Source organism: Bacillus sp. NEAU-Y102 (assembly GCF_054788175.1).
This window is the reverse complement of the sequence record NZ_JBTWFK010000002.1, coordinates 460,939-517,848: the sequence shown is the minus strand read 5'-3', so window position 1 is coordinate 517,848 and position 56,910 is coordinate 460,939. Positions and strand designations below refer to the sequence as shown.

General features: G+C 35.4%; 63 protein-coding genes and 1 pseudogene (1 of these 64 only partly in view). 45 read left to right on the top strand and 19 right to left on the bottom strand.

The annotated features are described in order from the left end of the window. From ACYFX0_RS09125 to ACYFX0_RS09115, 3 genes are all read right to left on the bottom strand, one after another. Positions 1-742 carry the 5' portion of a DUF4179 domain-containing protein gene (locus ACYFX0_RS09125; RefSeq protein ID WP_106103898.1) on the bottom strand. The gene continues 236 nt to the left of window position 1, outside the view, so only the first 742 of its 978 coding nucleotides appear in the window; it begins with the start codon at positions 740-742; the stop codon falls past the left edge of the window. A 3-nt stretch (positions 743-745) separates the two neighbouring features. Then, positions 746-1,276 (bottom strand): RNA polymerase sigma factor SigX, encoded by a 531-nt coding sequence (locus tag ACYFX0_RS09120; RefSeq protein WP_000955505.1) that lies wholly within the window; start codon positions 1,274-1,276, stop codon positions 746-748. A gap of 431 nt (positions 1,277-1,707) precedes the next feature. Continuing rightward, positions 1,708-1,815: a YjcZ family sporulation protein gene (locus tag ACYFX0_RS09115; RefSeq protein ID WP_000505670.1), complete on the bottom strand. Its 108-nt coding sequence runs from the start codon at positions 1,813-1,815 to the stop codon at positions 1,708-1,710. Between the two features lie 324 nt (positions 1,816-2,139). Here ACYFX0_RS09115 and ACYFX0_RS09110 point away from each other — a divergent pair, with 324 nt between their 5' ends. After that, on the top strand, positions 2,140-2,553 hold the full coding sequence (locus ACYFX0_RS09110) for a hypothetical protein (protein ID WP_460270297.1): 414 nt from the start codon (positions 2,140-2,142) through the stop codon (positions 2,551-2,553). Positions 2,554-2,638: 85 nt separating this feature from the next. On the opposite strand, the gene ACYFX0_RS09105 is transcribed toward ACYFX0_RS09110, so the two are convergent. Further along, positions 2,639-3,094: a hypothetical protein gene (locus ACYFX0_RS09105; protein ID WP_000720868.1), complete on the bottom strand. Its 456-nt coding sequence runs from the start codon at positions 3,092-3,094 to the stop codon at positions 2,639-2,641. 213 nt (positions 3,095-3,307) lie between these two features. On the opposite strand from ACYFX0_RS09105, the gene ACYFX0_RS09100 reads away from it, so the two are divergent. The 3 genes from ACYFX0_RS09100 (at position 3,308) to ACYFX0_RS09090 (ending at position 4,275) form a co-directional block, all read left to right on the top strand. Beyond that, positions 3,308-3,697 carry a YflT domain-containing protein gene (locus tag ACYFX0_RS09100; protein ID WP_000448802.1) on the top strand — a complete coding sequence of 130 codons (390 nt, stop codon included), beginning with the start codon at positions 3,308-3,310 and terminating at the stop codon, positions 3,695-3,697. A 50-nt stretch (positions 3,698-3,747) separates the two neighbouring features. Then, a complete protein-coding gene (locus ACYFX0_RS09095; RefSeq protein WP_000004260.1) occupies positions 3,748-3,948 on the top strand; it encodes a CsbD family protein in 201 nt (66 codons plus the stop codon). A 75-nt stretch (positions 3,949-4,023) separates the two neighbouring features. After that, on the top strand, positions 4,024-4,275 hold the full coding sequence (locus ACYFX0_RS09090; RefSeq protein WP_000522903.1) for a GlsB/YeaQ/YmgE family stress response membrane protein: 252 nt from the start codon (positions 4,024-4,026) through the stop codon (positions 4,273-4,275). Positions 4,276-4,484: 209 nt separating this feature from the next. On the opposite strand, the gene ACYFX0_RS09085 is transcribed toward ACYFX0_RS09090, so the two are convergent. Then, positions 4,485-4,685 (bottom strand): hypothetical protein, encoded by a 201-nt coding sequence (locus ACYFX0_RS09085; RefSeq protein ID WP_000390996.1) that lies wholly within the window; start codon positions 4,683-4,685, stop codon positions 4,485-4,487. A gap of 196 nt (positions 4,686-4,881) precedes the next feature. Here ACYFX0_RS09085 and ACYFX0_RS09080 point away from each other — a divergent pair, with 196 nt between their 5' ends. From ACYFX0_RS09080 to ACYFX0_RS09060, 5 genes are all read left to right on the top strand, one after another. After that, on the top strand, positions 4,882-5,220 hold the full coding sequence (locus ACYFX0_RS09080; RefSeq protein ID WP_003276977.1) for an STAS domain-containing protein: 339 nt from the start codon (positions 4,882-4,884) through the stop codon (positions 5,218-5,220). A gap of 6 nt (positions 5,221-5,226) precedes the next feature. After that, a complete protein-coding gene (gene rsbW, locus ACYFX0_RS09075) occupies positions 5,227-5,709 on the top strand; it encodes an anti-sigma B factor RsbW (RefSeq protein WP_106103904.1) in 483 nt (160 codons plus the stop codon). Then, entirely contained in the window at positions 5,672-6,448 is a 777-nt protein-coding gene (gene sigB / locus ACYFX0_RS09070) for an RNA polymerase sigma factor SigB (protein ID WP_106103903.1), read from the top strand. The genes rsbW and sigB overlap by 38 nt, the downstream gene beginning before the upstream one ends. Before the next feature lie 69 nt (positions 6,449-6,517). Further along, positions 6,518-6,958 (top strand): ferritin-like domain-containing protein, encoded by a 441-nt coding sequence (locus tag ACYFX0_RS09065; protein ID WP_000017755.1) that lies wholly within the window; start codon positions 6,518-6,520, stop codon positions 6,956-6,958. A gap of 172 nt (positions 6,959-7,130) precedes the next feature. Beyond that, on the top strand, positions 7,131-8,273 hold the full coding sequence (locus ACYFX0_RS09060) for a fused response regulator/phosphatase (protein ID WP_106081504.1): 1,143 nt from the start codon (positions 7,131-7,133) through the stop codon (positions 8,271-8,273). A gap of 188 nt (positions 8,274-8,461) precedes the next feature. Here ACYFX0_RS09060 and ACYFX0_RS09055 read toward each other — a convergent pair whose 3' ends face one another. From ACYFX0_RS09055 to ACYFX0_RS09045, 3 genes are all read right to left on the bottom strand, one after another. Then, a complete protein-coding gene (locus ACYFX0_RS09055) occupies positions 8,462-9,319 on the bottom strand; it encodes a CheR family methyltransferase (protein ID WP_000429058.1) in 858 nt (285 codons plus the stop codon). Positions 9,320-9,335: 16 nt separating this feature from the next. Next, positions 9,336-12,026: an ATP-binding protein gene (locus ACYFX0_RS09050; protein ID WP_106081503.1), complete on the bottom strand. Its 2,691-nt coding sequence runs from the start codon at positions 12,024-12,026 to the stop codon at positions 9,336-9,338. A 204-nt stretch (positions 12,027-12,230) separates the two neighbouring features. Further along, a complete protein-coding gene (locus ACYFX0_RS09045) occupies positions 12,231-12,482 on the bottom strand; it encodes a hypothetical protein (RefSeq protein ID WP_000991351.1) in 252 nt (83 codons plus the stop codon). 235 nt (positions 12,483-12,717) lie between these two features. Between ACYFX0_RS09045 and ACYFX0_RS09040 the strand changes: the two genes are divergently transcribed. The 5 genes from ACYFX0_RS09040 (at position 12,718) to ACYFX0_RS09020 (ending at position 14,833) form a co-directional block, all read left to right on the top strand. Beyond that, positions 12,718-12,858: a hypothetical protein gene (locus ACYFX0_RS09040; protein WP_001004568.1), complete on the top strand. Its 141-nt coding sequence runs from the start codon at positions 12,718-12,720 to the stop codon at positions 12,856-12,858. A gap of 36 nt (positions 12,859-12,894) precedes the next feature. Continuing rightward, on the top strand, positions 12,895-13,425 hold the full coding sequence (locus ACYFX0_RS09035) for a general stress protein (protein ID WP_001100085.1): 531 nt from the start codon (positions 12,895-12,897) through the stop codon (positions 13,423-13,425). A gap of 167 nt (positions 13,426-13,592) precedes the next feature. After that, a complete protein-coding gene (locus ACYFX0_RS09030; protein WP_003276970.1) occupies positions 13,593-13,808 on the top strand; it encodes a DUF4028 family protein in 216 nt (71 codons plus the stop codon). A gap of 130 nt (positions 13,809-13,938) precedes the next feature. Continuing rightward, entirely contained in the window at positions 13,939-14,250 is a 312-nt protein-coding gene (locus ACYFX0_RS09025; RefSeq protein WP_000637513.1) for a YbjQ family protein, read from the top strand. A gap of 436 nt (positions 14,251-14,686) precedes the next feature. Then, positions 14,687-14,833 (top strand): hypothetical protein, encoded by a 147-nt coding sequence (locus ACYFX0_RS09020; protein WP_000498641.1) that lies wholly within the window; start codon positions 14,687-14,689, stop codon positions 14,831-14,833. A 96-nt stretch (positions 14,834-14,929) separates the two neighbouring features. On the opposite strand, the gene ACYFX0_RS09015 is transcribed toward ACYFX0_RS09020, so the two are convergent. The 3 genes from ACYFX0_RS09015 to ACYFX0_RS09005 all read right to left on the bottom strand — a co-directional run bounded on the left by ACYFX0_RS09015 (position 14,930) and on the right by ACYFX0_RS09005 (position 18,260). After that, the gene (locus ACYFX0_RS09015; protein ID WP_000266264.1) at positions 14,930-15,235 is read right to left on the bottom strand and encodes a hypothetical protein; all 306 of its coding nucleotides are present in this window, start codon (positions 15,233-15,235) and stop codon (positions 14,930-14,932) included. 284 nt (positions 15,236-15,519) lie between these two features. Next, positions 15,520-16,650, bottom strand: a complete 1,131-nt coding sequence (locus tag ACYFX0_RS09010; RefSeq protein ID WP_247727764.1) for an RNA-guided endonuclease InsQ/TnpB family protein — start codon at positions 16,648-16,650, stop codon at positions 15,520-15,522. Positions 16,651-17,288: 638 nt separating this feature from the next. After that, positions 17,289-18,260, bottom strand: coding sequence for a zinc-dependent alcohol dehydrogenase family protein (locus tag ACYFX0_RS09005; RefSeq protein WP_106081501.1), 972 nt, complete (start codon positions 18,258-18,260; stop codon positions 17,289-17,291). 150 nt (positions 18,261-18,410) lie between these two features. Here ACYFX0_RS09005 and ACYFX0_RS09000 point away from each other — a divergent pair, with 150 nt between their 5' ends. Continuing rightward, positions 18,411-19,397: a choloylglycine hydrolase family protein gene (locus tag ACYFX0_RS09000; protein ID WP_106081500.1), complete on the top strand. Its 987-nt coding sequence runs from the start codon at positions 18,411-18,413 to the stop codon at positions 19,395-19,397. A 59-nt stretch (positions 19,398-19,456) separates the two neighbouring features. On the opposite strand, the gene ACYFX0_RS08995 is transcribed toward ACYFX0_RS09000, so the two are convergent. Next, complete coding sequence (locus ACYFX0_RS08995; protein WP_000273536.1) at positions 19,457-19,597, bottom strand: YflJ family protein; 141 nt, start codon at positions 19,595-19,597, stop codon at positions 19,457-19,459. Positions 19,598-19,751: 154 nt separating this feature from the next. Between ACYFX0_RS08995 and ACYFX0_RS08990 the strand changes: the two genes are divergently transcribed. Beyond that, the gene (locus ACYFX0_RS08990) at positions 19,752-20,114 is read left to right on the top strand and encodes a hypothetical protein (protein ID WP_000582776.1); all 363 of its coding nucleotides are present in this window, start codon (positions 19,752-19,754) and stop codon (positions 20,112-20,114) included. 27 nt (positions 20,115-20,141) lie between these two features. Here the strand turns inward: ACYFX0_RS08990 and ACYFX0_RS08985 are convergent, their stop codons facing one another. Then, on the bottom strand, positions 20,142-20,327 hold the full coding sequence (locus ACYFX0_RS08985; RefSeq protein WP_000539552.1) for a YhzD family protein: 186 nt from the start codon (positions 20,325-20,327) through the stop codon (positions 20,142-20,144). 208 nt (positions 20,328-20,535) lie between these two features. Here ACYFX0_RS08985 and ACYFX0_RS08980 point away from each other — a divergent pair, with 208 nt between their 5' ends. The 4 genes from ACYFX0_RS08980 (at position 20,536) to ACYFX0_RS08965 (ending at position 26,318) form a co-directional block, all read left to right on the top strand. Beyond that, positions 20,536-21,777 (top strand): metallophosphoesterase family protein, encoded by a 1,242-nt coding sequence (locus ACYFX0_RS08980; RefSeq protein ID WP_086397003.1) that lies wholly within the window; start codon positions 20,536-20,538, stop codon positions 21,775-21,777. Next, entirely contained in the window at positions 21,774-24,698 is a 2,925-nt protein-coding gene (locus ACYFX0_RS08975) for an ATP-binding protein (RefSeq protein WP_106081499.1), read from the top strand. The genes ACYFX0_RS08980 and ACYFX0_RS08975 overlap by 4 nt, the downstream gene beginning before the upstream one ends. Positions 24,699-24,739: 41 nt before the next feature. Beyond that, positions 24,740-25,684 carry a 3'-5' exoribonuclease YhaM gene (gene yhaM, locus ACYFX0_RS08970; protein WP_000726650.1) on the top strand — a complete coding sequence of 315 codons (945 nt, stop codon included), beginning with the start codon at positions 24,740-24,742 and terminating at the stop codon, positions 25,682-25,684. 301 nt (positions 25,685-25,985) lie between these two features. Continuing rightward, positions 25,986-26,318, top strand: a complete 333-nt coding sequence (locus tag ACYFX0_RS08965; protein ID WP_001120954.1) for a DUF1904 family protein — start codon at positions 25,986-25,988, stop codon at positions 26,316-26,318. A gap of 460 nt (positions 26,319-26,778) precedes the next feature. On the opposite strand, the gene ACYFX0_RS08960 is transcribed toward ACYFX0_RS08965, so the two are convergent. Next, a complete protein-coding gene (locus ACYFX0_RS08960; protein WP_000433006.1) occupies positions 26,779-27,405 on the bottom strand; it encodes a LysE family translocator in 627 nt (208 codons plus the stop codon). Between the two features lie 491 nt (positions 27,406-27,896). On the opposite strand from ACYFX0_RS08960, the gene ACYFX0_RS08955 reads away from it, so the two are divergent. From ACYFX0_RS08955 to ACYFX0_RS08855, 21 genes and pseudogenes are all read left to right on the top strand, one after another. Continuing rightward, positions 27,897-28,841, top strand: a complete 945-nt coding sequence (locus ACYFX0_RS08955) for a ring-cleaving dioxygenase (RefSeq protein WP_106081498.1) — start codon at positions 27,897-27,899, stop codon at positions 28,839-28,841. 43 nt (positions 28,842-28,884) lie between these two features. Further along, entirely contained in the window at positions 28,885-29,862 is a 978-nt protein-coding gene (locus ACYFX0_RS08950; RefSeq protein WP_001072581.1) for a ring-cleaving dioxygenase, read from the top strand. A 256-nt stretch (positions 29,863-30,118) separates the two neighbouring features. Then, positions 30,119-31,213 carry a response regulator aspartate phosphatase gene (locus ACYFX0_RS08945; protein ID WP_106081497.1) on the top strand — a complete coding sequence of 365 codons (1,095 nt, stop codon included), beginning with the start codon at positions 30,119-30,121 and terminating at the stop codon, positions 31,211-31,213. Continuing rightward, positions 31,213-31,416 (top strand): Phr family secreted Rap phosphatase inhibitor, encoded by a 204-nt coding sequence (locus ACYFX0_RS08940; RefSeq protein WP_086397009.1) that lies wholly within the window; start codon positions 31,213-31,215, stop codon positions 31,414-31,416. The genes ACYFX0_RS08945 and ACYFX0_RS08940 overlap by 1 nt, the downstream gene beginning before the upstream one ends. 240 nt (positions 31,417-31,656) lie before the next feature. After that, positions 31,657-32,529: an alpha/beta fold hydrolase gene (locus ACYFX0_RS08935; protein ID WP_016077999.1), complete on the top strand. Its 873-nt coding sequence runs from the start codon at positions 31,657-31,659 to the stop codon at positions 32,527-32,529. 78 nt (positions 32,530-32,607) lie between these two features. Then, the gene (locus ACYFX0_RS08930; protein WP_000449223.1) at positions 32,608-32,808 is read left to right on the top strand and encodes a sporulation YhaL family protein; all 201 of its coding nucleotides are present in this window, start codon (positions 32,608-32,610) and stop codon (positions 32,806-32,808) included. 215 nt (positions 32,809-33,023) lie between these two features. After that, complete coding sequence (locus ACYFX0_RS08925) at positions 33,024-33,875, top strand: DUF2935 domain-containing protein (RefSeq protein ID WP_002087190.1); 852 nt, start codon at positions 33,024-33,026, stop codon at positions 33,873-33,875. A 272-nt stretch (positions 33,876-34,147) separates the two neighbouring features. Then, positions 34,148-34,804, top strand: coding sequence for a DUF7018 domain-containing (lipo)protein (locus ACYFX0_RS08920; protein WP_000644838.1), 657 nt, complete (start codon positions 34,148-34,150; stop codon positions 34,802-34,804). 360 nt (positions 34,805-35,164) lie between these two features. Next, the gene (locus ACYFX0_RS08915) at positions 35,165-36,361 is read left to right on the top strand and encodes an oxalate decarboxylase family bicupin (protein ID WP_097888273.1); all 1,197 of its coding nucleotides are present in this window, start codon (positions 35,165-35,167) and stop codon (positions 36,359-36,361) included. Positions 36,362-36,745: 384 nt separating this feature from the next. Next, complete coding sequence (locus ACYFX0_RS08910) at positions 36,746-37,195, top strand: helix-turn-helix domain-containing protein (RefSeq protein WP_000577640.1); 450 nt, start codon at positions 36,746-36,748, stop codon at positions 37,193-37,195. A gap of 584 nt (positions 37,196-37,779) precedes the next feature. Continuing rightward, on the top strand, positions 37,780-37,908 hold the full coding sequence (locus tag ACYFX0_RS08905) for a hypothetical protein (RefSeq protein WP_000672787.1): 129 nt from the start codon (positions 37,780-37,782) through the stop codon (positions 37,906-37,908). Beyond that, entirely contained in the window at positions 37,908-39,038 is a 1,131-nt protein-coding gene (locus ACYFX0_RS08900) for an RNA-guided endonuclease InsQ/TnpB family protein (protein ID WP_000599296.1), read from the top strand. Before ACYFX0_RS08905 ends, ACYFX0_RS08900 begins: the two co-directional genes overlap by 1 nt. Before the next feature lie 153 nt (positions 39,039-39,191). Further along, positions 39,192-39,752 (top strand): glycerol uptake operon antiterminator GlpP, encoded by a 561-nt coding sequence (gene glpP, locus ACYFX0_RS08895; RefSeq protein ID WP_000394286.1) that lies wholly within the window; start codon positions 39,192-39,194, stop codon positions 39,750-39,752. 228 nt (positions 39,753-39,980) lie between these two features. Continuing rightward, a complete protein-coding gene (gene glpF, locus ACYFX0_RS08890; RefSeq protein ID WP_001272200.1) occupies positions 39,981-40,802 on the top strand; it encodes a glycerol uptake facilitator protein GlpF in 822 nt (273 codons plus the stop codon). 13 nt (positions 40,803-40,815) lie between these two features. Next, complete coding sequence (gene glpK, locus ACYFX0_RS08885) at positions 40,816-42,306, top strand: glycerol kinase GlpK (RefSeq protein WP_000760013.1); 1,491 nt, start codon at positions 40,816-40,818, stop codon at positions 42,304-42,306. Positions 42,307-42,439: 133 nt separating this feature from the next. Beyond that, on the top strand, positions 42,440-44,122 hold the full coding sequence (gene glpD, locus ACYFX0_RS08880) for an aerobic glycerol-3-phosphate dehydrogenase (RefSeq protein ID WP_106081496.1): 1,683 nt from the start codon (positions 42,440-42,442) through the stop codon (positions 44,120-44,122). Between the two features lie 657 nt (positions 44,123-44,779). Beyond that, positions 44,780-44,932 carry a hypothetical protein gene (locus tag ACYFX0_RS08875; protein ID WP_460270281.1) on the top strand — a complete coding sequence of 51 codons (153 nt, stop codon included), beginning with the start codon at positions 44,780-44,782 and terminating at the stop codon, positions 44,930-44,932. Between the two features lie 135 nt (positions 44,933-45,067). Further along, positions 45,068-45,894, top strand: a pseudogene (gene ltrA, locus ACYFX0_RS08870) (group II intron reverse transcriptase/maturase). Between the two features lie 547 nt (positions 45,895-46,441). Further along, positions 46,442-47,413, top strand: a complete 972-nt coding sequence (locus tag ACYFX0_RS08865; protein WP_016077992.1) for a S8 family peptidase — start codon at positions 46,442-46,444, stop codon at positions 47,411-47,413. A 15-nt stretch (positions 47,414-47,428) separates the two neighbouring features. Further along, positions 47,429-48,214, top strand: a complete 786-nt coding sequence (locus ACYFX0_RS08860) for an SAR2788 family putative toxin (RefSeq protein WP_016077991.1) — start codon at positions 47,429-47,431, stop codon at positions 48,212-48,214. 13 nt (positions 48,215-48,227) lie between these two features. Next, a complete protein-coding gene (locus ACYFX0_RS08855; RefSeq protein WP_000608809.1) occupies positions 48,228-48,743 on the top strand; it encodes a hypothetical protein in 516 nt (171 codons plus the stop codon). Positions 48,744-49,050: 307 nt separating this feature from the next. Here ACYFX0_RS08855 and ACYFX0_RS08850 read toward each other — a convergent pair whose 3' ends face one another. Then, a complete protein-coding gene (locus tag ACYFX0_RS08850; protein WP_000561154.1) occupies positions 49,051-49,215 on the bottom strand; it encodes a hypothetical protein in 165 nt (54 codons plus the stop codon). 280 nt (positions 49,216-49,495) lie between these two features. Between ACYFX0_RS08850 and ACYFX0_RS08845 the strand changes: the two genes are divergently transcribed. From ACYFX0_RS08845 to ACYFX0_RS08835, 3 genes are read left to right on the top strand one after another with little or no spacing between them, the layout of a single operon-like run. Further along, positions 49,496-50,029: a sigma-70 family RNA polymerase sigma factor gene (locus tag ACYFX0_RS08845; RefSeq protein ID WP_106081495.1), complete on the top strand. Its 534-nt coding sequence runs from the start codon at positions 49,496-49,498 to the stop codon at positions 50,027-50,029. Between the two features lie 4 nt (positions 50,030-50,033). After that, the gene (locus ACYFX0_RS08840; protein WP_000390149.1) at positions 50,034-50,441 is read left to right on the top strand and encodes a PadR family transcriptional regulator; all 408 of its coding nucleotides are present in this window, start codon (positions 50,034-50,036) and stop codon (positions 50,439-50,441) included. 7 nt (positions 50,442-50,448) lie between these two features. Continuing rightward, positions 50,449-51,702, top strand: a complete 1,254-nt coding sequence (locus tag ACYFX0_RS08835; protein ID WP_001072130.1) for an FtsW/RodA/SpoVE family cell cycle protein — start codon at positions 50,449-50,451, stop codon at positions 51,700-51,702. A gap of 6 nt (positions 51,703-51,708) precedes the next feature. Here the strand turns inward: ACYFX0_RS08835 and helD are convergent, their stop codons facing one another. The 3 genes from helD to ACYFX0_RS08820 all read right to left on the bottom strand — a co-directional run bounded on the left by helD (position 51,709) and on the right by ACYFX0_RS08820 (position 55,887). After that, positions 51,709-54,045, bottom strand: a complete 2,337-nt coding sequence (gene helD, locus ACYFX0_RS08830; protein WP_460270278.1) for an RNA polymerase recycling motor HelD — start codon at positions 54,043-54,045, stop codon at positions 51,709-51,711. Between the two features lie 353 nt (positions 54,046-54,398). Beyond that, entirely contained in the window at positions 54,399-55,268 is an 870-nt protein-coding gene (gene prsA, locus ACYFX0_RS08825; protein WP_000710062.1) for a peptidylprolyl isomerase PrsA, read from the bottom strand. 424 nt (positions 55,269-55,692) lie between these two features. After that, on the bottom strand, positions 55,693-55,887 hold the full coding sequence (locus tag ACYFX0_RS08820) for a hypothetical protein (protein WP_000172690.1): 195 nt from the start codon (positions 55,885-55,887) through the stop codon (positions 55,693-55,695). Between the two features lie 115 nt (positions 55,888-56,002). Between ACYFX0_RS08820 and ACYFX0_RS08815 the strand changes: the two genes are divergently transcribed. Then, a complete protein-coding gene (locus tag ACYFX0_RS08815; protein WP_000383656.1) occupies positions 56,003-56,338 on the top strand; it encodes a DUF1878 family protein in 336 nt (111 codons plus the stop codon). Positions 56,339-56,343: 5 nt separating this feature from the next. Here ACYFX0_RS08815 and ACYFX0_RS08810 read toward each other — a convergent pair whose 3' ends face one another. Further along, positions 56,344-56,901, bottom strand: a complete 558-nt coding sequence (locus ACYFX0_RS08810; protein ID WP_000834924.1) for an HTH-type transcriptional regulator Hpr — start codon at positions 56,899-56,901, stop codon at positions 56,344-56,346. Positions 56,902-56,910 lie beyond the last annotated feature (9 nt).

Genomic DNA, 56,910 nt, shown 5'->3' with positions numbered 1-56,910 from the left:
CTGAATCATGGATAAATGATAGTCTCCCGTCATTTTTAATCTCAGGGTTTTCCTCTTGTTGCCCATTAATTTTACCATCATTTTCAAGATTTAATCCTGATGTATCAAATTCAAATGGTACTAAATTACCATCAGCTTTTTCCATTCTATAATGAACTGATATACGTGCATCTGCGATAAATACTTCTTTGAGATGTACAGTAATACCTTGATCTGTAATTTTTTCATCAATAGGAATATATTTACCATTCTTCATCATATCTTGTATGACACCATTTTCATCTTCTATTCCTTCATTTACAACTTTATCATTTGTAATTGCATCAGAAAAATATGAAGCAACATTTGTAGCCGCCACTTGTACTTGTGGAATCATTGCTGTTGTAAAAAGTGCAGCTGCAGCTACTGCTGTATAAATGAAACGTTTTGATTTTTTACTCATGTTTGTAAACATTCCCTTCTTTTGGTGCTTTTTGTGATTTATATTAGAAACATTGTCTAACTTGGAACGGCTTTCAAATGTTTTCCATGCTTGTTCTATATCAATTTTGATTTCTTGTGGTGAATTTGCAGATTCTTCATCTAGCATTACGTTTTCCCATTGATTTAATTTACTAATTTCTACTAATAAATCTTGGCATGCTTCACATGTATCTAGGTGCTTTGTGAATTCCTTTCTTATATCATGAGAAAGTTCTCCATCAATATATGTTTGAATAAACCCGATATCATAACATTTCATTTGTTATGCCTCCTCCATTTGTTTATAAATCTTGCGGAATTTCATTTTTGCTCGGACCAATAATGTTCCAATAGAAGATATTTCAATTTGAAGTACTTCTGCAATTTCTTTATATTGAAAACCAGAGAATTTCATTAGTAAAAGGGTTCGTTCTCGATCATTCATTTTATTTAGTATCGTTTGGACCTTTGTAATTTCTTCTTTTCTTATCCAATCATCGTCTAATGATGAAACATTTTGTACTTCATGGTATTGTATTTCTTTATCAATCTTCGCTTGCTGCCTTTTTTCAGATCGAAAATGGTTATAAGCTACATAAGTAGAAGATTTAATCAACCATCCAGGTATGTTTTCAATTCCTTTCCAATCGCTACGATATAATTGTAAAAATACTTCTTGTGCTAACTCTTCAGCGATAGATTGATCTTTAACAATCCAGATGATTTGTTTCACAGCGTAAGCATAGTACTGCTTAAATAAATCTTCAAAGGTCATATCAGAAGCATGACTTTCTTCATTTTCTATGGTTAACATGTCCGTTTAAACCTCACTTTCAATTTGATACCTGTATTATAGAGAAACCAGAAAAAAGGATTTTGTGACAGTTTTTCTGGATATTTTTTTATATTTTTTATCCCGCATTAACGGGCAGTAAGACCCCCACCTCAAAATTCAGCGTAAGCAAAGAAGTTAGGTGGGGGGCGGGCTGCCCGTAAAAGTCCGATTGGTGGGGGTTAATAATCAGTGGTGGATGAACACCCCCCACTGATTAAAGTTTCACTTTATTTTGGCATATTTTAAGTCTTCTATTTTCATGAATATGTATAATTACATAAAATTTTAGTGAAAAAGAGAGTATACTTTCGTATTGTGTAATAAAGATAAAGCCCGCCTACGGAAATAGGCGGGCTTTTTTTTACATATAAAGAAAAGACACTCACATGAGTGTCTTTTCCGATAGTTTTTTAGCAGAAGCAAGCAGCTCCAACGATGATTAATAAAATAAACAATACAACTAATAAAGCAAATCCTCCAGCGAAGCCACAGCCGCCACAACTACCACCAAAGCCCATAACAGTTCCTCCTTTTAATAGGAAGGGAAAACCAAGGGGTCACTCATGTGTTTTAACGGATTCCATTTACTTTATGCTTTTACGAATGAATGGAGCAGGTCCTTTTCAAAATAGATTTATCTCGCTATTTGCTGGGTAGTAAGACCCCGATTGGTGAGGGCTAATTAAAGTTTCACTTTATTCTTTAAAAGCGAATAAATGAAAAATAAAATATCCAAAAATATAGATGGAAATCCGCTTTTATACCTTGCACTAAAAGAATACTAACATTATATATTATAAGGAATACTTGTCCTTAATTGTAAATGAAAGGGGGGAATGGGTATGAGTTATGGCTATGGTCACCCTCCGAAAAAATGTTGTGAACATCACAATGAGACTTTATCAACGGGTGTATTACGTAGACATTCTGCTACGTTGTTTCTTACTGTGGAGGCTATGAATGTTGATCCAGATGATACTCGTAGAGTAACTGTTGAAATGTTTGATTGGTCATCTGGTTCTCCGGTATTGTTACCATTAATAGACCCTTCAACACAAACATTGCCACCTAATCGATATGTTACTTTTCGTTCAGCAGCTCTTCCTCCAGCACTGTTTGCTTATGAAGTAAGAATCATTCGTCCGAAAGATAGAGATGTTGTTACGAATGTTTTTGGTCTTAGTGCAATCGTATTTAACCCACAAGAAGGAAATAATGTTTTACAACCTGATTTAGCAAAATTAGACCTTAAATAGATCTTATAAAAGTCTATTTATTGGGTATGATTAAACAAAAGAGTAGGATGTTAATCCTACTCTTTTTTTAATGTTAACTAGAATTTTAAAAGAAATCCTTCATCATTTTAGTATCTTTAATATTCACTATCACACTTTCTACCTTATCTTTCTTCTCATCTTTGGCAATTGTAATTTGTTCCTTATTATCAACCCAAACAAGAAACTCTTCTTTTTCGTCATCTTTATATGTAACGGTTATAGTAGAATGCACAGATTGTTTCTTTTTTTGATCTAAAGTGATAGTTTTAGGTGTTCCATTTTGAACTGCTGAAACGATAGATTTTATCATTTCTTCATTATCTGTTTGAGATTTGGAAGTAGTATTATTTGTTGTTTTCAGTATTTCAATGTCGGTAATATTTGCGGAGTTTAATTGAAAGGTATTTTGTGTATGTTCTTGCTTAACTTGTGAAGCTTTATCTGTAACCGAGGTACTTGTACAACCTATTAAAGTGAAAGATAGAGCGGTTAGAGCGCATATAGATATGATTTTTTTCATATTATCCCTCCTTACGTTCAATTATAACAATTTTTCGTTAATTTAGGAGGTTATTGTAAGTAGAAGATGTTTTAAAGTGGTAAATGATGTTGTTCATTTTCTATTAAAATCAAAATTCACATAACTTTTTTCATATTTTATGTTTAACATTTTGAAAATGGGTGTACTACATATAATATAACAAATAATTCATTTTAAAGGAGGAAGTTAAAGATGGAAACGAAGTATAGTAAACCTTTTGTATATGAATTTATTACGGAGAAAGAGGTCATGAATGCGGCGAATGATCTCGTGAAGAAAGGAATAGACCAAAAAGATATTTACGTATTAACACATGAGAAAGATAGGACAGATAGAATTGCAGACAATGCAGACGTGAATACAATTGGGATAAAAGAGGAGGGACTTGGGACAAGCATTATTAACGTCTTTCAAAAAACAGGAGATCAGTTAAGAAATAAGATGCAGGAGTTAGGGCTTAATGAGGAAGAAGCGAACTTTTATGAAGAAAAGCTGGATGAAGGGAAAATCTTGTTATTCGTTAAGGATTTAGAAAGAGTCGGTGAATGGTTACAAGAAAGAAGATGCATGTATTCTATTTAAATTTGTATCCTTTAAATCTATAAATCTATTACGAAAAGGAGATGGGAAATATGAGTGAGAGCGGGCTAAAAGAACAAATTACGGGTAAAGTTGAAAAGAAAAAAGGACAAATAAAAGAAGGAATTGGTGAAGTTACAGAAGATAGAGAGTTGAAAACTGAAGGGAAGTGGGAGAAGACGAAGGGAACTATAAAAGAAAAAGTCGGAAAAGTGAAACAAAAGATAAGCGATGAATTGGATAATAAAGAATAATACATTTTCATCAAGCTTTGGTTACATACCAAAGCTTGATGAATCCAATATAAAAATAATATAGGAGGTTTAATTGTGGGACTTATTATTACGTGTATTGTAGGTGGACTTATTGGTGCGTTAGCTGGAATGATTACAGGGAAAGACTTTCCTTTAGGTATAGTTGGTAATGTAATTGCTGGATTAATCGGATCTTGGGTTGGTAGTGCATTATTTGGTCACTGGGGTCCTGAATGGGGAGGCATTTTTGTTCTTCCAGCGTTATTAGGTGCAATCGTCTTTATTTTAATCGTTACATTCTTCTCTAGAATGCTACGGAAAGCGTAAGTATGATAATGAATAGTAATCTTAAGTTTATTATATATAGCTATAAAGTTAAAAGAGTGATAAATATACATAAAAAAGCATCCAATTAAAATAATTTGGATGCTTTTTTAATGTAATCTGTATGAAGGTTGCTCGCAATCATCATGTTTATTCAATAAATAATCAGTGAGGATGGCCCCACTGATTGAGATTACACTTTATATTACATATTAAACCATCGTTACTCTTTTACAATTATTTATCCTTACGACCTGCCTTGGTTCTATATGAGATAAGTCCTCGTTATTACCTATATCAACTACAATTGTATTCGTTAGTATATTAATAATGGAACCAACTAACTTTGTAGCATGATCGTGTCGATAAGAAAATTGAACGAAATCTCCCTTTTTAAAGTTGTGCTCTTCCATAGATAGATCCCCCTAAAAATAATGTTTATACATTATACATACACAAATTTATAAGGTTTAAACATTTGGTAGTAAATTTTAAGCAGTAAGCTGGGAAAGGTGTAGAAAATTTATTTATAATTAAAATTAAAAAATATGTTTAAAACTAATTTTTATGGGTAATTAAATAGTAAACGTTTGAGATGAGGGGGCGGAAATGATGAATTTGAAAATTAACATCTTGCAAAATGAATTAGGTTATACGGTACAACTTACTGGTGAGATTGATGCGTATACGGCATCAGATTTGAAAAATAAGATTATGCCTATTGCAAATGAAAAAGAGGTTCATATTGTAGTAGATTTTCATAACGTAGATTATATGGATAGTACAGGCTTAGGAGTTTTTATAGCTTTATTAAAAGCAGTTAAGAAAAATGATGGGAAGCTAGAGTTTATTGGTGTATCTAAAAGGCTAAAAAGATTATTTGATATTACAGGGCTAACAGAAATATTAAATTTGAATTCCGATTTTGAAAAAGTAGAAAGAAGGTGACTAGGGATGATGGAGAGATTTGAAAAGATAGAAATGAAAATTCCTGCAAAAGCAGAATATGTGGCTATTATTCGTTTAACAATGGCTGGTGTTGCGAATCGAATGGGCTTTGCTTATGACGATATAGAAGATATGAAAATTGCTATTAGTGAAGCATGTACAAACATTGTACAACATGCATATAAAGAAGACGTTGGAGAAATTACAATTGTCTTTGGTCTATATGAAGATCGATTAGAAATTATGGCTGCGGATAATGGAGTTAGCTTTGATTTCAGTAGCTTAAAAAGTAAAGTCGGTCCGTATGATATTAATAAACCAGTAGAACATTTGCCGGAAAATGGTTTAGGATTATATTTAATCAATACGTTAATGGATGATATACAAATCATGCATGATGAGGGCATGACAGTTTTAATGACAAAATATATACAAAGAGAGCAGGTGGAGAATGATGGAAATCCAATCTCAACCTACAAATCTTACTAAAGAAGACGTTATTAAACTAATTGCAGACTTCCAACAAAACCAATGTGATGAAGCACAGGAAAGATTGGTTAATCACTATAAAAATCTCGTATATTCCATTGCATATCGCTATTCAAAAGGTGGGCCGATGCATGAAGATATTATACAAGTAGGAATGTTAGGGCTCTTAGGCGCAATAAGAAGGTATGATTATTCGATAGGGAATGCTTTTGAGCCGTTTGCAATACCTACGATAGTAGGCGAAATAAAGAAGTATTTACGTGATAAAACTTGGGGTATTCATGTTCCAAGGCGAATTAAAGATTTAGGCGGGAAAATTAAACTTGCGATAGAGGAGTTAACAGATCACCTGCAGCGTTCACCGAAGATTATAGAGATTGCAGATCATTTAGGACTATCCGAAGAGGAAGTGCTAGAAATTATGGATGCGAAAAATAATTATCGAGTATCTTCCTTAGATGATGTAGTTGAAAATTCATCTGACGGCAGTTCGGTAGCGAGAATTGAATCTGTAGGTGAAGTAGAGCAAGGATATGAACAGACAGAAAGACGTCTCGTTTTAGAGGATATTTTTAACGTATTAAATGATATGGAAAAGAGTGTTATTCATTATATATTTGGAGAAAATTTAAATCAAAAAGATACAGGAGAACGGTTAGGTATTTCGCAAATGCACGTTTCTCGTATTAAAAGACAAGCGATAAGTAAATTGAAGCAAGCTGCATTTTTAGATACATAAAAATTTAAAAGAATTATGTTTAAAACATGAGAAAAGGGGTAGTTATTAAGTATAGGAGGAGATATAAAAATGTCACACGATGTGAAAGAACTAATCGAAGGATTGAATGAAGATTTAGCAGGAGAATACTCAGCAATTATTATGTATAACCATAATGCTGCTACAGTTTCTGGTATATATAGACAAGTATTGAAACCTTTCTTTGAATCTGAAATTAGTGATGAACAAGGACATGCCCTATATTTAGCGGAGAAAATTAAGACGTTAGGTGGTACACCTACTACGATCCCTTTACCAGTGAAACAAGTAGAAGATGTTAGAGAAATGTTAGAATCCGCTAGACAATCAGAATATGAAACAATTAAGCGTTATGAAACGAGAAAAGAACAGGCAGCGAAATTAAATATGACAGAGTTAGTTGTAAAACTAGAAGATATGATTGCAGATGAAACAAATCATATGGAAGAATTAGATCGTCTTTTAAATGATAAAGCAATGGTGTTAAATTAAAAGTAGAAATTTATACAGTGAAAGAACAAATTCCTATTTCTAGGGGTTTGTTCTTTTGTTGTATAAATATGTTTGAGTACGAAATTTTCATTTTGTAACTGAGTATGTAATACTAGAAAAATAGAAAATGATATTAGATTTACATTTTAAATAAGAAAAGGGGAAATAACTTGTGTCCATTTTAATTGTTGATGATAATCCGGTTAACATATTTGTAATTGAGAAAATTTTAAAACAAGCCGGATATCATGATCTTGTATCGCTCAATTCTGCACAAGAGCTCTTCGAATACATACAGTTTGGAAAAGATTCTTCCAGGCATAATGAAATTGACTTAATACTATTAGATATTATGATGCCTGAAATTGATGGACTTGAAGTTTGTAGGCGATTACAAAAAGAGGAGAAGTTTAAAGATATTCCTATTATTTTTGTTACAGCTTTAGAGGATGCAAATAAGTTGGCCGAAGCTCTTGATATGGGGGCAATGGATTATATTACGAAACCTATAAATAAAGTTGAACTATTAGCACGTATGCGTGTAGCGTTACGCTTGAAATCGGAATTAAATTGGCATAAAGAACAAGAAGAAAATCTTCGGAATGAACTAGATTTAGCTACGCAAGTACAAAGAAACTTATTAAGTAGCCCATTAAGAGAAGATTATATAAAAATTGAAGCAAGTTACTTACCTTCATTTAAATTAGCTGGAGATATGTATTATTGGTATAAAATCGATGGAAACCGCTACGGTATTATATTATTAGATGTGATGGGACATGGTATATCTGCTTCATTAGTTTGTATGTTTATTTCGTCTGTATTACGTGAAACGATTAAATCTTTAATCGATCCAGAACTTGTCATTAAAGACTTAAATAAATATATGACTCTTTTACATAATGAGAATGACGATATTCCATATTATTTTACAGCGATATATTTAGTAGTAGATACAGAAAAGAGAACGATTGAATATGTAAATGCAGGACATCCTTCTGGATACGTTTTAGTTGATGAAGCGAATGTAGTGGAACTAGATCGCGGGAGTTGTGCAGTAGGATTTTTTGATGAAATAAAAGTTGAAAAGACAGTTATACCTTTTGAGAAGAACGCTCAAATCGTATTGTTTACAGATGGTGTTCTTGAAGCAATTGCAAATGATGAATTTGAGTCTGAAGAGAAATTACGTGCTTTTACAGAAAGAAAATGGGGAGATTTAGAAGCGGAGATAGAAGGGTTTTATAAGGGAGAACAGAAGAAAGCACAATCAGATGATATGTGCCTAATTATGATACAAACGAATGCAAAATAAAAAGCGTATGAAATCCAAACAGAGGATTTCATACGCTTTTTATCCCGCATTAACGGGCAGTAAGACTCCCACCAAAAAATTTAGTCTGAAGCAAAGAAGGCAGGTGGGAGATCAACTGTCCGTAAACGCCCGATTGGTGAGGGTTGATAATCAGTGGGGAATCCCCCCCATCTGATTAAAGTTTCACTTTATTGTATTTTTTGATAAATTTGTTCGCTAGGATTAAATTGGGTATAATGCGGCATTATATCTGAAAAACGAAGAGTTTCTTTATTCCCTAAACATAGAAATCCATTGTGACTTAAACTTTCATAAAATAGTTGCTGCACTTGGTTTTGAAGTTTACTTGTAAAGTAAATTAAAACGTTACGACAAAGTATAATATGAAACTCGTTAAAAGATTGATCGGTTACTAAATTATGCTGTGCAAAAATAATGTTTTGTAAAAGTGATGGATTGAAATAAGCAAAACGACTATCCGTCGAATAATAGTTAGAAAATGCTTGTGTACCGCCAGCTTGTAAATAGTTTTTCGTGTAAGTTTGCATTTTATTTAATGAAAGTATGCCTTGTTTTGCTTTTTCTAACACATTTGTATTCATATCTGTTGCATAAATAACAGCCTTTTCACTTAATCCTTCTTCGTGAAGTAAGATGGACATTGATAATACTTCTTCACCAGTTGCGCATCCAGCATGCCAAATTCTAATTTCAGGATGTTTTTTCAATTCAGGAATAACATGCTCTCTTAGCGCTTTAAAAAAAGCAGGATTACGGAACATCTCAGTTACATTAATGGAGAAATCATTTAATAACTGTTCTAAAAACCCTTCTTCATGAATTACTTTTTCAATTAATTTTGAAATGGTAGGGATATTAGAGAGCTGCATTCTATTGCAAATCCTTCTATAAATAGATGTGCGAGCATATTGGCGAAAATCAAATCCTGATAGTTTAAATACCGCTTCTAATAGTAATTCAATTTCTAAGTTCGTACGCTTATCCGTATCTACTGATGGATCAAAATTATAATACTTATTTTCCACTCCAACTAAACCTCACTTATTTTATTAACCATACACTCATTACCGAATAGAGTTGATGTAAATTTAATGGTTTACTTATATAATCTGAAGCGCCAGCAGATAAACATTTTTCCTTATCATTTGGCATTGCTTTAGCAGTTAATGCGATAATAGGTATTTCATGTAACCCTAAGTTCATTCGGATATTTTCCATCGTTTCATACCCGTCCATATTAGGCATCATAATATCCATTAAAATAAGGTCAATATTTGTATTGCTTTTTAGTATTTCTAAACATTCTATACCATTTTGTGCAGTAATAATGTTGGCATGTTGTTTTTTTAATGCATTTTGTAATGCAAATATATTTCGGTGATCATCATCGACAATTAAAATAGTTTTCTCTTGGAAGACGTTATTTGTTTCTGGAGTCACGATAGTCTCTTCCACAACTTCAGCAGGAATAACATCTTCTATCGTTGCTGCAACTTCTAAATTGGATAACTGTATATCATGTAATCCATTTGGAAGGTTAGGAATATATACAGTGAAAGTACTGCCTTCTCCTACATGACTCTCTAACGTAATCCAACCACCTAACAATCTAGCAAATTCTTTACAAATAGATAATCCTAAGCCTGTACCACCATATTTCCGAATTGTTGCTCCATCTGCCTGTTGAAAGGCTTCGAAAATAAGTTGATGCTGTTCTTTAGCGATACCAATACCAGTATCTTTTACTGAAATTGTAATCCACTCTTTACTTATAGATTGCATATCATGACTCAAATTGGTTGTTTCTATCGGATTGAAATGTAAAGAGACGGATCCTTTTTCTGTGAATTTAAATGCATTAGATAATAAGTTTTTAATAATTTGTTCAATCCGTTTTGCATCTGTATAAAACAGATCTGGAATCGTATCACTGTCTTCAATAGTAAATTCGACATTTTTTTGTGCAGCTATATGTAAAAAGTTTTGATGCATATTGGCTGCCATGTCACTTATGTTCGTTGCTTCAAAAATGATGTCTAGTTTGCCTGCTTCTACTTTAGATAAATCTAGTATGTCATTAATTAAAGTAAGTAAGTCTTTCCCTGATGAATGAATGACAGTTGCTAGTTCAATTTCATCATCCGATAAATGATTATCATGATTTTCTCTTAACATTTCAGATAATAGTAAAATACTATTTAATGGTGTGCGTAATTCATGTGACATATTTGCTAGGAACTCTGATTTGTATTTTGAGCTGCGTAACAACTCGCTTGCTTTTTCTTCTAATTCTAATTTAGTAATTTGTAAGTCAGCTGTCTTTTGTTCAGCTTCTTCCGTTCTAGACTCTAATTGTTCATTCGTTGTTCGTAATTCTTCCGCTTGCATTTGTAGTTCTTCAGCTTGCGTTTGTAATTCTTCTGATTGAACTTGCAGCTCTTCTGTCATTGCTTGTGATTCATGTAAAAGAGTTTGAATTCGCATACGTCCCATAATACTATGGATTGTCAAACCTAGATTATCAACAGTTTGTTGAATTAAATCTTGATGCAAGTCTGAAATCTCAGTTACACTTACTAACTCCATTACTGCAATTACTTCATCTTCAAATAAGATAGGGATGACTAGTAGGTTTTGAGGGCGTATTTCTAATAGGCCGCTAGTGACATAACGAAATTCTTCTGGTATTTCTCGAAGAATAAAGATTTGTTTTTCTAAAGCACATTGCCCAATTAAACCTTCACCCATTTTAATGGATTTTTTTCCGACATCAGAACCTTGACCGGCGAAAGAAGCTTTCTTCACATAGTAGACAGTGTCTTCAATTTCTTCACGAACATAAAATGCACCGCAAGAAGTTTGCGTTTTTTGTATAACCCCACTAAGAATTTTGTTACCTAACATCTCAATAGAAGATACACCTTGATACATTAAAATTAATTCTGCAAGCTCGGTTTGCAACCACTCTCTTTTCGATATTTCGTCTAGTAAGTGGTTCGTTGTGTGAGCTAGATCTTTTATTTCATCATGGCTGTTTACATGAATTCTTTCCGTAATTTTTTCTTTGGAAGAAATGGATTTAATAGCTTGAATTACATTTTTAATCGTTTTTGTAATGGAATTCGAAATATAGAGTGAAACGATAATGGAAATACAAGAAAGTAAGAACAATAAACTGTATAACCAAATCTCTAATTTATTATTATCAATATCTAATTGTGCAGCTCTTTTTTTCGTTAGTTGCTCCTCAGTGCTACGGAAGTTAGTTAGCTGCGACTGTAATGACTGAATTTGAGTCGTGTCGATTGTTTGTACATTATTACTATTATTATTTGTAATGAGTGGGTGAATCTCTTTATTAATCCAACTAGTAATGTTTTCGTTAATCTGTTTTAATTTTTCTTGCTGAGAGGGGTTATCCTCTAATAGAGAAAAAAGATCTTGATAATGTTTTTCGTAATCCTTTTCTGCAGCGTTAAGGGATTGAACGTAATTTGCATCATTAGAAGTGATAAATCCTTTCGCTTTATTTTCAATTGTTAGTAAATCTTTCTCCACTTGATTCGTTAAATTAAGAACTTTAAAATCGTGATCAATAATAAAATTACGAGATTTTTGTAAACTGGAAATCCCATTGTTTAACATAATGAAAGAAATAAGCAAGAACAAAATGATAACTAAATAACCAGCCATAATTTTGTAACGAATACTAAATTTTGCTTTCGATTTCATCAAAAATTCCTACCTTCAAGATTATTAAAAGTTTTCTATTTTCAAGAATAAAAAACGTAATATATATTATATCAGTTTTCATAAGGCCAAACTAGAAATCCCCCTACTGTATTAGGGGGTTCTTTTTTCATAGAGGAAATCATTTTGAAATATAAAAACATATATGAAAGGTAGTAAACGGGGGAATAGAGGATAACAAACATTCTAAGAAGGAAAGAGTGTTCTTAAAGCTTTTTTTGCATCTATTCCTTCAAAAATAAATAATACAAGATCTTTCTTTTTTACAGTAAGGAAAAAGGATACTAGAGTGCTTAAATTTTTGATTGATGTCATTGTTCCATGTTTACTTATAAACAAATTAGCTTGAAATGTTGTCATTAAAGCATAAAAATGATGAATCTGAGTTATTGTAGGTGTTTCATTATAAGAAATAGTAGTAGAGTGAATGGCGTTCATCGTAATATTCCTTTCCATATAGTGAGCATAACAATATAAACATACCCGTTTTAGAAGATGTTAAACGTATAAATAAGAAAAATATAATTAAAGTTTTTTACGTTTAGAAAGAGTTAGGAAGGGTATACATATACTATAAAGAGATTGACTGAAGATGAATTGTAAGATGTCTATGTTTAGTAGATTAGTCTATCAAAATATACTTTTACTTTAAATAAAAAGGAGCCTGGTATACATGAATGAAATGATGATTGATATTACATTTGATTTAATTTACTTGTTAAGTAGTTCACTTGTAGTGCTTTTACTATTCGCATTTTTCGTAAATGGTTATGTTAATAAGAAGGTTAGTGTATACAGAAATGAAGAAAAATAAAGATACATTATATAAAACTTTAGGAGGTTAATAGTTATGAATGTAGATAGAAAAATAGTAGGTGTTTTTAGAACAATTGATGATGCGGCACTCGTTATTAATGAATTAAATGATAAAGGATACCCAGCAGATAACATTTCAGCTATTGCGAAGGATCAAAAGGAAATTGAACACCTGGAAGAAAAATCGGGTGAAAAAGTTAAGAATGAAACTGCACATAAAGCAGATATCTTTTCAGCGACAGGGCTTGTAGCAGGAGGAGTAGCAGGGGGACTAGGTGGTTTATTAACTGGCCTTGGTATACTTGCCATTTCTGGAATGGGTCCAATTGTAGCAGCAGGACCAATCGCAGCAGCTATTGGTGGAGCTGGTATTGGCGGAGGAGCTGGAAGTTTAATAGGAGCATTTATAGGATTAGGAATTCCAGAAGAACATGCTAAAAAGTATGAAGAATATATTTACGATGGAAATATATTAATTTTAGTAGATGCAACATTAGATGATAAGTTAGAAATTTATAAAATATTTGATAAGCATAATGCTTATAACTCTGATTTCTTTAAATAATATTTACTTCACATATCAATTATGCAAAATATAAACATAGTGAATATCGTTTTTTTGATCTTACAACTTTGGCGCGGCCGAGGAGTCGTATGACTATAAGAGAGGAAGGGCTTATAGTAAAAGATCAAGTTCTATCATGTTATTTAAAAGGGAAGAGGTGCCTTTTCGTGATTGTAAAAATATTAAAGGATAGCAGTAATAGCTTCCTTTGTACAGTTCAAAATAAAAATGGAGACCAGTATGTGAAAAAGTGGTTTAGTAAACATGAAAATAATAAAGAATTAGGACGACCAACTTTTAAAGAAGTAGAAAAAGATTGGAAAGAAAATAGAGAATCGTTTATGTATCCCAATATTAAAGCGCTTTATTCAAATGGAACATAATGCGCGTTTTATTATTACAAAACTGTCACATTCCTGTAAGGTAATTCAATAGATTAGATACTTTTTCCATGTCATAATAAAGTCATAAGAAAGCTTATCAAAACTACAACTTATTAGGAGAGTGTCAGTCATGATTGTAACAACAACTTCTGGAATTCAAGGTAAAGAGATTATTGAGTATATTGATATTGTAAATGGTGAAGCTATTATGGGTGCAAACATTGTCCGCGATTTATTCGCTTCTGTTCGTGATGTTGTCGGTGGTCGTGCTGGTTCTTATGAAAGTAAGCTTAAAGAAGCTCGTGATATCGCAATGGGCGAAATGAAAGAACTTGCAAAACAAAAAGGTGCGAACGCTATCGTTGGTATTGACGTAGATTACGAGGTTGTTCGTGATGGAATGTTAATGGTAGCTGTCAGTGGTACAGCTGTACGTATATAAGTAAATAAAAAACAGGCTCACCCCTTGAAGTTCATGCTTTGAGGGGGTTTTTTGTTTTTAAGTTGTAAAAGTAAAAAGAATGGGATTGTATTTCTTAGAAAAATAGAAGTGCCAGTAGCATAAATGGTATTTCGTACAAAAGAGCGAACTCGTTCAAATTATAGAACAGTTTTAAGGGCTAAATGAAAAAGAAACAGTAATGCTACATATATGTAACGTAAGTGCGAATTTTATAATAAAATTGTTATTTGAGATAATGGAAGAATTAGTGGTATAAATAACTTTATAGATAATAATCAAAATAGAGAAGACAGAGTGTTCATAGATGGAATGGTTAAGGGGATTTTCCAATCTGTAATAAAAAACGGAGGTACCGAGAACGTTTTACAGATGTCTGTTACATAAAATTTATAATGGATTGGGGGCAATTTATATTATGTTTTGGTTAGGAGGCTTTTTAGGATACATTGTAGGTTCTATTACTACATGTGCGATACTTTACTTTGGGTATAGAGCCGAGAAAAACAAAAAAGCGAATATGCGAAAGAAAGAGGGGAGAAAAATCAATAAAAAAGGCGTATAGGATGTGGAAGAAAAATTGATAACATTGATGCAAAAATAAAGGACAGTTACATATTTTATATGATTACTATGTACTGTCCCGCTTATTCCTTTTGGATTAACAAAAATTGTTTCCTGTCTTGCTATAAATTTCATAGGCAAAAAAACCAAATAAATAGCCTATTCCGGATCCTAAACTAATGGAAAGCAGTGAGAAATCTGGGAAAAACATGCCGAAAATCAAACCGATTATACAGCCAAAAAGCATTCCTATAGGTATGAAACTATCTAATAACAGTTGAGCCTCTTTTGATTTTTTCTTACCCAATTTGCCATGCTTATATTTATGTTCCAGTCTTTTTATTACAAATACTACAATCCCCCCGACTAGTATAACAGGCCAAATTTCCGAAATTAACCACATGTTAGAAGCTCCTTTCACCTTTCAATATAATTGTACCAAAAAATTACAATTATAGACTGCTAAATGTACTATCTAGTCTATTTAAAAGGTAAATGCAAAAGACTTCTTCTTTTGCATTTAATAACTCGTCAAAAACACTTTCCGATACGATAAACTTAACTAAATCTATACAATTCAATCAAATTTACACAAGTTAGTGCTTCAAAGTGTTCTCGCAGCCCCAAAGGGACGAGGGGTATAACACTCCACACGAGGCAGTATCGTTACCTCCTATTATCAAGCATTTATTTTACCCATCTTGATAAATTTATCGCAGCATTTACATCCCTATCGTGATAGCTATTGCATGAAACACAACACCACTCACGTATTTTTAAACTCCACTGTCCTTCTGGTTGAACTGAATGGTCGTATTTTACGCCGCAACATGAACAAATCTTGCTTGAAGCGAACCATTTATCAGCTTTTACATACGCAATGCCATACTTCTCGCACTTGTATGATAAACATTGAAAGAAGAAGTTTAATTTTTGAAATGAAAATGATTTCGATAGTTTTTTGTTTTTTAACAGGTTTGAGATAGATAAGTCTTCCACAACAATCCTCATTGGTTTGGTTTTCACCAATTTAGCTGTTGCTTGATGGATATGGTTAGTTCGGATATTTGTAATTTTCCTAGATAATCGCAGGTGCTCAGCTTTCGCTTTTTCATATCCGGCAGATTGAATTTTTGCACCTTTTTTAAATCTCCTAGACATATCTCTTTGTGCTGACTTTTTCCTTTTCAAAAGTTTTTTAGCCTTGGCATCTTTGTTTATATTTCGTTCTTTCATACCATTAGAAGCTACAAAAAGCTCTTTTAAACCAACATCCACACCAATCGACTCATTCGTTAGTTCTTGTAATTCAAAGTCTTCTTGGAACCCCACACTAATCCACCAGTGACGACCATCAAATGTAACTCTTGGATTGGATGTTTTTTTATTCCTTGGTAGTTGTTGGCTTGTTTTCACTTCTCCAATAGACTGAATATGAACTACTTTCTTTCCTATAATCAGTCTTTCATAATTAGCATAAAATCCTTGGATTACATCTTTTTTGGATTTATAAGAAGTGTGAGAACCATTTTTGTACTTTTTGAACGAATTTTTTCTCGCCGCATCAAAATCTCTTGAAGCCTGTTTGGGCACTTGTGCATTAATGTCTTTTAACCACTCATATCTCTTTTGCTTCTTGATCTTTGTAAATCGTTTCTGTAAAGCTAACTGTGAAACAGATTTTCCAAATAGCTTATAGTATCTATCACTCATTCTTTTACAATAGTTATAAGCGAATCTTGCAGCTCCAGCATGGTTTCTAAGCACTTTTTCTTGTTCAGGCGTTGGAATCAGTCTAACTTTCTTCGCCAATATCATCAGAATGTAACTCCTTTAATGAAAGATTTGTTCTTCTGAATCGTAGCGTGTTCCACCAGCATTCTCCTGAGACCACTCGGATGCAAACCTGTTAATTCCGATACTTGACTAACTCGTGAAAATTTCATTATTATTCTCACCTCATCGAACCAAACATAGCACGTACGTTCGATAAAATCAATAAAGTTTGATAGATTCAATAAAATTTATCTTGTTCAACTAAGGGCGCAATTCCTTAGCCAGTTCTCTTATGAACTTCTCATGTTTTCACATGAGCGCAGACTATATGTTTATCTACTTAGAGATAGAGGATTTTTCCACCACCATAGGCTTGTGATGTACTCTCGTCAGTTATACGAGATAGTCGTTGAACGTTCATCTTATCCATTTTGACTTAGATGATTCGAGGCGGAAGACCCATTGTTCTAGTGTTTAGGATTTAACCTTGCACGATCTGATTGATTTTTTCTGCTTTCGCGACATTCACGCTCACTATTTCTAGCCACGTTGTAGTTCAATCAGCTTTAGGGATTGCCCGCAGTTAACCCTCACTACTAGCCAATCACTTGACTAGCAGGGCTTACTGATATATTTAATTAACTTTCGTTATAATTGGTTAAATAAATCGTAACAGTTAGTTACCCTTTCGTTTTCTCAGCGGACTGCACAACATCAACTGCTGTTTTCACATCCGCTAAGTCATATGTAGAATGTACTTTCATAAAACGTAATTGCTTATTTTCTACTAAACGAATTAAGTGACGAAACGTTTCTTGCCATTTATATGGTGACACTTCATTATTCCAATGTCGTAAATGAAATATGTTTGCGTGTACTTTTGCTTTCGTGGCAATCTCGGCCCAGTTCACTTGTATTCCTGATAGAAGACCGATCGTTAAAAAATGCCCGTTTGGACGTAAGGAGAAAGCTAATTCATTTCCATCCGGTCCTCCGATGGAATCAATTGCAGCAACCGCACCGAGCCCGTTTGTTAATGTCATAACTGTTTCATAAAGCGGGGTAGTGGAAGTATCTATTACATGATGAGCGCCAAGTTGAAGTAATTCCTCTGTATGTTTACTATTTCTTGTCACCGCAATTAATCGGAAGTTTAAAATTTGAGATAACTGTGCAAATAGATGGCCAATAGCGGATCCGCAAGCATTTACTAATAAAACTTCATTTCGTTTTAAGTTTAGCGTTTCTGTACAAGTAACCCACGCCGTAAGAGGATTAATATACATTTGTGCCGCTGTAAAATCATCAATGGAATCAGGAATAGGGACTACAAAATCAGCTGACGTCTTCACATACTCTTGCCAAGTACCTTCCCCGCGTAAAGGTAACACACGTTTACCGATAAGGTCTCGAGTAACGCCTGCGCCAACATCTTCTACAATACCAACACCTTCATAACCAGGTATGTTAGGCAAAGGGATTCTATGTGCGTATGCTCCAGTGATGGGAATTAAGTCAGATGGATTAATCGGTCTAACTAGCATACGAACGAAAACTTCATTATCTTTCAGTGGTTCTATATTTTTATATTCAACTTGTAATACGTCTTTTGGATTGCCAAACTTATGAAATTGAATGCATGTTCCAAGCAAAGTAATTTGCCCCCTTAGTTTGATTGGGTTTTATTATAGCATTTTTGGTTTGGGTGGTTATTTTGTTAGTGATAAATAGGTTTTTTAATTTACGTATTTATCAGAATTTTATAAAATGTGTATATAACTATAAAATGGGGGGATTTCTTCATGTGTACTAGTTTGACGTTACAAACAAAAAATTTCCAGCATCTTTTTGCGAGAACAATGGATTTCACATTAGATATGAATCAGGAAGTAATAATCATTCCTCGGCGTTATCAGTGGAACAATATAACTGGTGAAACGATCCGAGCGAAAAAGGCTGTTGTCGGAATGGGAATTAATCATGAAGGAAGGGTCATTATGGCGGACGGAGTAAATGAAGCTGGTATGACATGTGCCACTCTCTATTTCCCGGGATTCGCTACTTATAGTAACAGCATAGATGACCATAAAACGAATTTAGCACCATTTGATTTTGTGGCTTGGAGCTTGACGCAGTTTAATTCTGTTGAAGAGTTAAAAAAATCTGTTGATAACATTTCCCTTATAGATGTACCATTACCAGTTTTAGGGATTACTCCGCCACTACATTGGATTTTAGCAGATAAATGGGGAGAGTGTATTGTACTTGAGCCGACAACTGATGGAATAAAAATGTATGACAATCCAATAGGAGTGATGACTAATAGCCCGGAGTTTAATTGGCATTTACAAAATTTAAGACAATATATTGGACTTAAATCGCAGCCATTTGCACCAACCGAGTGGGGAGACGTACTATTAAGTGCTTTTGGCCAAGGTTCCGGATCGATGGGACTTCCTGGAGATTTCACCCCGCCATCAAGATTCGTGCGGGCAGCATATGGCAAACAAAACATTCAAGGTATAGAGAACGAAGAAGAGGGGATATCGGCTATTTTTCATATCTTATCAAATTGTGAGGTTCCTAAGGGGGCAGTAATAACAGAAGACGGTATATTAGATAATACTATCTATACAAGTGCAATGTGTATGGAGTCTGGAACATATTATTACCATACTTACGATTGTAGACAAATTATAGCCATTCATTTATTCAATGAAAATTTAGATACAGCTGAGATTAAAACGTATCCGTTCCAGCGGAAGCAAAAAATCTTTTATGAAAACTGATAAAAACACCTCCATTGAATTTGCATACTTAGTATGCGAATTCGGGAGGTGTTTTTCTATTAAGCCGAAGCCTTCTTCATTCTCTCAAGTAAACTAGATAACACATGCGTACGATAAGATTCTAGTTTTTTACCTTCATAAGTACGAATACCTAATTTTTTAAGTTCTTTTACATACCAACCTTTGCTTCCGAAATACATGTGATCGCTCCCCTTCAACTTTGTTTTTATTTGTCCTGATTATACTTGGAGGAACAGGAATTATAATGAAGGAAATGAATTTCGCACGAAAATGGTTAACTTTGTTGCAAAAGACATATATACTAAAGATAGTATACAACGAGGTGGGCAAGACGTGATTATAGAGAAGCACGAAATTCAAATTGACCAAATTACGAGCGGTAAAGTGAATATCTTTACTTTCTATAGAAATAGAAAGCAAATTGATGATCATTTTTTACGATTGCAAGAACCATCGCTTACAGCAAACTACTTCTTCCATTTTCATTTTGATGCAGAGAGCTTGCATCTACTGCAGGAAGAGTTTCCAGGCGTATATCCGTACGACGGTAGTGAAACGATTCACGACTGGACGGAAAAGATGAAAGCTGAATTGCAACATCAGATCCAAACAGGTAAATGGAATAAACGCGTACGTATCGGTAATCGCATTCTAGATGTGGTGTTTACGTGGTGTGACGAAGATATAGTAGAGTGAAAAAGAAGCGGATGACGCTTCTTTTTTTTAGCGCTGGAATAAAACGAGCTTACCTGCAGTAGATGTACAGCGATGTGTTTTTTCATACAATCCTTTTTCTTGTAAGATAGATTCACCTTTTGCTTTTGCTTCTTTTTCAGTTGCCGCCTCGAATGATTCGTCTAATGCTTTTGAACCATCTTTTTCAAAGACTGTTAGAACGTATACTCCCATGAAAATTCCCTCCAATAATTAAAATCAGAATCTTATAATTATTTTGACATAAAATGCTACAATATGCAAAGAAATATATGACATTGCGTGGTAAAATAGAATGAAACTTTAATCATCGAGAATATTTTTATTCTCGATGATTATTAGTTTTCAGCGATGTTAATTTTAATAAAATGAAACTTTTGAAAGATAGAAAGGATCGTTATTTGTGAAACAAGTAAAGTTTATACATGCGGCTGATTTGCATTTGGATAGTCCGTTTAAAGGGATGGAGATGAATGTGGCGCAGTCTGTTTGGGAGAGAATGAAGCAAAGTACGTTTGAATCATTTGAGCGTATTGTTGATAAAGCGATTCAAGAGCGCGTTGATTTCGTATTACTAGCTGGGGATTTGTATGATGCGGAGACGAGAAGTTTGAGGGCGCAAGTGTTTGTGCGTGAGCAAATGAAGAGACTTTCGCAGTACGATATCCCTGTTTTTATTATTCACGGTAACCATGATCATTTAGGGGGAAGCTGGGCAGCAATTGAGTTTCCGGAAAATGTTCATGTGTTTACCGATCCTTATGTAGAAGAGAAATCATTTTATAAAAATGGTGAGCTATTAGCTTCTATTTATGGGTTTAGTTATTTGCAGCAAGCGGTAACGGATAATATGACAGCGCAGTATACGAAAATGAGTGATGCGCCTTTTCATATTGGCATGCTTCACGGAAGTGTGGAAGGAGATGCAGAGCATAATCGCTATGCACCGTTTCAAATTCGTGAATTGAAAGAAAAACAGTTTGATTATTGGGCTCTTGGCCATATACATAAACGTGAAATTTTATCAGAAGAGCCGTATATTATTTATCCAGGGAACATACAAGGTCGTCATCGTAAGGAAACAGGCGAGAAGGGTGCGTACCTTATTGAACTTACGAAACAAGGAACGCACTGTTCATTTTTCCATACGGCAGATGTTGTATGGGATGAGATCGAGGTTTGTATTGATGGACTTGAAACTGTTGATGAACTTATGACGAGCATGTCAACTGCGATGAATGATTGCCGAAGAGAAGAGGAAGGGACGCTTTTAACTGTCGTATTCATAGGGCAGGGCCCACTTTCTCCTTATTTGCGTGACGAAAAGCGTGTGGAAGAGATTTTTCACATTTTAGCATCTGGCGAAGAGCGAAAAGATTTCGTATATGCAATGAAGTGGAAAAATGAGACGGTTTCTTTTGCGGAAATCGAACGTTTGAAAGCGGAAAATCATTTCGTCGGTAGTGTGCTAAAGGAGCTAGAAGCTTTCACAAATATGGACGGCGTGTTGCGCACCATTTGGACATCTCCTGTAGCGCGTAATAGTATTGAATCTTTTACAGAAGACGAGAAGAAAGAGATTCAAAAGGAAGCAGAAAATATTATTTTAGAGCAATTATTCCAGCAAGAGAGGGATAAAAAATGAGAATTGAAAAACTCCATATTTATGGGTACGGAAAATTAGAAAATGTGGAAATGGATCTTTCCTTGCTGACGGTGCTATACGGTGAAAATGAAGCGGGGAAATCGACAATTCGCTCGTTTATGAAAAGTATTCTGTTCGGTTTTCCGACGAGAGGACAGCGCCGTTATGAGCCGAAAGAAGGCGGGAAGTATGGCGGTGCGATGACTGTACAAACAGAGCAGTACGGCCGTTTGAAAATTGAACGATTGCCAAAGACGGCAGCTGGCGAGGTGACCGTTTATTTTGAAGACGGGAAAACGGGCGGCGAGGAAATTTTAAACGATATATTAAGCGGGATGAATGAAAGTTTATTTGAATCGGTCTTTTCATTTGATATGCATGGTCTTCAAAATATTCATCAGCTCGGCGAAGCAGATATTGGCAATTATTTATTTTCAGCAAGTGCAGTCGGAAGCGATGCGCTATTACAGTTAGATAAAAAGCTAGAAAAAGAAATGGATCAACGCTTTAAACCGAGTGGGCGTAAACCGGAAATTAACGTGTCACTGCAAGAGATGAAGAAACTTGAAGAGAAGATGAAAGAGTGGCAAGGGAAAATTGGCACGTATGAAAAACAAGTCGAGCAATTAAAAGAAAGTGAAGAGAAACTTGCTTCTGTTCGTATGGAGAAAGAGAATGCAGAAAAGCGAAAGCAAGATTATGAAATATTAGCAGCGCTTGAGCCACTCGTTATTGAAAAGCGTGCGCATGAGAAAGTGTTAGAAAATGAGAGCGGACAATTTCCTGTAAACGGAACGGCGCGCTATGAAGCAATTAAGGCGAAGATGGAGCCGCTCCAATTACAAGTTGACTCGCTCCACAAAAAAATAGAGACGGTGCAATCGGAAATTGCCTCGATTCAAATAGATGAAGAGTTTTTACAAAAAGAAAGTTATGTAGAAGAACTTCGTATGCAGCATTTGTCTTATGAAAATGCGTGCCAAGAAATGCGTGATATGACAGGAAGTATTACGAATATAAAAGAAGAAATTGCAGAACTAGAACAGCAAATTGGTGCTACTTTTGAAAAGGAAGCGGTTCTTGCGTTTGACATGAGTTTGGCGACGAAGGAATTAATTACGCAAACCGTACAAAAAGCGCGTGAATTAGAAACGCAAAAAGCACAGCTTGATGATCGTTTTAAAGTAGCGCAAGAGCAATTAGAAGAACAAGAAGAAAATATAAGACAGATTCAGAAACAAATGTTAGTTGATGAAGAGCGAGATACGTTAGTTGAGAAAGAGAAATCGTTCCAAGACGCGGCGTTTATCGGTATGGGTGCAGAGAGAATGAAGCGTAAGTATGAGGAAAAAGCAGGAGCGGCTATGCAAAAGAAAAAGCAGTGGCAAAGAGTTTGTCTTCTGTTACTTCTTATTAACACGCTTGTTTTATTCACAAGCTTATTTATAGATAACCGCCCGCTCTTATTTATTAGTGTTATTGTTTTTGTAGGGATTGTTCTTGCCCTTGTTTTATATAAAGATCCGTCAAGTGGATTACAAGAAGAGCTTCTTACTCTTCAGCAAAGTGCTGGCGGGAGACAAAGTGAAGAAGCGCTGTCTGTGCGCTATGAGTTAGAAAAAGATGAAGAGATTCGGAAGCTATTTGAGCGTGAGTCTTATAAATTACAGCAAATGGAGCGAGCTTATGATAAAGTCGTTTCATCGTATGAGGAATGGGAGAGAGAAACGTTCCAAGCGGGAGAACAAGTAGATGCATATAAAACGCGCTATATGTTCCCAGAATTTTATACGTATGCACACATATTGCCAGCGTTTGAGCGTATTGAAAAAATGCAGCAATTATATCGTGCATTAGATAAGCAAGGCACGCGAAAATCTTCATTATATGAAATAATTTCGCATTTTGAACAGAAACTAGAAACTGTTATCGGTAGTGCGGAGTATAGTAAGTTGTATGAGGCGCAAAGGCTTATGCAAAATGAGAAAGAGAAGAGACAAACTTGTAAGCAGCTGAAAGAGAAACTGGCGGAATGGCAAGAAGAATATGAGTTCATGCAAGAGCAATTAAAGCAATTACTAGTAGAACGAGACAGTTTATGGCATATTGCAGAGGCTGCAGATGAAGAGATGTTTTTAGAAGCAGGTAAACTAGCGGAAAAACGTGAAGATGCAGAGAAACAAGTGGGGCGTTTATTACCGCAAATTGATCTGTTAGAACAGCGTTTAAAGAGTTTATCATTAGCTGAACATTACGAAGCTGACGGTTATGAAGAGAAATTAAAGAGAGAAATTACAGTCGTGCAAAACTGTCTGGCGCAAGAGAAAGAACTGACAGAGCGTATTGCGAAACATCGTATGGGAATTGCGAATTTAGAAGAAGGTAGTACGTACGGTGATTTAATGCATGAATGGGAAATGAAAAAAGCGCAAGTGCGTGAACAAGTGAAGAAGTGGGCTGCTTATGCGGCCGCAAAGACAGTATTAACGAAAACGAAGCAATATTATCATGAAGTACATCTTCCTCGTATTTTACAAAAATCAGAAGAGTATTTCGTCTATTTAACAGGCGGACGATATAGTAAAATCTTTTCACCGTCAGAGGCGGAACCGTTCGTTGTTGAACGTAACGACGGTATACGTTTTTACAGTCATGAACTAAGCCAAGCGACAGCGGAGCAGTTATATTTATCGCTGAGATTTGCACTTGCGAAAACATTTGAACATGATTATCCATTTATTATTGATGATAGTTTCGTGCACTTTGATGCGGTAAGGACGGATCGAACGATTGAACTAATAAAGGAAATCGCGAAAGATAGACAAGTAATCTTCTTTACATGTCATGCGCATTTACTCGCGTATTTTACAGAAAAACAGATTATAAAATTAACACATAAGCGTAAAGAAAATGAGTTGTAATATGCTATACTAAAAGTAACTGATTTGGTGGAGGAATTCGAATGAAAAAGAAAATTGCAGAATATGAAGTTGGTGAACAAGTCGATGTTTTCTTGTTAATTAAAACAGCGACAAAAGGTCTAGCAAGTAATGGAAAGCCATTTTTAACAGTAATCTTACAAGATCCAAGTGGAGATATTGAAGCGAAGCTATGGGACGTATCACCAGAAGTTGAGAAACAATATGTAGCAGAAACAATCGTTAAAGTAGCTGGTGATATTTTAAACTACAAAGGACGTATTCAATTACGTGTGAAACAAATCCGTGTTGCGAATGAAAATGAAGTAACAGATATCTCGGATTTCGTAGAAAAAGCACCAGTGAAAAAAGAAGATATGGTTGAGAAAATTACGCAATACATATTTGAAATGAGAAACCCGAACATTCAGCGTCTAACAAGACATTTATTAAATAAGCATCAAAACGAATTTTTAGAATATCCAGCAGCGACAAAGAATCATCATGAGTTCGTATCTGGACTAGCTTATCACGTTGTATCAATGCTAGATTTAGCGAAAGCTATTTCAAATCTATACCCATCATTAGATAAAGACTTACTATATGCAGGCGTTATTTTACATGACCTTGGTAAAGTAATTGAACTATCTGGTCCAATTTCTACAACGTATACGTTAGAAGGAAATTTACTAGGCCACATTTCTATCATGGTGAACGAAATTGGTAAAGCAGCAGATGAGCTGAACATCGATGCAGAAGAAGTATTAATTCTTCAACACATCGTCCTTTCTCACCACGGAAAAGCAGAATGGGGTAGCCCAAAACCACCATTAGTAAAAGAAGCAGAAATTCTGCACTACATCGATAACTTAGATGCAAAAATGAACATGATGGACCGCGCATTAGGACGCACAAAACCAGGCGAATACACAGAGCGTGTCTTTGCGCTTGATAATCGTTCGTTCTATAAACCGACGTTCCATAATTAAAAGTGTGAATAAAGTGGCCTCATTAAGTTTTAAAAGCTTAGTGAGGCTGTTTTCTTTATTAAAAATTAAATGAAATAGTTAAGAAGTACGCATGGGGTTAACGAAGAACGATTAAAACATATCTCACCACTAGAATGGGAGCATATCAACTTTAATATGGCAGATACTTAGAATCGCTTCAGCCTGTATAACAGGCCTAAAAATAAGAGTTGAAACTTGTTTAGCATCTATTTTTGTTAAAAGGTGGGAGAATTGTGCTATGATGTGAGCAAATATAAAACTATCTAAAGGAGGGATTCACATGCCGCATGTTGTGTTTCGTGGAATTACTACTGAACAATTAAAACACATAAGCAAGCCATTAGTAGAAGAGCTCGCAGAGATTTGTGAGTGTGGTACGGATAATTTTACGTTGGAACTACCAAGTTCTACGTTTGTATTCAATGGAGAAGAAATAGAAGCGTTTCCTCTTATTGAAGTGAAATGGTTCGAGCGTGGACAGGAAATTCGTGATCGATTTGCCAAGGCCATTACTACATATGTAATGGATTTTGGACTTCCAGAAGTAGAGGTTGTATTTACGGTTTTCACAGAATCAGCGTATTATATTAACGGGAAGCATTGTGCAAGTTAGAGCTATTATAAATGTTTTTGTAACATTTATCCCGCATTAACGGGCAGTAAGACCCCCACCTCAAAATTCAGCGGAAGCAAAGAAGTTAGGTGGGGGATCAACTGTCCGTAAAAGCCCGATTGGTTCAACTAATAATCAGTGGGGGATGAACAAAACCCCCACTGATTAAAGTTTCACTTTATAAGGGATAGAACCACATCACTATCAAGCTAACTAGACAAAATACCCTCTAAAAAGAAAAAGGCGTTATTCTTTCTGAGAAATCATAGGAAAGGATAACGCCTTTATATCAATTTTAATATAATCGATTCACTTCTTTATAAAAAGTTTGGTTATTTTATTGAAGCTTATTCCACAAATACACCCGTTTGTTCACTTTTTTACTGTTTGAAAGCCATACTTTTTATATTGATTCATTTATTGGAAAAACCGAAAGTTTTAAACTCTCTCTATTACATATTTATTTTTGGAAAAATAGCCTAACTCCAAATACTAATAATACTGTGCCAGTAATACCCTCTATTGTACGGTTCACCTTTTCTTTTCTTAAAAAAGTTCTTAATTGACGTATTAGAGAGATATAAAGTAAATACCATATTGCTGTCAAAGTCGTAAATGTGAATCCCAACAAAAGAAATTGGAAGAAATGACTTTGATTACTCACAATAAATTGGGGTAGAAAACTAAGGAAAAATACAGCCGTTTTTGGGTTTAAGATTGCCGTGGTAAATCCTTGTCTAAAACTTTTAACCGTTCCAATATCCTTAGAGTTTATTTCCACTGAACCTGACATATCTTCTTTTTTAGAAAAGGCACTTTTAATTGACTTTACAGCTAAATAAATTAAATAAAATGCCCCAGCATATTTTATTAATGTAAATAGCATAGCAAATTTCATTAAGATAGCAGAGAGTCCTAGTGTAGCCATTATTGTATGAATCATCATTCCAGATACCGTTCCTAAGACGGTCTTTATCCCACCATTTCTACCATGAGAGATAGTGTTTTTTGTAACTAAAGCAAAACCGGGACCAGGCATCATTATAATAAGGAGTGCTGTAAGGATAAATAGCATATAATTTTCCATGTTCTGGTATTTCCTTTCTGATTTTTAGTTTCGCTTATAGTATAGCTTTTTTCCTTAAAACATTAAATATAAAAAGTGTGATCAGGATAGTATCATAAACTTTCAAGGAGTTGTAATTGAATTATAGAGGGCTTCACTTGAATAATGTTCTTCTGTAAATGAGCGTTTTAATAGAATGTCAATTACGTAAATAATCAGATTTTACACCCTAAATGTTATTTAACAAAAAAATCTTGAATTCGAGATTTTTCACTTGCTTTACTATCACTTGAGGTGTAAAGTGATAGTAACGAAAGCGATTGAGTCATATGAAAAACATACACTCAGTTGTTTTCGATTAAAAAACAAAGTAACTTATACAGTAAAAACTAAGATGAATTTACAAAAACATAATTAAGAATAAATTGAAAAGCTAAAAACCATATTAGTTGTGGGAAATATTATTTTTTTAGTTATCACTTGACTAGTAAAACGAAACGGAGGAATAACCAATGTATAAAATTAAAGGGCATCATCACATTTCAATGGTTACGAAAAATGCAAATGAAAATAATCACTTTTATAAAAACGTGCTTGGCTTACGTCGTGTGAAAATGACAGTAAATCAAGATGATCCGTCAATGTACCACTTATTTTATGGAGATAAAACAGGAAGTCCAGGTACGGAATTATCATTTTTTGAAATTCCATTAGTAGGAAGAACATATCGCGGTACGAATGCGATTACTCGAATTGGATTACTCGTTCCTTCAGAGGAAAGCTTACATTACTGGAAAGAACGATTTGAGAATTTTGATGTGAAACATAGTGAAATGACAACATATGCAAATCGTCCTGCTTTACAATTTGAGGATGCTGAAGGTCTTCGCTTAGTACTACTCGTTTCAAACGGAGAAAAAGTAGAGCACTGGGAAACTTGGGAGAAATCAGAAGTTCCTGCAAAGCATCAAATTCAAGGAATGGGTTCTGTGGAAATGACAGTTCGTAGACTTGATAAAATGTCGAGTACACTTACAGAGATGTTCGGTTATACAGCGGTTAGCCGTAGCGAAGAGGAAGCAATTTTTCAATCCATTAAAGGAGAGGCTTTTGGAGAAATCGTTGTGAAATATTTAGATGGACCTACTGAAAAGCCGGGCCGAGGGAGCATTCACCATTTAGCAATTCGCGTGAAAAACGATGCAGAGCTTGCCTATTGGGAAGAACAGGTGAAACAAAGAGGCTTCCAGTCTTCAGGAATCATCGACCGTTTCTACTTTAAAAGCTTATATTTCCGTGAATCAAACGGAATCCTTTTTGAAATTGCGACAGATGGACCAGGATTTACAGTTGATGGAGATGTGGAACATTTAGGAGAAAAACTTGATTTACCACCGTTCTTAGAAGATCAGCGTGCAGAGATTGAAGCGAATTTAGCACCTATTGAAGAGAAGTAATAGGAGAGAAAATATAAATTAAAAAACATTGGAGGAATATAAAATGAACCAATTAAAAGGAATTCACCACGTTACAGCGATTACAAGTAGTGCAGAAAAGAACTATGAGTTTTTCACTCACGTTTTAGGAATGCGTTTAGTTAAGAAAACAGTAAACCAAGATGATATTCAAACGTATCATTTATTCTTTGCAGATGATAAAGGGAGTGCAGGAACAGATATGACATTCTTTGATTTCCCAGGTGTTCCGAAAGGCGTACACGGTACAAATGAAATTTCAAAAACTTCATTCCGTGTTCCGACTGATGCAGCATTAGAGTATTGGGTGAAACGCTTTGACCGTCTTGAAGTAGAACATACAGGAATTAAAGAGCAATTTGGTAAGAAAACTCTTTCTTTCGTTGACTTTGATGACCAACAATATCAATTAATCTCAGATGAACTTGATAAAGGAATCGAATCAGGTACACCGTGGCAAAACGGGCCAGTACCATTAGAATATGCAATCACTGGTTTAGGACCTGTATTTATCCGTATTGCAAACTTTAGCTTCTTCAAAGAAGTGTTAGAAAAAGTTCTATTATTTAAAGAGGTTGCGCAAGAAGGGGAATTCTATTTATTTGAAGTGAACAAAGGCGGAAACGGTGCATCTGTTATTGTAGAACATAATACAGTTCTTCCTGAAGCACAACAAGGTTTTGGTACAGTGCACCATGCGGCATTCCGCGTAGAAGATCGCGCTGTATTAGAAGAATGGATTGAGAGAATCAGTAGCGTAGGACTTCCTTCATCTGGATATGTAAACCGTCACTTCTTCGAATCATTATATGCAAGAGTTGCACCACAAATTTTATTTGAATTCGCAACAGATGGACCAGGATTTATGGGAGATGAGCCATACGAAACGCTTGGCGAAAAATTATCTTTACCTCCATTCCTAGAGCCAAAACGTGAAGAAATTGAAAAATTAGTTCGTCCAATTGATACAGTGAGAAGTACGAAGGAATTTATTAAAGAGTAAAAATAGAGATAGTAAGTAGGAGAGCAAGTAGTTTTAGCGGAGTGCTGGAACTGCTTGCTTTTTTATTTATCCTAGTAAGTTTTCTGACAATTGTTTCTCAAGTTATTAAAAAGGAAAACTTTGGTATAATTAATTAAAATATAGAATTTTCTAATAATTATTTTTCAATGCATAGAAAAGGAGTGGTAATATACAATTTTGATAATTGTATAAAAATCCTAATTTTATAATTTTGGAGAAAAGGGGATGCGAGTTTATGGGAGCAGATGTATTAACGCGGGAGCAAATGAAACATTCTTTAGATGATTGGTATCGTGTAATGTTGCAGCAAAATATAGAGAAGGCTACGGAAATGAAAGAGGAGATTGAAAGTAAGATTAGTGGGTTGGACGTGAATCAGGATGTATTACTTTATCATGCGTTGTTGAATTTTAGGTATCAAGTTTTGAGTGATTGGGTTTCCATTAAAGAAGGTCACTTTAATCAAGTAGAACCTTTTGAAGTTCCGCAAGAAGGTTTGCTAGCTTATTATTATCATTTGTTTAAAGCGCTTTATTTTAGAATGGTTGAAAATTATGAGGAAGCTAGTAAAGAATTTGAACAGGCAGAAAAATTATTAGAATATATTCAAAATCCTTGTGAAAAAGCAGAATTTAATTATCGTTTAGGTGAATTTTACTATCATACATACCAGGAAGTGAAAGCTATTCACCATATTCAAAAAGCGAAAGAAGAATTTATAAATCATCCTGAGTACCAAATTAATGTTGCATTATGTGAAAATATATATGGTTTATGTTGCGTGGAATTAAAGCAATTTGAATTAGCTGAAGAAAGTTTTAATATTGCTTTAGATGTATTCCAAAGATTAAATCATAAAAAGTACGTTCTGATGATTAGAAACAATTTAGGTTGGTTATATGGTACTCAAAATCTATCTGATTTAGCCATTCGTCATGCTTCTGAAGTTGCTGAGAAATTACCTAAACATTATAAAGCGATTTTTACAGTGGCTGAAGAGTATTGGAAATTGGGTGAAATTGAGTTAGCGCAAAAATATATTGCGATGGGAATTGAAACATGTAACGAATTAAAAAATAAAGAATTTCAATATCGTTTTATGATATTGGAAGAATTGAATAAGGGCTCTAATGCAAATGAAATGGAGAAAATTGTATTAGAAAGCATTTTGTATTTTGAAAGTAAAAATCTGTTAGAATGTATAAAAGAATACAGTGAAAAATTAGCAATGCAATTTTATGAAGAAGGTAATCATATCAAAGCAAGTAAATATTTTTATATAAATAATAAAGCGAATAAAAAATATTTAGAAAAGGGAGCTTTGAAATAATGAAAAAACTTAGCAAATTAATAGCGGGATTAGCAATTTTGGGGGCTTTAGCCATAGGATTAAACAGCTCGACTGAATCTAATCAATACGCTAGTCGAGGAGATACGGGCGGAGCACCAGCAAGACCAGACTACGTTAACATTGGCGACACAGGAGGAGCACCAGCAGATAATAGAGGCGACGGCGGAGTAAGCCAACTATAATAACAAAGAAAGGGACTTCAACATGAAGTCCCTTTTTCTATTTTCAGGCCATGTAGAGAAAAGAATTGACTTACTTTAAATGTGTAACTATAATAGTTACAGAATAACCATTAGTAATAGAAATGAGTTATATTTTTTTAGTATAATTGTAACTGTTTTAGTTACAATTAAAAAGAGAACATAAAATAACCAAAAAATGTAAAAACTTTAAATAGCAACTCAAGAAAGGAGACGGGAACTTTGAAACGGTTTAAGTTTTATTTAATTAGCGGTATTGTGCTCGTTTTGTTAATTGTTTGTAATTTCGTTGAGAAGCCGATTGCGAAGGTTGGAGAAGTGAAAGATACTGTTATGATGAAGCTGAATACGAAAGAGAGTATAGCGCAAATTGATGGGCAGACGATTTATTTTAAACAAATTGGTGAGGGAAAACCTCCGTTACTTATGTTGCATGGGTTTGGTGGTTCTTCTGATGGATTTAGTGATATTTATCCGGAACTTGCGAGAGATCATACGATTATTGCAGTTGATATTTTAGGATTTGGGCGCTCTTCTAAGCCAGTTGATTTTCAGTATTCGTTTCCTGCGCAAGTGAATTTATATTATAAGTTAATGAAGAAGCTCGGATACGATCAGTTTGCGGTGCTCGGCCATTCGATGGGCGGAGAGATGTCCCTTAATTTAGCGTATTTATATCCGGATGCAGTGACGCATCTCATCTTGGCAGATGCTACAGGGATAGAGTCTTTCCAGCAAAAAGACAGTTATGAAGTGCCGCCGCTATCGACGGACTTACAAACTGTAACTGAGATTACGAAGTATAATAAAAATGAAGTGAAAAATAGTCGTGATGATAAAGAGCATTATGATCAGCTTACGAAAATGAGAGAGCGCCGCATTGCGATGGAAGCTGATAAAATTAAGGTACCAACTCTAATTATATGGGGACGACATGATAAGAGTGTTTCTTGGAAAAATGGTGAACTGTATCATGGGCTATTTGCAAATAGTACGTTTCATATTATTGAAAAAGGATACCACGCACCGTTTCGTCAGGAACCAATTGAGTTTATGGAATATGTACAAGCATTTTTCGCGAAGCATCCACAATAAAAATTTTAAGCATAAATCCACTTCTTTCCTCATAGAGTGAAACTAATAAGGCTTGTCTAAGGAAAGGAATGAAGTAGAGTGGAAACTTTACCATGGTGGGTTTATCTTGTAATTGTCGGGATTGTACTAAGTGGCTACATGGTTTTATATACTTCAAAAAAAGAGCAAGATATGGATAATGAGTTTATCGAAAAAGAAGGCGAAGTGTATATGAAGCGCTTAGAAGAAGAACGCGAGAAACGTAATCAGGATAGTGATAAAGATTCGGTATTGCTTTAATAAAAATTTTGAAAGGCTACCACCTAGTAGAATTTTACAAATAGGTGGTAGCCTTTTTTCTTCTGGGGGAGCAGTATATGTTCATCAAGCTAAGGTTATATTAGTTTAATTTTACATGTATAAGAGAGTCATCATAAAATTTTATTGATGGTATTTATATATATTTTTACTCATAAGAATGGAACTAGCGGGGATTTTACTGGGGGGGATTAACAATGCATAGGGATGAAACTTCATTACATCCTGATACAGGTGTTACATCTGTAATGTTTGTTGAGCGTTCATTAAATGAAATTCGTTTTTGGTCTAGAATCATGAAAGAGCATTCTTTTTTTCTTCGCTTGGGATTTAGATGCGAGGATACTCAACTAATTGAAGAGGCTAATCAATTTTATCGATTGTTTGAACATATTGAACAAATAGCGCATTCCTATACAAATGAAACAGATCCTGAGCAAATAAAAAGATTTAATGCAGAAGTACAACAAGCCGCAACTAATATTTGGGGATTTAAACGAAAAATTTTAGGATTAATTCTCACATGTAAATTGCCAGGACAAAATAACTTTCCACTTTTAGTTGACCATACAAGTAGGGAAGCTGATTATTTTAGAAAACGTTTAATACAATTAAATGAAGGTAAATTAGATGCTCTTCCTGATGCTATTATTAAAGAAAATGTTTTCTTTTTACGGATTATGGCAGACCATGCTAAATTTATTGGCCATCTTCTTGATCCATCGGAAAGAAAGCTTGTAGATACAGCACGGAATTTTAGCAATGATTTTGATGAATTGATGTATCAAGCAATTGACTTAGAATCTATGAAACCACAATCCCAAACAGTCCCACTTTTAGATCAATTTTTAGATCAAAATCGTGTGTCGGTTACATCTCTTCGGGATTTTAAGAAAACAGCACGTGATTTAATTGAGCAATGTAAAATAAAGAGTATCATTCATCCATTATTAGCAGACCATGTTTTCCGTGAAGCTGATAGATTTCTTGAAATAATTGATATGTTTGATGTTCATCTTACAAATATTCAATCCCAACCTAGATATTAGAAGATAAGGAAAGATAATATTTTACTTTCGGCTGAGAAGTTAACAATTTATTGTTAGCTTCTTTTCTTGCGATTAAAAATTCCTTTTAAGAACTACATAAATCCCTTTGACCAAATATGTAATTCTTTGTAAAATGATATATATGGAAAGATTATGAATATACAGGAAATCTGTGAATAGTAGATTTTAATAAATTATTCGGGGGAAATTTATTAGTTAAGTATATTAACTTGTTTGCACTACATTTTACAAATAAAGGGGTATTAGTAATCATGAAAGCAAAGAAATTAGTAAGTTTAGCGTTACCAGTTATGTTATTGAGTGGTTGTATTACAATTGAAACTGATGGTAAGAAAGCTGAACCAAAGAAAGAAGAAACGCAAAAGGTAGAGAAAGAGAATAAGACTTCTGAAAAAGAGAGTAAGTCAACTGATAGCAAGAAAGAGGATAGCTTATCAGTAGCGAAAGGTGAAGGTACAAATAGTAGCTCATCAAGTAGTCAACCAAGTTCTTCTTCAAATAATTCAACTTCTTCAACTGGTAAGGTAACGGGTTCAGATGTTGAAAGGTACAAGGCAGATATTATAAACAGTGCTACTCAAATTGAAGATACAATGAAATTAATTGAAGGAATAGCAGATTCAGACGTAAAATCATACAAACAAAAGAAAAGTGAAGTGCAACTGAGTTTAGGTGGAGCAAAGGCAACTGCAACGAAACTGAAGAATCTACAAGCGCCTCCTGAATTACAGGGAGAACAAGCGAAGATAAAGCAATCGATGGAACTGTATGCGGATTGTTTTCAACTTCTCTTTGATGCATTGGACCAAGAAGACGAAAGTAAAATGCATCAATCATTAAGTAAAGCACAAGAAGGTTCGAAACTGTTTGAAGAGGCAGCGAAGAGTATCGGTAGTAAAACCAACTAAGAATAAATTATTTTAAGGGGTACTTGTGGGTGCAGTTGGTGCAAGTGAAGAGTTAGGAATTAGTTATGGAAACACATTACAAATTTATCAAATGGACGATAATGTTCGTATTCGATATGTAAAACAATAAATAATTGGTGAAAAACTCTGTAATAAATTTTACAGGGTTTTTTGTTAGTTCTAGTTTATTTTTTTTGTCTTCCTAAGCGCTAAGCATACTAGTATAAGTTGAGAAATGAACAAAACGATAATGATAGGCAGATGATGTAACTCCATAGTAACTGTAACCATCCAAAGCCCAATTCATACACTATGATGGAGGTTTTTTACTTACTAATCGGATGAAAAAGGAGTGTAATCATGAAGAAACGTACTGTTAATGAAGCGGGAGGGAATGTGCCACAACCAATCCGCAGCGACGGAGCTGGTGCGATTGATTCTGGACCTCGTAATGTTATGCGGGATATTCAAAATCCGAATATGCTTGTTCCGCCTATAACGGATGCAGGGTTAGTTCCTAACTTGAAGTTTTCATTCTCGGACACTTCTATGATTTTGAAACAAGGCGGTTGGTCTCGGGAGATTACTGCTCGGGAACTACCGGTTTCGACGACGATTGCGGGAGTAAATATGAGTTTAACGGCCGGTGGAGTACGAGAACTACATTGGCATAAAGAGGCAGAATGGGCGTATATGCTTTTAGGACGGGCGCGCATAACGGCTGTTGATCAAAATGGACGGAATTTTATTGCTGATGTTGGACCAGGTGATCTTTGGTATTTTCCTCCTGGTATTCCGCATTCCATTCAAGGATTGGAACATTGTGAATTTCTACTCGTTTTCGATGATGGGCATTTTTCTGATTTATCTACTTTAGCTATTTCTGATTGGTTTGCGCATACGCCAAAAGAAGTGTTGTCGGCTAATTTCGGAGTACCTGAGAGTGCTTTTCGTTCTATCCCTTCAGATCAAGTTTATATTTATCAAGGAGAGGTGCCAGGTTCGCTTGAAAGCCAGGAAATTCAATCGCCGAAAGGAGAAGTTCCTTTAACATTTAAACATGAATTGTTAAAACAAAAGCCGATTAAGACGCCTGGTGGTAGCGTTCGAATTGTAGATTCTACAAATTTCCCTATTTCCAAAACAATCGCAGCAGCGCTCGTTGAGGTTGAGCCTGGCGGAATGAGAGAACTTCATTGGCACCCGAATAATGATGAATGGCAATATTATTTGACAGGGGAAGCGAGAATGACTGTGTTTCTTGGAAATGGTACCGCTCGTACATTTGATTATAGAGCTGGCGATGTCGGATATGTACCGTTTGCGACGGGGCATTATATTCAAAATACAGGTACCGAAACATTATGGTTTTTAGAGATGTTCAGAAGTAATCGTTTTGAAGATGTATCGTTAAATCAATGGATGGCACTGACTCCTAAAGAAATAGTGGAGAGTAATATACATGTTGGCCCGCAAGTAATGGATTCCCTGCGTAAGGAGAAGAGGCCTATTGTGAAATATCCAGGGTTTTCATATAGTCCGAAAAATGATGAGTAAAAATGAAAATTTGCGTTATTCTTTCTGGAGACTGATAAGAAGGGATGGCGTATTTTTTATGCCTAATCTAGTCTTTATCCCGCTATTTGCTGGGCAGTAAGACCCCACCTCAAAATTCAGCGGAAGCAAAGAAGTTAGGTGGGGGGCGGGCTGTCCGTAAAAGCACGATTGGTGAGGGCTGATTAAAGTTTCACTTTATTAGTATCCGCTCTTTGTATTATTGTTCGGGAAATTATTATCGGAGCATAGTATAGGGAAGATACATATAAAATAGCACTATTATAAGCTGTAACGCATAAGTTGCACAGGCGATGCAACGATAACTAGCTTTACTCTTCATCATTTATTTGAACATAATGGGCATAGAGAGGTGATAAACACAGTATGATTTTTAGTGAGCGTTTAAAAGAAGAAAGGGAAAAAAGAAATTGGTCGCAAAATGATTTGGCTGAAAAAATTCATGTAAGTAGGCAATCTGTTTCGAAATGGGAGACGGGAAAGAACTATCCGAGCATTGAAATTATTATTCATTTAAGTGATTTGTTCGATATTACGATTGATGAACTGCTAAGGAGTGATGAAGAATTGACGCAGAAAGTAATTGAAGATAGTAAGAAATTGGCATATCCAAAATGGAAGGTGTTTTTTGATAGTTTATTTATGATAGGGGTATTTTTACTTATTGCAAAAATCGTTGTATGGATGCTAAATAAATTTGCTGGAGCAAGTATTGCAATTGTAGCAGATGCGCCATATGTAATGAATCTTTTACCCCTTGCATTCATGATTATAGGTGGTATAGGTTCCGATAAGTTGAAGAAAATATATAGATAGAGGAAATAATTTCTCTGCACTAGCTGCTCTTTCTACTCAAATTGTGTACTATAAAGGATAGATAGGAAGGGTAACTAACTGTTACGATTTATTTAACCATTTATAACCAAAGTTAATTAAATATATCAGTAAGCCCTGCTAGTCAAGTGATTGGCTAGTAGTGAGGGTTAACTGCGGGCAATCCCTAAAGCTGATTGAACTACAACGTGGCTAGAAATGGCGAGCGTGAATGTCGCGAAAGCAGAAAAAATCAATCAGATGGTGCAAGGTTAAATCCTAAACACTAGAACAATGGGTCTTCCGCCTCGAATCATCTAAGTCAAAAGCGATAAGATGAACGTTCAACGACTATCTCGTATAACTGACGAGAGTACATCACAAGCCTATGGTGGTGGAAAAATCCTCTATCTCTAAAGAGATAAACATATAGTCTGCGCTCATGTGAAAATATGAGAAGTTCATAAGAGAACTGGCTAAGGAATTGCGCCCTTAGTTGAACGAGATAAATTTAATCAAATCTATCAAACCTCATCGAATCTATCGAACACATGTGCTATCGTGGGTTCAATGAGGTAAGAATAATAATGAAATTTTCACGAGTTAGTCAAGTATCAGAATTAACAGGTTTGCATCCGAGTAGTCTTACGAGAATGCTGGTGGAACACGCTACGATTCAGAAGAACAAATCTTTCATTAAAGGAGTTACATTCTGATGATATTGGCGAAGAAAGTCAGACTAATTCCAACGCTTGAACAAGAAAAAGTGCTTAGAAACCATGCTGGAGCTGCAAGATTCGCTTATAACTATTGTAAAAGAATGAGTGATAGATACTATAAGCTATTTGGAAAATCTGTTTCACAGTTAGCTTTACAGAAACGATTTACAAAGATCAAGAAGCAAAAGAGATATGAGTGGTTAAAAGACATTAATGCACAAGTGCCCAAACAGGCTTCAAAAGATTTTGATACGGCGAGAAAACATTCGTTCAAAAAGTACAAAAATGGTTATCACACTTCTTATAAATCCAAAAAAGATTTAATCCAAGGATTTTATGCCAATTATGAAAGACTGGTTATAGGAAAGAAAGTAGTTCATATTCAGTCTATTGGAGAAGTGAAAACAAGCCAACAACTACCAAGGAATAAAAAACCATCCAATCCAAGAGTTACATTTGATGGTCGTCACTGGTGGATTAGTGTGGGGTTCCAAGAAGACTTTGAATCACAAGAACTAACCAATGAGTCGATTGGTGTGGATGTTGGTTTAAAAGAGCTGTTTGTAGCTTCTAATGGTACGAAAGAACGAAATATAAACAAAGATGCCAAGGTTAAAAAACTTTTGAAAAGGAAAAAGTCAGCGCAAAGAGATATGTCTAGGAGATTTAAAAAAGGTGTGAAAATTCAATCTGCTGGATATGAAAAAGCGAAAGCTGAGCACCTGCGGTTATCTAGGAAAATTATGAATATCCGAAATAACCATATCCATCAAGCAACAGCTAGATTGGTGAAAACCAAACCAATGAGGATTGTTGTGGAAGACTTATCTATCTCAAACCTGTTAAAAAACAAAAAACTATCGAAAGCATTTTCATTTCAAAAATTAAACTTCTTCTTTCAATGTTTGTCATACAAGTGCGAGAAGTACGGCATTGCGTATGTAAAAGCTGATAAATGGTTCGCTTCAAGCAAGATTTGCTCATGTTGCGGCGTTAAATACGACCATTCAGTTCAACCAGAAGGACAGTGGAGTTTAAAGATTCGTGAATGGCGTTGTGCTTCATGCAATAGCTATCACGATAGGGATGTAAATGCTGCGATAAATTTATCAAGATGGGTAAAATAAATGCTTGATAATAGGAGGTAACGATACTGCCTCGTGTGGAGTGTTATACCCCTCGTCCCTTTGGGGCTGCGAGAACACGATGAAGCACTAACTCGTGTAAATTTGATTGAATTGTATAGATTTAGTTAAGTTTATCGTATCGGGACATATAGAATGGAATTTCATGAACAGAAGATTTTGCCGGCAGTGAGGCAAATTAAAGATTTGGAAAAGCTATTACATAGTTCGTATGAATATATCGTTATTTTAGATATTCATGTCGGCCAATTGAAGAGTGTTATATCGCTTGCGAAGCAATATTGTAAAAAGGTGTTTTTACATGTGGATTTAATTCATGGCTTGCAGAGTGATGGGCATGCGACGGAATATTTATGTCAGGAGTTTAGACCGTACGGGTTACTTTCGACAAAGGCGAGCGTTATTATGAAGGCGAAGCAAAAAGGTGTTGTGGCAATACAACGCATCTTTTTAATCGATTCGAGTGCGATGGAGAAGAGCTGCAATCTTTTAGATAAGACGAAACCGGATTATATTGAGGTGCTTCCAGGAGCAATGACGGATATTATCGCTGAAGTGAAAGAGCGTACTGGTGTACCGATTTTAGCAGGTGGTTTTATTCGTACTGTAGAAGATGTGGAAAGAGCTTTAAACGCTGGTGCGACAGCGATTACGACGTCAAAACGCGAACTATGGAAACATTACCAAAAAAAGTGACGAAAATGTGAAAAAATTCTGTTGACACCGCTTTCATAAGAGGTTAACATTATAGACAAGTTAATAAACGTGACGGAGAAAAGAAGAGATCCACATTTCATTGTTTCTATATAAATTTATATAGAAGCGTGCAAAGCTGTGGGTCTTTTTCTTTTGACAAAAACGAATGGCCATTCATTTTACCTCTATCACATTTGGAAGCGTTTAAATTGATTGTGGAGGGATACTATGTCAGCATTTTTAGGAGAGTTAATAGGGACTGCGTTGTTAATCGTACTTGGTGGCGGCGTTTGTGCTGGTGTAAGTTTAAAGAAATCGTTTGCGAAAGATTCAGGTTGGATTGTTATTACAATGGGCTGGGGCTTAGCGGTAGCGGTTGCAGCGTATGCGGTTGGATCAATTAGTGGGGCACATTTGAATCCAGCTTTAACGATAGGACTAGCATTTAAGGGAGCGTTCCCATGGAGTGACGTACCAGGTTATATCGTAGCACAAATGATTGGGGCAATTATCGGGGCAGTTATCGTATATTTACATTACTTACCACACTGGAAAGAAACAGAAGATCCAGGAACAAAGTTAGGCGTATTTGCAACAGGTCCAGCAATTCCGAACACATTTGCAAACCTTTTAAGTGAAATGATTGGAACATTCGTTTTAGTATTTGGTATATTAGCAATTGGTGCAAATAAATTTGCAGATGGATTAAATCCATTTATCGTAGGTTTCTTAATTGTAAGTATTGGTTTATCATTAGGTGGAACGACAGGATACGCTATCAACCCAGCACGTGATTTAGGTCCGCGTATCGCACACTTCTTCCTTCCGATTGCAGGAAAAGGCGGTTCAAACTGGAAGTATGCATGGATTCCAGTAGTTGGTCCAATTTTAGGTGGATCACTTGCAGGTTTATTCCATCAAGTTGTATTTGAAGGAAAACAAAATTCAGCACTTATTTATGTGATTATCGCAACTGTGATTGTACTAGCAATCTCTTATATGACAAGTAAAAAAAGCGGAAGCAATACAAATAGTAGAAAAGTAGCATAAGGGGGAAACCGATATGAAAAAATATATTCTTTCATTAGACCAAGGAACAACAAGCTCACGCGCAATTTTATTCAATAAAAAAGGTGAAATTGTTCATTCAGCTCAAAAAGAGTTTACACAACATTTTCCAAAGCCGGGCTGGGTAGAGCATAATGCACAAGAAATTTGGGGATCTATTTTAGCAGTTATCGCAACTTGCTTAAGCGAAGCAGATGTAAAACCAGAACAAATCGCTGGTATCGGTATTACGAACCAACGTGAAACAACGGTTGTATGGGATAAAACAACTAGTAAACCAATTTACAACGCAATCGTATGGCAATCTCGCCAAACAGCTGAAATTTGTGATGAGTTAAAAGAAAAAGGTTATAGCGAAATGGTTCGCGAAAAAACAGGTCTTTTAATTGATGCATACTTCTCTGGTACGAAAGTAAAATGGATTTTAGATAACGTTGAAGGTGCAAGAGAAAAAGCAGAAAACGGCGATCTATTATTCGGAACAATTGATTCGTGGCTTGTATGGAAACTATCTGGTGGTAAAGCACACGTAACAGATTACTCAAACGCATCACGTACGTTAATGTTTAACATTCACGACTTACAGTGGGATGATGAGCTTCTAGAAATGTTAACAGTACCAAAGAGCATGCTTCCAGAAGTACGTCCATCATCTGAAATATATGGAGAAACAATTGATTACCACTTCTTCGGTCAAAATGTACCGATTGCAGGTGTAGCTGGTGACCAACAAGCAGCTTTATTTGGACAAGCTTGTTTCGGTGAAGGTATGGCGAAGAACACTTACGGAACTGGTTGCTTTATGTTAATGAACACAGGTGAAAAAGCAGTAGCTTCTGAGCACGGTCTATTAACAACAATTGCATGGGGAATAGATGGTAAAGTGAACTACGCATTAGAAGGAAGTATTTTCGTAGCAGGTTCTGCAATTCAGTGGTTACGTGACGGAATGCGCATGTTTAAAGATGCAAGTGAGAGTGAAGTGTATGCGAGTCGCGTTGAATCAACTGATGGTGTATACGTTGTACCAGCATTCGTTGGACTAGGAACACCTTATTGGGATAGTGAAGTACGCGGCGCTATGTTTGGTGTAACACGCGGTACGACGAAAGAGCACTTCATTCGTGCAACGCTAGAATCTTTAGCTTACCAAACGAAAGATGTATTATGCGCAATGGAAGCAGATTCAGGTATTGAACTGAAAACATTACGCGTTGATGGCGGAGCAGTTAAAAATAACTTCTTAATGAAGTTCCAAAGTGATATTTTAGATGTTCCTGTAGAGCGTCCAGTGATTAACGAAACAACGGCTCTAGGTGCAGCATACTTAGCTGGTCTTGCGGTTGGATATTGGAAAAACCAAGATGAAATTAAATCACAGTGGCATATGGACAAACGCTTTGAACCAACGATGGAAGCGGAAACAAGCGAAGAGCTATATGCTGGATGGAAAAAAGCAATTGAAGCAACAAAAGCTTTCAAATAATCATAAACAGTGTTATAATGGTGACAAGTTAATAATTCGGTAGGAGATTTGGAGAGACCACAACGCGCTATAGAGGCGAAATCTATAGCGGAGTTTGTGGTCTCTTTTTTCGTTATCAAAGGGAGGAATTACCATGAAATTTTCAAGTAAACAACGTAAAGACGTATTAAACGGAGTAAATAAACAAGAGTTAGATGTGATCGTAATTGGTGGAGGTATTACTGGTTCTGGTATTGCATTAGATGGAGCAACACGCGGGTTATCAACAATTGTGTTTGAAATGCAGGACTTTGCAGCAGGTACATCAAGTCGTTCAACGAAGCTTGTACACGGTGGTCTACGTTATTTAAAACAACTTGAAGTGAAAATGGTAGCAGAGGTGGGTAAAGAGCGTGCGATCGTATATGAGAACGGTCCCCATGTAACAACACCAGAGTGGATGTTACTTCCGTTCCATACAGGCGGTACGTTCGGATCATTTAGTACATCAATTGGTCTTCGTGTATACGACTTCTTAGCAGGTGTAAAACGAAGCGAGCGCAGAAAGATGTTTAACCGTGAAGAAACGCTAAACAAAGAGCCTCTTGTAAAAAAAGAAGGATTAAAAGGCGGCGGTTACTACGTAGAATATCGTACAGACGATGCGCGTCTTACAATTGAAGTAATGAAAGAAGCAATTGAGCATGGTGCGAAAGCTGTTAACTACGCAAAAGTAGACAGTTTCTTATATAAAGATGGAAAAGTATGCGGTGTACGTGTAATCGATTTACTAGACGGTGAAGTATATGAAGTTTACGGTAAGAAAATTGTAAACGCAGCTGGTCCTTGGGTAGATACACTTCGTGAAAAAGATAACTCGAAAAAAGGAAAAGTACTTCAGTTATCAAAAGGTATTCACTTAGTAATTGATCAAAAACGTTTCCCACTCGGGCAAGCAATTTACTTCGATACACCAGATAAACGTATGGTGTTCGCGATTCCTCGCGGAGGAAAAACATACGTAGGTACAACAGATACGTTCTATGATAAAGACGCAGCTGTACCACAAATGACAACAGAAGATCGCACATACATCATTAATGCGATTAACTACATGTTCCCAAGCGTGAAAATTACAGAGAAAGACATTGAATCAAGCTGGGCTGGTGTACGTCCGTTAATTTATGAAGAAGGTAAGAATGCATCTGAAATTTCTCGTAAAGATGAAATTTGGACTTCTGAATCTGGTTTAATTACAATCGCAGGTGGTAAATTAACAGGATACCGCAAAATGGCTGAAATGGTAGTAGATTACGTAACGAACTTACTACAAAAAGAAGGTCATAGTGCGTATCCGAAGAGTGATACGAAACATATGCCGATCTCTGGTGGACATGTAGATGGTTCACACGGATTCCCGGCATTCGTTGCGAAAAAAGCAGACGAAGGTACGAAATACGGTTTAACGACAGCGCAAGCAGAAGAATTCGCGAAATTCTATGGCTCTAACGTAGACGTACTGTTCGGCTTAGCGAAAAAACATAAAGACGAAGCGAAAGAATACAACATGCCGCTTGACGTTCTAATCCCACTTGTATACGCAATGGATTACGAAATGACAGCAAAACCAGTTGACTTCTTCGTACGCCGCAGAGGCGCTGTATTCTTCAACATCCACTGGGTATATGAGTGGAAAGAAGCAGTAATCAACTACATGGCTGCGAAACTAGGCTGGAGCAAAGAAGAACAAATGAAATATACAGCTGAACTAGAAAAAGCATTAACAGACGCTGTAATTCCTGTAGATCAACAAGAACAGGCAGCTGCGTTAGCGTAAAATAGATAGATATGTTTTTGGAAGAAAGAATTGTGTAGGTATAAAAATGCACAATTCTTTTTTTATTATAGGGGATAAATTATGAGTATTTGGCGTTAAAAAGACTCTTATCATTAATGGAGAGAGTCTTTTATTTTGCGTGCCCAGCTAAGCTGGACACTGCTTCCTGGTGAAAGTCCAGCCTAGGTAAGAGCCAAGTCGTCTAGTAGCTAACAGGCAACTGGTGGAGAAATCCTAAGGTTGAAGCTCTGTGACAAAGTGACTTCTATTTAGAAGTGCGAGCGAATCAACAAACCGTAACATAAAGTGAACCTTGCCGCCTCGTTAAAAGAAACCTAGCAATAGGACAAAGGGAAGTTGAGCCTGGTGAATATAGGAGAAAACCATGGAAGACGTGAAGAACTTGGAAATACAGCATCGAAGAATCCTTCGGGGTACGGAGGATGGTATGTTGAGAAAGTAGTGTCTGGAACTAGGGAGACCCTCCTTTGCCCTTTCTTTCAGAAAGGAGAGAGAAAGCCTATAAGCATATGCGAAATGGTGGACTGTAAAGAGGGAGTCGGAGGAGATCATAGTACTGAATATCATAACCACAACACAACGTTATGTAGGGAAGGACCTCTACTTTGTTCATAAGTTGGAAGGAGGTACGAGTGAGTGAATACTGGAAAACTTGCTAACTACACTGATGTAAAAGCTCAAGAACTTTGGAAGACTTTATATCTTTGTGCCAAAGAAAATTCAAGCCGAAGATTTCATGCGTTGTATGATGAGATTTATCGTCCTGGTATACTAGCTGAAGCATGGTGAAGAGTAAAACGGAATAGAGGAAGTGGAGGAGTGGATGGACAAAGAATTGAGGAAATTGTGCACCAATATGGAGAACGTAACTTTCTAAATGAGTTGTAAAAGGAGCTCAAAAATAAGTCATATCATCTACAAGCTGTGAGAAGAACCTATATTCCAAAGGGGGATGGAAAACAAAGACCACTTGGAATTCCTACGATCAAAGATAGAGTTGTACAAATGGCAACAAAATTAGTCATTGAACCAATCTTTGAAGTTGATTTTCAAGACTGTTCGTATGGATTTCGCCCGAAACGAAACGCGCATCAAGCGATATGGAAGATACGGAAAGCGAGTAAAACATCTCATTGGATAGTAGGCGTAGACATCAAGGATACTTTGATAACATTAATCATGATAAATTAATAAGGCTTGTAGAAAGAAGCATCAGTGACCGAAGAGTGTTAAAACTCATTAGAAAATGGCTGGAAGCGGGAATCATGGAATATGCGCAATTTCATGAAACGACAGTAGGTACACCACAAGGTGGCGTGATATTTCCGTTACTTTCTAATATATATTTAAACTATATGGACACCATTTGGGAAAAGAAGTGTAAACACTTGGGGGAACTAATTCGATATGCCGATGACTTTGTCATCGTATGTCAAACAAAACAACAAGCACTAGAAAGTATTCGGATACTACAATCCATTATGAATAAGTTAGAACTTACAATCTATACAGAAAAGTCAAAGCTAGTGAATACGTGGGATGGCAACGAGGGATTTGATTTTCTAGGATTTCACCATCGAAAATACCCTAAACCTGTGAAAGGCGGGAAGAAAGTGTATGTGATGGCATATATTCCGAGCCAGAAAGCCATGAAGAAAATGCGAGAACGCATTAAAAGATACACAGAGCCGAGGAACAAACTGTATTTACAATTAGAAGAGATGGTAAAAGGTTTAAATAGAATTCTATAAGGGTTCAAGAACTATTATAGTGTTATCTTCAATTGGACAGAGGTGGCTATGTAAAATAGACTGGTATGTCCTAGAACGGTTGAACCTTTTCTGGAATAAGAAAAGAAATGTTAGAAAGAAACATGGCCGTATCAAGGAATTGATAAAGAAAACAACATACATACTCGTGAAAGTAGGAAGCTAGAATAAACGGAAAGCTAAAGAAGGAAGAATATCGGAAAGCCGTATGAGGAAAAACTTCACGTACGGTTTGATGAGGCGAAGCCATCCCTAAAGAAATTTAATCTGTTTCAGTTTTCTACTCTACGAGAATATATTGGGGGATGTTTCGAGTGTGACTATCTCTCGCTAATGAACCAATAGATGGGTTTTCTGGTGATAATTTTATTGTTTTACATTTATTTCAATTAAATTCATTTGATGAATAGGTTACTAAGTGAAATGTTTATCTAAACTCAGTATCAGTATAACAAGAAAAAATAGTAAAAAACAGTATTGTTTTGGTTATATATGTATATTAGGATTTATTTAAGGTTAGGAGGGGATAGTGATTAAGAAGAAAATTTTGTATTCTTTGATTTTTTTAGTTTGTGTTTTTGCAATTTGCGCTGTCTATTTCTTTTTCTTTCAACGTACGGGTTTGGTTAAAATAAATCAATCAGACAACCTTGCTTTACTAGAAAAAAGCAAAAAGGAGCAAGTAAGATCATGGGCACTTTCGAATTTAAATTCTGAATATTATGAATTTAAATCTAAAAGTAAGATTAAGGTTGCGATATTAGACAGTGGAATAGAAAAACAACATGATGATTTAAAAAATCTTGTAATTAAAGAATACAATGTAATTGAGCCGCAACATCCAGTAATTGATGTTTTAGGCCATGGAACGACTGTGGCGGGTATTATCGCAGCACATAATAACAAAATTGGAATCACTGGCGTTGCAGCATCGCTAGTGGAACTCTATGATGTTAAAGTTCTTAATGATGATGGAAAAGGAAAGATTGATAATTTAGTTCAAGGTATTAATTGGTCCGTTGAAAACAATGTTGATGTGTTAAACATTAGCTTTGGTATGTCTTCTAACCATCCTGAACTTGAGTGGGTGATTGAGAAGGCGATTCAAAAAGGGATAGTTGTTATTGCAGCTGCAGGTAATAATTATGGCGGAAAAGTTGAATATCCAGCTAATTATAAAGATGTTATTTCAGTAACAGCAGTAAATCACGCTTATAAAGTTGCAAGTTTTGCTGCAAGGAATGGGAAAATTGATTTTGCAGCCCCAGGTGTGAACGTCATAACCACTACAACTTCTAATGGTTATTCGATTGAAAATGGAACATCTCTAGCAACGGCTCACGTAACAGGAATTGTATCTTTAATTCTTGCGAATAAGGAAACATTTAAACTGTCATCTAGCAAAGTAAAGTTCCCTAAAGAAGTGTATAAAATTTTAGAAAAAAATACTGTGGACATTGGTGGCAGTAATCAAATTGGCAATGGATTTATAAAATTATAGTAGGGGTGGAGAATTATGATTAAAAAGATAGTATCATTAATGTTAATCTTTGTTTTAAGCATTGGAATCATTCCAAATGGTAAAGTTTTAGCTGAAGATTGGGTTCAAGACGAGAATATTGAAGTACTTGAGAATAATAGTGAGAAAGTAGAAATACAAACAGAAGTTGAAACGGTAGAAGGTGATGCAACAGTTTCAGCGGCTTGGGATAAAACAGATAACACATTTACAGTGAAATCAATGGAAAAAGATGCAAACGGAAATGAAGTTGAAAAAGAATATAGAGTTGACGTTGAAGAGGCTACTGAGGAAGTGTTTAAAGCGACATTTACCGATATAAAAACAAACGAATCTTTTGAAGTAGATTCTATGGAAGCACATGCTTCTATAGTGTTCTTATTACCGCTTGCAGGCGTAATTGGTCAAGGGCTTGTTTCGCATTTAATCGCGATTGGTGCTGCTGTAATTATTGCAGGTGCTACATATACGGTAGTGGGGAAAGTTGCTGCAGAATTACGAAAGAAAAAATATGATCACTATGCTGCTGTTTTAACAAAAGGTGATTTATATATTGGCGGACCAATCTCTAAAGCAACTGCAGTTTCAAGAATGAAATCAAGTGATAAAAAGAATAACAATGTTTGGTCAAAATCTTATGCTTTAGCCGCAACTGTTGCAAAAGACGCTGGAAACGGGAGAACACCAATTGGCCCTGAGCGTGACAAAGGAAAAACGTCAGCTGAAGGTTATTATTTCCACTTCCATATCCATAATAGAACAGGTGGTCATTCATTCTATTAAAAAGGAGTAGTATATGATAAATAAACTTTATGAAAAATACAAAATGAGAAACATCCCAAATAAATTTTCGATAGACGAAATTGATACAATTTTGAAAAGTGAGTATAGAGCTACAGAAATCAAAAAAAATAAAATTGGTTCCATTTATCTAGATCCAAATATCGAATTTAAAGAAATAGTAAAGTGTTATAAGATCGAGGAAAAGGCTGTTTTGATGGGGTTGTTTAGTGATGCGGAAAAAAAAGATTTTGCTGAAATGATACAACTTAATCAATCTGAACAAAATACAGATTTCGATGAGCAAGATCTTTTCAATAAAGAAATCCAAGAAGGTAAATTAATTGTTATCTTTTTAGCAAGTGCGGATGGCACATACATTAATTACTTCAACTTATTAGGTCATTCAGAGATGATGTACAATAAACTTACAGTTCTTATGGGCTTAGAAAAAGAAGAATGCAATATTGAAAACCCCTTGTTTCAAGAATACTTACAGGCACTAGCCGCGATTGGGTATTTAGAAGAATAAAGTGAAAATCACAGTGATTTGAAGTGAGCTATGAAAATGGAACACATGTTAAAAAAACTAAACCATCTATTCCCTATATACTTAAGGGGATAGATGGTTTGATTTTTTTGAATTTTTATACTTATTAAGTGAATTCAGGAGGTGTTTTTTCTCTTGACTAAAAATAAATAAAATGTGTTACAATGATGATAGAGTATTTAGTGTGAATTTTGCATAAAATAAAAAAGACAGAAGCCTGAGAAACTTCTGCCTTTGTAACCTAACTTGCTATTGTGGTGGTAGTAGGTGCGGTTATAAGACAATTACATTAACGTTTTAGCCGAGAACCGCCCTTACCTTTTCCACGAAGCAGGGTGGTTCTCGCTTTTTTGTATACAGAAATTAGCCACGGACCGACGTATCTTCTACCGATGACAACGCCAGCTCCGGTTAGGATACCATACACTAATTTAATTACAAACATCGCGATCATTTTATCACCTCCCCCCTTTTTTCAAAATGGAAGAGATGATTACCACACCTACTAGTTATAGCTTATTAAGTTACATTTCCATTGTATTATGTTTTAAAATAGGGAACAAGACATATGGATAAAAATCCCTATCTTTAAGCAGAGCATAAGTATCAAGGGACAAGAAGCAAATAAATATACATAAAAAAACGGTATGGACATTACCATCCGTATTTTTTTATGTATTTATAAAACTTTTCCATACAGTGCGTCGTCTAATATATGGGAAGGAGGAAATGATGTGGATGAATTAACGATAGAAGCGTTTGAAATAGAAGATAAGGAGGACCTTATCGACGAAATAATGAACAAGTATGGACAAGAAGTCCTGCAGCTTGTGTATTCGTATGTGAATAATAAAGAGGTTACGGAGGATTTAACGCAAGATATATTCGTGAAATGCTATAAATCTCTTCATACATATAAAGGGAATTCGAATTTGAAAACATGGTTATGGAGAATTGCAATCAATCAATGTAAGGACTATTTAAAAAGTTGGTATAACAAAAAAGTTATCATGACAGAGGATGACTTTACGTATATGGAGAGTCAAAAAGAAAGTGTGGAACAAACTGTCATTCAAAATGCGGAGGATCGTGAACTGGCTTTTGCAGTAATGAGTTTACCGATAAAATATCGAGAAGTGATTTATCTATTTTATTATGAGGAATTATCAATTAAAGAGATTGCTACAGTAATAGAAGTAAAGGAAAACACGATAAAAACGAGACTGAAAAAAGCGAAGGAGCTTTTGAAGGAAGGATTGGAGGAATAATCAAATGGAAGATCGATTAAAAGGCTTGCGAAAATCAATGGAGAACACAACGTTTAAACATTTGAGTTTTTCTGATCAACACCAGAAGCAGGTGCGCGAAAAAATTAAGCAATCGTCCGAAAAGGAAGAAGATATCCTTTTAGCAGTGTTACAACTTCTTATGAATGAAAAAACAGGTTATGAATTGATGCAGTTGCTAAGAGGGAGAGGGATTCAAAAATTCGAAGGTGATGAAGGGTCTCTATACACTTTATTACATCGTTTAGAACAGAATCGCTTTATCCAATCTAGCTGGGATCACGCAGGAGCTAAATATTATCAATTAAATGATAAAGGAAACAAGATGCTGCGAAAGGCAGAGAAGAATGCTACGAAGGCACGATTTATATTAAAAGGATTAGTACAGGAGTGAGAAAAAATTGAATCAAAAAGGGGAGCGTTTTTTAAAAGAAGTTACGAATCATATTAAATCAAAAGAAGCGAAGGACTTAGTAGCAACGGAACTAGATTTTCACTTGAAACAGACGAAGAATATGTGGATAGAGAAAGGCTTAAGTGAGGAAGTTGCTGAAGATAAGGCTGTTGAACAAATGGGAAGTCCAATTAAGCTTGGCCAGGAACTTAATAAACTACATAAGCCAAAGGTTGATTGGTTCTTAATTGGTTTATTAGTGGCTGCGATGGGGCTAGGTTTTTTGCCAGTTATAGCGCTTGGACATGCTGACTTATTAATGAATAAGGTGATATTTGTAATTCTCGGTGTTACAACAGCGATTGGGATGATGCTATTTGATTATCGGAAGTTAGAGAGACTTGGGTGGCTGTTTTATACAATTGGTGTACTTATCTTGTTAATGATAAAATGTTTTCCGACTGCTTCTTTGAATGGAGAACCATTACTAAAAATTGGTTCCGTCATAATTGATTGTTTAATGACAATACCATTCTTTTTTCTAGGCTGGGCTTCTTTTTTCAATAACAGTAGATTAAAGTTTATACATCTTCTCATGTTGTATTTATTTTCTTTATATTTATTTCTAACTACATCAACTCTTTTACCACTGTTCATCTATATCACGATGGTATTTGTTATGCTTTGGTGGAGTAAGTTAGGAAAGAAAACGGCATGGCTCATTACGATTTTACCTATTGTACCATTGATTATTAGGGATCTACTTTCCTGGTCTGCTGTAAAAGAATACCGTATGGCCAGAATTTTAGGAATGTTAAATCCAGAGCATGATCTATGGTATTTACGTTTAAAAGAGGCGATGTCTTCAGCAGGTTGGTTTGGTACATATGAAAATATAAAGTCTATCCGTGCTGCCCATACTGATTTTGTATTTGCAAGTTTGACTTACTATTATGGATATGTACTTGCGCTAGTTCTTGTCGTGATTCTTTCTCTTTTTGCAGTAAGAATAATGAACATAGCTTATAAAATAAATGATGGTTATGGTAAATTGCTTCTCGTTGGCGGAGTGACTCTTTTTGTAATCCATTTTATTTGTAATGTTGGCATGACCCTCGGGATATTACCACGTGTTTCTATATCATTACCATTTATTAGCTACGGATTGATACCAACTCTGTTTCATGCATTTATAATGGGAATTGTGTTAAGTGTATATCGACGTAAAGATATTCCTTTTAGAATGAGAAAAACACCTTGATAATCATCAAGGTGTTTTAGTTATTAGCTCAAAACTCTCCGAATCAGCCTCAAGCACAAAAGGACTAACCTCGCCAACGCTATAAAGGTGCAACTCATGCATTGCTCGCGTACAAGCAGTGTAGAACAATCTACGAACGCTCTCATCGCTGTACGCATCTTCAGAAGCATCGTAAATAATAACAGCGTCAAATTCGATACCTTTTGCTAAGTAAGCAGGTATCACAACAATGCCTTGCTCATACTCGGCTGAGTTACTCTTCACGAGTTTAATATTCTCGATATGACGGAGTGCTTCGTATGCAGCGGCGCTTTCAGTTGCGGATTTACATATAATCGCGATTGTATTGTGATTTTGTTTTTGTAGTTCGGTAACTTTTGTAGTAATATGCTCGTGCAGTTCGCTGTAATCAGCTATTTTCGTTACTGTAGGTTTCTCGCCATCGCGTTCAAAGGCGTGAATGTTCTTCCCTTCCGGTACGAGAGCACGTGTAAATTCAATAATCGGTTTTGTTGAGCGGTAGCTACGAGTTAAGTTAATACCGTTCGTTTCATCTGGTCCGTATAAGCTAGTAAGTGTATTGAAATTCACTGCCTCACTCGCATGGGCAAATATCGCTTGATTAAAGTCTCCGAGTACCGTCATTTTTGCGGCAGGGAAGAGACGTTTTAAAAACTCGAACTGGAACGGCGAATAATCTTGCGCTTCGTCTACGAGTACGTGTTTAATCGATCTATTCGTTTGGAAGCCTTCGATTAATTCTTTTAAAAGTAAAAATGGAGTCGCATCCTCGTAATATAGCTTTCCTTCATCAAGCATGTTTACCGTTAAAGAGCAAATGTCATCCCATTCTTTCGGTTTTTCTCCAGTAACCCACGATGCGTCTGTGAAGAGTTGTTTATATATGCTTGTGAAATTGATGAAGCGCAGTGTTTGAACGCCTTTACGAAGTGGCTTCAATTTTTTACGGACAATCATACGTCCCAGGACTTTCGTTTCTTTCTCATAGTCATTAAAAGAGTTGTCGTCAAACTCGCCTTTTTTCTGTAAATATTTATAAGCCTTTTGATATTCATCTTTACTAAGTAATTCAATTTCTTCTTCTACCCAAGGCTTTTTCAGTTCTGCTTTTTCGATTGCATCTATTTGTTTATTTAGCCAATCCGTTAACTTTTCAATTCGACTATGGAAGCGGAGGGAGGAGTCAGTATTATAAAATTGCTCTGTAATCTCTTTTGCAGAGACGATCAGTTTTCCTCTAAATTTCATTCCTCTAAATAGCATGCCTGAAGATTCAAGAGATTGTCTGTACGCTCTAATCATCTCGAAAAATTGAGTGGATGCTTTAAATCGGATGCTCGCATTTCTCGTTTTATAGGTAGGGCTATTTGTTTCAGTTAACATATATTCCAATTGCTCATAAGGGTCTTCAACATCAAATGACTTACTTAGTCTATGGTTTAAATATTCTTGGAATGTTACTTGCTGCATATTTTCTTCACCGAGTTCAGGTAGTACGTTAGATACGTAGCTATTGAACATAGAGTTAGGGGAGAAGAGAATAATTTGATCCGCTTTTAGCCATTCGCGATATTTATATAGTAAGTAGGCAATTCGCTGCAGGGCAGCTGATGTTTTACCACTACCAGCAGCTCCTTGAACGATAAGGAGTCGGCCTTCATCGTGACGGATAATTTCATTTTGCTCACGCTGAATCGTAGCGACGATACTTTGCATATGTTTGTTCGTACCTTTTCCGAGTGCTTGTTGCAGAATTTCATCACCAATTGTGAGGCTCGTATCGAACATGGAATCAATCTCGCCATTTTGAATAATGTATTGTAATTTTTTCTCCACATTACCGCGAATTACGCCGCCTGGTGTGTTGTACTCAGCTGGTCCTGGTGGGTAGTCGTAATAAACACTTGAAATTGGGGCGCGCCAGTCATAAATAAGAAAGTTTTCTCCGCTTGCATCAGTAAGGGTAGAAACACCGATATAGATTTGTTCTGTGGAAGGTTCGCCTTCTTCAGTGAAATCGATGCGTCCGAAGTAAGGTGCTTTTTGCATACGTCGCAGCGCGGCAAGTCGATTAAAGGTGTGTTTATGGGTGATTTGTGTAACAGCTAGTGATTGAGCTTGTTGTCTTAAGTTGATAACTGTTTCAAGGTAATCATCAAAAGTATCTGTATTCACTTTAACGTCATCCCAGAAGTGTTTACGGATGTTGATTACTTCTGCCCGGCGTCTGCCAGTTTCGTTTTCCAGCTTATCAATTTGCTGCGTAATAGTTTCGATTACGGTATCCAATCGTTTTTGCTCTAGATCAAGTTTTTTGTTCATACGTAAGCACTCCTTTAAAAGTGAAAAATAGAGGTTGACTGAAGAAAAATTTTGTTGTACAATTAAGATACGGATAAATACGTTCTTTATATTTTTTAAAACGTGTTTCTGTACTAATTTAACATAGTTTTTGAATTTAATCAATGATAATAAGATAAACCTTGGTTCCGTGTAGCGTGGATCAAGGTTTTTTTGTGTTTTTAAGAGGGAATCACACTTGTTGTCGTTTTTTGTCGGTAAGTCGATATATTTGAAAAATCGCCGATATAATTTCATTTACCGAATCTGGATATAACTATCGGGAGAAGAGGATATAAAAAAAGCTCGGGCCGAAGCCCAAGCTTTTTACTTCATTATTTCTTTTCTTCTTTTTTATCGTCAGCTTTTTGCTCTTTGAAAAGATCTTTTAAATCTTTATCGTCAACTTTTACGTCAGCTTTTTTGATTTCTTTCATCATTAAGTCATTCATAAATTGAGCATCTTGCGTTTTTTCTTGAGCTAGTGATTTTTTAATATCAGCTTTTGATTTATCGAAAGTTGCATCTGCGTGATTATCAGTTACTTTAATAATATGGTAACCGAATTGTGTTTTTACAGGTTCGCTTACTTCATCTTTTTTCAACTTTTGAGCTGCTTCTTCAAATTCTTTTACCATTTTCCCTGGTCCGAAGAATCCTAAGTCGCCACCTTTTTCTTTTGAACCTGTATCTTCAGAGTATTGCTTTGCTAATTCTTCGAAAGATTTACCTTGAGCAAGTTCATCTTTCACTTTTTTAGCAGTTTCTTCATCTTTTACAAGGATATGACTTGCTTTAATTTCTTTTTTATAATCCTCGAATTTTGCTTTTACATCTTTATCAGTAATCGATTGTTCAACCGCTTTTTCTTGAGCTAATTGAGCACGCACACTATTTTTGATAGTTTCTTCTTTAATACCTTGTTGTTTCATTAGTGTATCGAATTGATCACCGTATTGTTTTTTCATTTCATCGAACTTTTTGTCTACATCTTTGTCTTCAACTTTGTAGTTTTTAATAAGAACTTTTTCCATAACCATGTTGTTTAGTACTTGTTTACCAGCTTGTGTCTTCATTTGATCGTAGAATTCTTCTTTTGTAATGTCACCAGCTTTAGATGTAACGATTTTGTCTGATGATGATGTTCCACATGCTGATAATGCGATTACACTTGTTGCGGCTAAGGCAAGCATAGCTTTCTTCATTCGATAAACACTCCTACTATTATGTATTTTTAATTTATCCTACACCGATGAATTTTAAATTCATAAGAGCCCGATTAAGTCTCACTGATACTTTTGCTTTTTTGTATTGGTAAAGCGCGCTTAACAGGGCTTACCGTGGCTGAGGATAAAGTTTTGATGAATGTTTTGTTCTATAGTATAAGCAATATGTACAAAATTTAATATATCATATTTCGACGCGTTTTCATATTGATAAAGAAAAATTAACCAGTACGTGTCAGATTTTGAAAGTGTGCCATATTGGGCGTATGCCGCATATACAGAATAGAGGAGGGGATGGGGATGAATTCTCAACTTATTTTATTACTTGTACTGTTTATTTTATTGGTTATTGTAGGTATAATTTGCTTATAGAGGAAAAAAGTGAGGAAGGGGCTTTCCTTCCTCACTTTCCATGAAATATAATTTCTATATAACTAGAAATTAATAAAATTGTTATACATACATTAATAACCCGAAAGACACCGGGCTGGCGGCTCGCAGCTATTTGTTTTCGTTCACACAGTGTATGTGTCATGAAATTCGTGTAAAATATAACAAGAAGTGCGAATGCGACAAAAACCACTGTTATAAGTGTCATGAGGCGAGACCTCCTTTTGGCTAAAATACATATACATATATTGTATCACACGATATTTTGTTCGTGTTACAAAATTCAGAAATAGAAGACTTTGTGTTAGAAAGTGAGGGAGAAAATGGACGTTGTTAGAAGATTAGAACAAGCTGAATACTACGTAGACCTACTATTTAAAATGATTGATGAAGAGAAGTGTCCATTTTATTCTTTGATCATAAAGAAAAAAGCTCGTAAAAAAGATATTGAACGTATACTAAATCTTTGTGAAAAACTGAACGAGCAATATGTAGTGGAGAAAGCAGAAGGGCTTCTTTTGTTCGATGCGCTGTTAGATCAATTTGAAAAAGCGCTTCCACATCAGCTCGAAGTAAACGAAACTGCGGAAGCGCTAGCAAAACAAGGTTTATTTAAGCCGCTTATGAATGAATTCTTAAGCATGATTGCGAAAAAATAAATAGATTATTTCTTAACTAACTTTTGATCGGATTCTGTAAAGTTCTCTTCAATATCTTCTAATGATTTCTCAAAAATATCGATGAAGTCTTGTCCGTAAATATTACGCAGGATTGCAATCAGTTCGATATTTTCTGGGAACTTCCCATAAAAATTACGAAGTGCAAGAGCCCCATTAAACACTGAATTATTTTCAGGATCATACTCCTCCATTAAGCGAAGTAGTAATTCTTCCCCTTTGTCTGTAATTTCAATGTACGTATTTCGTTTATCATCTTCCTTTTTTGAGAATACAAGATAGCCGCGTTCTTCAAGCTTTTTAGAGAAGTTAAACGCCGTTGATACGTGCATAACTCCAAACTTAGCAATCTCAGAAATAGAAGCCCCTTTTAAATGATAAGCGATTGTTAAAATATGATGTTCATTAATATTTAAATCGTAAGGTTTAATCCACTGCTGCCAATCTTTCTCTACACATTTCCATAACGCTTTCGATAATTGAGCAATGCGTTGGCTGAAAATCATCGCTTCTTTTACCGAGTAATCTTTTTCTCCACTTTTCATGTACTCACC

What these genes read in the sequence shown, in the direction of transcription:
- helD (WP_460270278.1), bottom strand. Translation starts at nt 54,045, where the DNA reads ATGAACAAAAAACTTGATCTAGAGCAAAAACGATTGGATACCGTAATC.
- ACYFX0_RS08850 (WP_000561154.1), bottom strand. Translation starts at nt 49,215, where the DNA reads ATGATCGCGATGTTTGTAATTAAATTAGTGTATGGTATCCTAACCGGA.
- ACYFX0_RS08985 (WP_000539552.1), bottom strand. Translation starts at nt 20,327, where the DNA reads ATGGGAGTATACGTTCTAACAGTCTTTGAAAAAGATGGTTCAAAAGCA.
- ACYFX0_RS08955 (WP_106081498.1), top strand. Translation starts at nt 27,897, where the DNA reads ATGTATAAAATTAAAGGGCATCATCACATTTCAATGGTTACGAAAAAT.
- glpD (WP_106081496.1), top strand. Translation starts at nt 42,440, where the DNA reads ATGAAATTTTCAAGTAAACAACGTAAAGACGTATTAAACGGAGTAAAT.
- ACYFX0_RS09020 (WP_000498641.1), top strand. Translation starts at nt 14,687, where the DNA reads ATGTTTTGGTTAGGAGGCTTTTTAGGATACATTGTAGGTTCTATTACT.
- ACYFX0_RS09065 (WP_000017755.1), top strand. Translation starts at nt 6,518, where the DNA reads ATGTCACACGATGTGAAAGAACTAATCGAAGGATTGAATGAAGATTTA.
- ACYFX0_RS08810 (WP_000834924.1), bottom strand. Translation starts at nt 56,901, where the DNA reads ATGAAAAGTGGAGAAAAAGATTACTCGGTAAAAGAAGCGATGATTTTC.
- ACYFX0_RS09045 (WP_000991351.1), bottom strand. Translation starts at nt 12,482, where the DNA reads ATGAACGCCATTCACTCTACTACTATTTCTTATAATGAAACACCTACA.
- ACYFX0_RS08910 (WP_000577640.1), top strand. Translation starts at nt 36,746, where the DNA reads ATGATTTTTAGTGAGCGTTTAAAAGAAGAAAGGGAAAAAAGAAATTGG.
- ACYFX0_RS08920 (WP_000644838.1), top strand. Translation starts at nt 34,148, where the DNA reads ATGAAAGCAAAGAAATTAGTAAGTTTAGCGTTACCAGTTATGTTATTG.
- glpP (WP_000394286.1), top strand. Translation starts at nt 39,192, where the DNA reads ATGGAATTTCATGAACAGAAGATTTTGCCGGCAGTGAGGCAAATTAAA.
- prsA (WP_000710062.1), bottom strand. Translation starts at nt 55,268, where the DNA reads ATGAAGAAAGCTATGCTTGCCTTAGCCGCAACAAGTGTAATCGCATTA.
- ACYFX0_RS09050 (WP_106081503.1), bottom strand. Translation starts at nt 12,026, where the DNA reads ATGAAATCGAAAGCAAAATTTAGTATTCGTTACAAAATTATGGCTGGT.
- ACYFX0_RS08815 (WP_000383656.1), top strand. Translation starts at nt 56,003, where the DNA reads ATGGACGTTGTTAGAAGATTAGAACAAGCTGAATACTACGTAGACCTA.
- glpF (WP_001272200.1), top strand. Translation starts at nt 39,981, where the DNA reads ATGTCAGCATTTTTAGGAGAGTTAATAGGGACTGCGTTGTTAATCGTA.
- ACYFX0_RS09100 (WP_000448802.1), top strand. Translation starts at nt 3,308, where the DNA reads ATGGAAACGAAGTATAGTAAACCTTTTGTATATGAATTTATTACGGAG.
- ACYFX0_RS09120 (WP_000955505.1), bottom strand. Translation starts at nt 1,276, where the DNA reads ATGTTAACCATAGAAAATGAAGAAAGTCATGCTTCTGATATGACCTTT.
- sigB (WP_106103903.1), top strand. Translation starts at nt 5,672, where the DNA reads ATGATGGAAATCCAATCTCAACCTACAAATCTTACTAAAGAAGACGTT.
- ACYFX0_RS09095 (WP_000004260.1), top strand. Translation starts at nt 3,748, where the DNA reads ATGAGTGAGAGCGGGCTAAAAGAACAAATTACGGGTAAAGTTGAAAAG.
- glpK (WP_000760013.1), top strand. Translation starts at nt 40,816, where the DNA reads ATGAAAAAATATATTCTTTCATTAGACCAAGGAACAACAAGCTCACGC.
- ACYFX0_RS08960 (WP_000433006.1), bottom strand. Translation starts at nt 27,405, where the DNA reads ATGGAAAATTATATGCTATTTATCCTTACAGCACTCCTTATTATAATG.
- ACYFX0_RS08905 (WP_000672787.1), top strand. Translation starts at nt 37,780, where the DNA reads ATGAAATTTTCACGAGTTAGTCAAGTATCAGAATTAACAGGTTTGCAT.
- ACYFX0_RS09080 (WP_003276977.1), top strand. Translation starts at nt 4,882, where the DNA reads ATGATGAATTTGAAAATTAACATCTTGCAAAATGAATTAGGTTATACG.
- ACYFX0_RS08855 (WP_000608809.1), top strand. Translation starts at nt 48,228, where the DNA reads ATGATAAATAAACTTTATGAAAAATACAAAATGAGAAACATCCCAAAT.
- ACYFX0_RS08975 (WP_106081499.1), top strand. Translation starts at nt 21,774, where the DNA reads ATGAGAATTGAAAAACTCCATATTTATGGGTACGGAAAATTAGAAAAT.
- rsbW (WP_106103904.1), top strand. Translation starts at nt 5,227, where the DNA reads ATGATGGAGAGATTTGAAAAGATAGAAATGAAAATTCCTGCAAAAGCA.
- ACYFX0_RS08995 (WP_000273536.1), bottom strand. Translation starts at nt 19,597, where the DNA reads ATGTATTTCGGAAGCAAAGGTTGGTATGTAAAAGAACTTAAAAAATTA.
- ACYFX0_RS08945 (WP_106081497.1), top strand. Translation starts at nt 30,119, where the DNA reads ATGGGAGCAGATGTATTAACGCGGGAGCAAATGAAACATTCTTTAGAT.
- ACYFX0_RS08965 (WP_001120954.1), top strand. Translation starts at nt 25,986, where the DNA reads ATGCCGCATGTTGTGTTTCGTGGAATTACTACTGAACAATTAAAACAC.
- ACYFX0_RS09010 (WP_247727764.1), bottom strand. Translation starts at nt 16,650, where the DNA reads ATGATATTGGCGAAGAAAGTTAGACTGATTCCAACGCCTGAACAAGAA.
- ACYFX0_RS08940 (WP_086397009.1), top strand. Translation starts at nt 31,213, where the DNA reads ATGAAAAAACTTAGCAAATTAATAGCGGGATTAGCAATTTTGGGGGCT.
- ACYFX0_RS09035 (WP_001100085.1), top strand. Translation starts at nt 12,895, where the DNA reads ATGAATGTAGATAGAAAAATAGTAGGTGTTTTTAGAACAATTGATGAT.
- ACYFX0_RS09105 (WP_000720868.1), bottom strand. Translation starts at nt 3,094, where the DNA reads ATGAAAAAAATCATATCTATATGCGCTCTAACCGCTCTATCTTTCACT.
- ACYFX0_RS09115 (WP_000505670.1), bottom strand. Translation starts at nt 1,815, where the DNA reads ATGGGCTTTGGTGGTAGTTGTGGCGGCTGTGGCTTCGCTGGAGGATTT.
- ACYFX0_RS09000 (WP_106081500.1), top strand. Translation starts at nt 18,411, where the DNA reads ATGTGTACTAGTTTGACGTTACAAACAAAAAATTTCCAGCATCTTTTT.
- ACYFX0_RS08950 (WP_001072581.1), top strand. Translation starts at nt 28,885, where the DNA reads ATGAACCAATTAAAAGGAATTCACCACGTTACAGCGATTACAAGTAGT.
- ACYFX0_RS08860 (WP_016077991.1), top strand. Translation starts at nt 47,429, where the DNA reads ATGATTAAAAAGATAGTATCATTAATGTTAATCTTTGTTTTAAGCATT.
- ACYFX0_RS09110 (WP_460270297.1), top strand. Translation starts at nt 2,140, where the DNA reads ATGAGTTATGGCTATGGTCACCCTCCGAAAAAATGTTGTGAACATCAC.
- ACYFX0_RS08820 (WP_000172690.1), bottom strand. Translation starts at nt 55,887, where the DNA reads ATGACACTTATAACAGTGGTTTTTGTCGCATTCGCACTTCTTGTTATA.
- ACYFX0_RS08915 (WP_097888273.1), top strand. Translation starts at nt 35,165, where the DNA reads ATGAAGAAACGTACTGTTAATGAAGCGGGAGGGAATGTGCCACAACCA.
- ACYFX0_RS08900 (WP_000599296.1), top strand. Translation starts at nt 37,908, where the DNA reads ATGATATTGGCGAAGAAAGTCAGACTAATTCCAACGCTTGAACAAGAA.
- ACYFX0_RS08925 (WP_002087190.1), top strand. Translation starts at nt 33,024, where the DNA reads ATGCATAGGGATGAAACTTCATTACATCCTGATACAGGTGTTACATCT.
- yhaM (WP_000726650.1), top strand. Translation starts at nt 24,740, where the DNA reads ATGAAAAAGAAAATTGCAGAATATGAAGTTGGTGAACAAGTCGATGTT.
- ACYFX0_RS08840 (WP_000390149.1), top strand. Translation starts at nt 50,034, where the DNA reads ATGGAAGATCGATTAAAAGGCTTGCGAAAATCAATGGAGAACACAACG.
- ACYFX0_RS09025 (WP_000637513.1), top strand. Translation starts at nt 13,939, where the DNA reads ATGATTGTAACAACAACTTCTGGAATTCAAGGTAAAGAGATTATTGAG.
- ACYFX0_RS09040 (WP_001004568.1), top strand. Translation starts at nt 12,718, where the DNA reads ATGAATGAAATGATGATTGATATTACATTTGATTTAATTTACTTGTTA.
- ACYFX0_RS09085 (WP_000390996.1), bottom strand. Translation starts at nt 4,685, where the DNA reads ATGGAAGAGCACAACTTTAAAAAGGGAGATTTCGTTCAATTTTCTTAT.
- ACYFX0_RS09015 (WP_000266264.1), bottom strand. Translation starts at nt 15,235, where the DNA reads ATGTGGTTAATTTCGGAAATTTGGCCTGTTATACTAGTCGGGGGGATT.